This is a genomic window from Sphaerotilus sulfidivorans, assembly GCF_013426975.1.
Taxonomy (GTDB): Bacteria; Pseudomonadota; Gammaproteobacteria; order Burkholderiales; family Burkholderiaceae_C; genus Sphaerotilus; species Sphaerotilus sulfidivorans.
In genome coordinates this window covers 55711-112359 of sequence record NZ_JACCPY010000008.1, presented here as the reverse complement: position 1 = coordinate 112359, position 56649 = coordinate 55711, and the positions used below count along the sequence as shown (strand labels likewise).

At 68.6% G+C, this 56649-nt stretch carries 52 protein-coding genes and 3 tRNA genes (2 of these 55 cut by a window edge); 18 read left to right on the top strand and 37 right to left on the bottom strand.

The features are described 5' to 3' along the window. Positions 1–2168 carry the 5' portion of a ribonuclease R gene (gene rnr, locus HZU84_RS07655; protein ID WP_149503251.1) on the bottom strand. The gene continues 94 nt to the left of window position 1, outside the view, so 2168 of the gene's 2262 nt are visible here — the first part of the coding sequence; it begins with the start codon at positions 2166–2168; the stop codon falls past the left edge of the window. 109 nt (positions 2169–2277) lie between these two features. Here rnr and HZU84_RS07650 point away from each other — a divergent pair. From HZU84_RS07650 to HZU84_RS07640, 3 genes are all read left to right on the top strand, one after another. Beyond that, positions 2278–2362 (top strand) — tRNA-Leu (locus HZU84_RS07650). 83 nt (positions 2363–2445) lie between these two features. Next, positions 2446–2530 (top strand) — tRNA-Leu (locus HZU84_RS07645). A gap of 53 nt (positions 2531–2583) precedes the next feature. Then, positions 2584–2668: transfer RNA gene (locus tag HZU84_RS07640), tRNA-Leu, on the top strand. A 142-nt stretch (positions 2669–2810) separates the two neighbouring features. Here the strand turns inward: HZU84_RS07640 and HZU84_RS07635 are convergent. From HZU84_RS07635 to HZU84_RS07540, 20 genes are all read right to left on the bottom strand, one after another. Beyond that, positions 2811–3332 carry a phosphoribosyltransferase gene (locus tag HZU84_RS07635; protein WP_149503250.1) on the bottom strand — a complete coding sequence of 174 codons (522 nt, stop codon included), beginning with the start codon at positions 3330–3332 and terminating at the stop codon, positions 2811–2813. 13 nt (positions 3333–3345) lie between these two features. Next, entirely contained in the window at positions 3346–4695 is a 1350-nt protein-coding gene (locus HZU84_RS07630; RefSeq protein WP_149503249.1) for an adenylosuccinate synthase, read from the bottom strand. Between the two features lie 52 nt (positions 4696–4747). Next, positions 4748–5911, bottom strand: coding sequence for an ATP phosphoribosyltransferase regulatory subunit (locus HZU84_RS07625; protein WP_149503248.1), 1164 nt, complete (start codon positions 5909–5911; stop codon positions 4748–4750). Between the two features lie 102 nt (positions 5912–6013). Then, complete coding sequence (locus HZU84_RS07620; RefSeq protein WP_037481384.1) at positions 6014–6202, bottom strand: DUF2065 domain-containing protein; 189 nt, start codon at positions 6200–6202, stop codon at positions 6014–6016. 7 nt (positions 6203–6209) lie between these two features. Beyond that, entirely contained in the window at positions 6210–7088 is an 879-nt protein-coding gene (hflC, locus tag HZU84_RS07615) for a protease modulator HflC (RefSeq protein ID WP_149503247.1), read from the bottom strand. A 39-nt stretch (positions 7089–7127) separates the two neighbouring features. Continuing rightward, positions 7128–8447, bottom strand: a complete 1320-nt coding sequence (hflK, locus tag HZU84_RS07610) for an FtsH protease activity modulator HflK (protein ID WP_244954459.1) — start codon at positions 8445–8447, stop codon at positions 7128–7130. A 20-nt stretch (positions 8448–8467) separates the two neighbouring features. Beyond that, on the bottom strand, positions 8468–9706 hold the full coding sequence (hflX, locus tag HZU84_RS07605) for a GTPase HflX (RefSeq protein ID WP_149503246.1): 1239 nt from the start codon (positions 9704–9706) through the stop codon (positions 8468–8470). Between the two features lie 46 nt (positions 9707–9752). Continuing rightward, positions 9753–9995 (bottom strand): RNA chaperone Hfq, encoded by a 243-nt coding sequence (hfq, locus tag HZU84_RS07600; RefSeq protein WP_037481379.1) that lies wholly within the window; start codon positions 9993–9995, stop codon positions 9753–9755. A 74-nt stretch (positions 9996–10069) separates the two neighbouring features. Next, the gene (der, locus tag HZU84_RS07595; protein WP_149503245.1) at positions 10070–11413 is read right to left on the bottom strand and encodes a ribosome biogenesis GTPase Der; all 1344 of its coding nucleotides are present in this window, start codon (positions 11411–11413) and stop codon (positions 10070–10072) included. Positions 11414–11516: 103 nt separating this feature from the next. Beyond that, complete coding sequence (gene bamB, locus HZU84_RS07590) at positions 11517–12638, bottom strand: outer membrane protein assembly factor BamB (RefSeq protein ID WP_244954458.1); 1122 nt, start codon at positions 12636–12638, stop codon at positions 11517–11519. Continuing rightward, a complete protein-coding gene (locus tag HZU84_RS07585; RefSeq protein WP_149503244.1) occupies positions 12635–13312 on the bottom strand; it encodes a YfgM family protein in 678 nt (225 codons plus the stop codon). Before HZU84_RS07585 ends, bamB begins: the two co-directional genes overlap by 4 nt. 47 nt (positions 13313–13359) lie before the next feature. Then, entirely contained in the window at positions 13360–14640 is a 1281-nt protein-coding gene (gene hisS / locus HZU84_RS07580; protein WP_149503243.1) for a histidine--tRNA ligase, read from the bottom strand. A 32-nt stretch (positions 14641–14672) separates the two neighbouring features. Next, complete coding sequence (gene ispG / locus HZU84_RS07575; RefSeq protein ID WP_375139025.1) at positions 14673–15947, bottom strand: flavodoxin-dependent (E)-4-hydroxy-3-methylbut-2-enyl-diphosphate synthase; 1275 nt, start codon at positions 15945–15947, stop codon at positions 14673–14675. Between the two features lie 39 nt (positions 15948–15986). Next, a complete protein-coding gene (locus HZU84_RS07570; protein ID WP_149503241.1) occupies positions 15987–16931 on the bottom strand; it encodes a helix-turn-helix domain-containing protein in 945 nt (314 codons plus the stop codon). Next, positions 16924–17793 carry a type IV pilus biogenesis/stability protein PilW gene (pilW, locus tag HZU84_RS07565; protein WP_244954457.1) on the bottom strand — a complete coding sequence of 290 codons (870 nt, stop codon included), beginning with the start codon at positions 17791–17793 and terminating at the stop codon, positions 16924–16926. Before pilW ends, HZU84_RS07570 begins: the two co-directional genes overlap by 8 nt. Before the next feature lie 74 nt (positions 17794–17867). Next, the gene (gene rlmN / locus HZU84_RS07560) at positions 17868–19013 is read right to left on the bottom strand and encodes a dual-specificity RNA methyltransferase RlmN (protein WP_149503239.1); all 1146 of its coding nucleotides are present in this window, start codon (positions 19011–19013) and stop codon (positions 17868–17870) included. A 37-nt stretch (positions 19014–19050) separates the two neighbouring features. Then, positions 19051–19479, bottom strand: coding sequence for a nucleoside-diphosphate kinase (ndk, locus tag HZU84_RS07555; protein WP_149503238.1), 429 nt, complete (start codon positions 19477–19479; stop codon positions 19051–19053). Positions 19480–19639: 160 nt separating this feature from the next. Then, the gene (locus tag HZU84_RS07550) at positions 19640–21748 is read right to left on the bottom strand and encodes a pseudouridine synthase (RefSeq protein ID WP_149503237.1); all 2109 of its coding nucleotides are present in this window, start codon (positions 21746–21748) and stop codon (positions 19640–19642) included. 7 nt (positions 21749–21755) lie between these two features. Continuing rightward, positions 21756–22346 (bottom strand): SMC-Scp complex subunit ScpB, encoded by a 591-nt coding sequence (scpB, locus tag HZU84_RS07545; RefSeq protein ID WP_149503236.1) that lies wholly within the window; start codon positions 22344–22346, stop codon positions 21756–21758. A gap of 189 nt (positions 22347–22535) precedes the next feature. Further along, complete coding sequence (locus HZU84_RS07540) at positions 22536–23528, bottom strand: RluA family pseudouridine synthase (RefSeq protein WP_244954456.1); 993 nt, start codon at positions 23526–23528, stop codon at positions 22536–22538. 58 nt (positions 23529–23586) lie between these two features. Between HZU84_RS07540 and HZU84_RS07535 the strand changes: the two genes are divergently transcribed. Then, positions 23587–24405: an outer membrane protein assembly factor BamD gene (locus HZU84_RS07535; RefSeq protein WP_149503235.1), complete on the top strand. Its 819-nt coding sequence runs from the start codon at positions 23587–23589 to the stop codon at positions 24403–24405. 22 nt (positions 24406–24427) lie between these two features. On the opposite strand, the gene HZU84_RS07530 is transcribed toward HZU84_RS07535, so the two are convergent. Both HZU84_RS07530 and HZU84_RS07525 read right to left on the bottom strand, forming a co-directional pair. Continuing rightward, the gene (locus tag HZU84_RS07530; protein ID WP_149503234.1) at positions 24428–26434 is read right to left on the bottom strand and encodes a DNA repair helicase YoaA; all 2007 of its coding nucleotides are present in this window, start codon (positions 26432–26434) and stop codon (positions 24428–24430) included. Positions 26435–26442: 8 nt separating this feature from the next. Further along, positions 26443–26646, bottom strand: coding sequence for a YdcH family protein (locus tag HZU84_RS07525; protein ID WP_149503233.1), 204 nt, complete (start codon positions 26644–26646; stop codon positions 26443–26445). 52 nt (positions 26647–26698) lie between these two features. Between HZU84_RS07525 and HZU84_RS07520 the strand changes: the two genes are divergently transcribed. Then, positions 26699–27466 (top strand): PP2C family protein-serine/threonine phosphatase, encoded by a 768-nt coding sequence (locus tag HZU84_RS07520; RefSeq protein WP_149503232.1) that lies wholly within the window; start codon positions 26699–26701, stop codon positions 27464–27466. Positions 27467–27469: 3 nt separating this feature from the next. On the opposite strand, the gene zapE is transcribed toward HZU84_RS07520, so the two are convergent. The 5 genes from zapE to HZU84_RS07495 all read right to left on the bottom strand — a co-directional run bounded on the left by zapE (position 27470) and on the right by HZU84_RS07495 (position 35695). Further along, positions 27470–28570 (bottom strand): cell division protein ZapE, encoded by a 1101-nt coding sequence (gene zapE / locus HZU84_RS07515; RefSeq protein WP_149503231.1) that lies wholly within the window; start codon positions 28568–28570, stop codon positions 27470–27472. An 85-nt stretch (positions 28571–28655) separates the two neighbouring features. Then, complete coding sequence (gene lpdA / locus HZU84_RS07510; protein WP_149503230.1) at positions 28656–30083, bottom strand: dihydrolipoyl dehydrogenase; 1428 nt, start codon at positions 30081–30083, stop codon at positions 28656–28658. Positions 30084–30165: 82 nt separating this feature from the next. After that, positions 30166–31431, bottom strand: a complete 1266-nt coding sequence (odhB, locus tag HZU84_RS07505; protein WP_149503229.1) for a 2-oxoglutarate dehydrogenase complex dihydrolipoyllysine-residue succinyltransferase — start codon at positions 31429–31431, stop codon at positions 30166–30168. Positions 31432–31535: 104 nt separating this feature from the next. Next, positions 31536–34391 carry a 2-oxoglutarate dehydrogenase E1 component gene (locus HZU84_RS07500; protein ID WP_149503228.1) on the bottom strand — a complete coding sequence of 952 codons (2856 nt, stop codon included), beginning with the start codon at positions 34389–34391 and terminating at the stop codon, positions 31536–31538. 344 nt (positions 34392–34735) lie between these two features. After that, the gene (locus tag HZU84_RS07495) at positions 34736–35695 is read right to left on the bottom strand and encodes a TIGR03790 family protein (protein ID WP_257644547.1); all 960 of its coding nucleotides are present in this window, start codon (positions 35693–35695) and stop codon (positions 34736–34738) included. Between the two features lie 295 nt (positions 35696–35990). Here HZU84_RS07495 and HZU84_RS07490 point away from each other — a divergent pair, with 295 nt between their 5' ends. After that, positions 35991–36770 carry an IclR family transcriptional regulator gene (locus tag HZU84_RS07490; RefSeq protein WP_149503227.1) on the top strand — a complete coding sequence of 260 codons (780 nt, stop codon included), beginning with the start codon at positions 35991–35993 and terminating at the stop codon, positions 36768–36770. Between the two features lie 3 nt (positions 36771–36773). Here HZU84_RS07490 and pbpG read toward each other — a convergent pair whose 3' ends face one another. After that, positions 36774–37823, bottom strand: a complete 1050-nt coding sequence (gene pbpG / locus HZU84_RS07485; protein WP_149503226.1) for a D-alanyl-D-alanine endopeptidase — start codon at positions 37821–37823, stop codon at positions 36774–36776. On the opposite strand from pbpG, the gene HZU84_RS07480 reads away from it, so the two are divergent. Next, complete coding sequence (locus HZU84_RS07480) at positions 37822–37992, top strand: hypothetical protein (RefSeq protein WP_156027837.1); 171 nt, start codon at positions 37822–37824, stop codon at positions 37990–37992. The two genes, pbpG and HZU84_RS07480, sit on opposite strands and share 2 nt — an antisense overlap. A gap of 26 nt (positions 37993–38018) precedes the next feature. Here the strand turns inward: HZU84_RS07480 and HZU84_RS07475 are convergent, their stop codons facing one another. From HZU84_RS07475 to HZU84_RS07450, 6 genes are all read right to left on the bottom strand, one after another. Next, complete coding sequence (locus HZU84_RS07475; protein WP_149503225.1) at positions 38019–39560, bottom strand: 2-isopropylmalate synthase; 1542 nt, start codon at positions 39558–39560, stop codon at positions 38019–38021. 225 nt (positions 39561–39785) lie between these two features. Beyond that, positions 39786–40628, bottom strand: coding sequence for a CDP-diacylglycerol--serine O-phosphatidyltransferase (gene pssA / locus HZU84_RS07470; RefSeq protein ID WP_149503224.1), 843 nt, complete (start codon positions 40626–40628; stop codon positions 39786–39788). Between the two features lie 48 nt (positions 40629–40676). After that, on the bottom strand, positions 40677–41456 hold the full coding sequence (locus HZU84_RS07465; protein WP_149503223.1) for a class I SAM-dependent methyltransferase: 780 nt from the start codon (positions 41454–41456) through the stop codon (positions 40677–40679). Between the two features lie 221 nt (positions 41457–41677). Next, on the bottom strand, positions 41678–42694 hold the full coding sequence (ilvC, locus tag HZU84_RS07460; RefSeq protein WP_149503222.1) for a ketol-acid reductoisomerase: 1017 nt from the start codon (positions 42692–42694) through the stop codon (positions 41678–41680). Positions 42695–42736: 42 nt separating this feature from the next. Continuing rightward, positions 42737–43228: an acetolactate synthase small subunit gene (ilvN, locus tag HZU84_RS07455; protein ID WP_149503221.1), complete on the bottom strand. Its 492-nt coding sequence runs from the start codon at positions 43226–43228 to the stop codon at positions 42737–42739. 173 nt (positions 43229–43401) lie between these two features. Continuing rightward, entirely contained in the window at positions 43402–45195 is a 1794-nt protein-coding gene (locus HZU84_RS07450; protein ID WP_149503220.1) for an acetolactate synthase 3 catalytic subunit, read from the bottom strand. Between the two features lie 300 nt (positions 45196–45495). Here HZU84_RS07450 and HZU84_RS07445 point away from each other — a divergent pair, with 300 nt between their 5' ends. From HZU84_RS07445 to HZU84_RS07425, 5 genes are all read left to right on the top strand, one after another. Next, the gene (locus tag HZU84_RS07445) at positions 45496–46068 is read left to right on the top strand and encodes an RNA polymerase sigma factor (RefSeq protein ID WP_149503219.1); all 573 of its coding nucleotides are present in this window, start codon (positions 45496–45498) and stop codon (positions 46066–46068) included. Then, on the top strand, positions 46065–46652 hold the full coding sequence (locus tag HZU84_RS07440; protein WP_149503218.1) for a DUF3619 family protein: 588 nt from the start codon (positions 46065–46067) through the stop codon (positions 46650–46652). Before HZU84_RS07445 ends, HZU84_RS07440 begins: the two co-directional genes overlap by 4 nt. Next, on the top strand, positions 46649–47536 hold the full coding sequence (locus HZU84_RS07435) for a DUF3106 domain-containing protein (protein WP_149503217.1): 888 nt from the start codon (positions 46649–46651) through the stop codon (positions 47534–47536). Before HZU84_RS07440 ends, HZU84_RS07435 begins: the two co-directional genes overlap by 4 nt. 91 nt (positions 47537–47627) lie before the next feature. Beyond that, a complete protein-coding gene (locus HZU84_RS07430) occupies positions 47628–48182 on the top strand; it encodes an RDD family protein (RefSeq protein WP_149503216.1) in 555 nt (184 codons plus the stop codon). 38 nt (positions 48183–48220) lie between these two features. Then, the gene (locus HZU84_RS07425) at positions 48221–48604 is read left to right on the top strand and encodes a diacylglycerol kinase (RefSeq protein ID WP_149503215.1); all 384 of its coding nucleotides are present in this window, start codon (positions 48221–48223) and stop codon (positions 48602–48604) included. 3 nt (positions 48605–48607) lie between these two features. On the opposite strand, the gene HZU84_RS07420 is transcribed toward HZU84_RS07425, so the two are convergent. Together HZU84_RS07420 and ettA are read right to left on the bottom strand one after the other, a co-directional pair. Beyond that, complete coding sequence (locus tag HZU84_RS07420) at positions 48608–48946, bottom strand: P-II family nitrogen regulator (RefSeq protein ID WP_149505191.1); 339 nt, start codon at positions 48944–48946, stop codon at positions 48608–48610. 107 nt (positions 48947–49053) lie between these two features. Next, on the bottom strand, positions 49054–50718 hold the full coding sequence (gene ettA, locus HZU84_RS07415; RefSeq protein WP_149503214.1) for an energy-dependent translational throttle protein EttA: 1665 nt from the start codon (positions 50716–50718) through the stop codon (positions 49054–49056). Positions 50719–50941: 223 nt separating this feature from the next. On the opposite strand from ettA, the gene HZU84_RS07410 reads away from it, so the two are divergent. The 6 genes in view from HZU84_RS07410 to HZU84_RS07385 are tightly spaced (at most 31 nt apart) and all read left to right on the top strand, a layout consistent with a single transcriptional unit that may run on beyond the window. After that, positions 50942–51424 (top strand): type IV pilin protein, encoded by a 483-nt coding sequence (locus HZU84_RS07410; RefSeq protein ID WP_149503213.1) that lies wholly within the window; start codon positions 50942–50944, stop codon positions 51422–51424. After that, a complete protein-coding gene (locus HZU84_RS07405) occupies positions 51418–52098 on the top strand; it encodes a GspH/FimT family pseudopilin (protein ID WP_149503212.1) in 681 nt (226 codons plus the stop codon). The genes HZU84_RS07410 and HZU84_RS07405 overlap by 7 nt, the downstream gene beginning before the upstream one ends. A 20-nt stretch (positions 52099–52118) precedes the next feature. Next, entirely contained in the window at positions 52119–52619 is a 501-nt protein-coding gene (gene pilV, locus HZU84_RS07400; protein ID WP_149503211.1) for a type IV pilus modification protein PilV, read from the top strand. 11 nt (positions 52620–52630) lie between these two features. After that, entirely contained in the window at positions 52631–53842 is a 1212-nt protein-coding gene (locus tag HZU84_RS07395; RefSeq protein WP_180692842.1) for a PilW family protein, read from the top strand. A 31-nt stretch (positions 53843–53873) separates the two neighbouring features. Beyond that, positions 53874–54551 carry a pilus assembly PilX family protein gene (locus HZU84_RS07390; protein WP_180692841.1) on the top strand — a complete coding sequence of 226 codons (678 nt, stop codon included), beginning with the start codon at positions 53874–53876 and terminating at the stop codon, positions 54549–54551. Positions 54552–54577: 26 nt separating this feature from the next. After that, positions 54578–56649, top strand: the 5' portion of a protein-coding gene (locus HZU84_RS07385) for a pilus assembly protein (protein ID WP_149503208.1). 1384 nt of this gene lie beyond the right edge of the window; 2072 of the gene's 3456 nt are visible here — the first part of the coding sequence; the start codon lies at positions 54578–54580; the stop codon falls past the right edge of the window.

Sequence of the window (56649 nt, the reverse complement as noted above, 5' to 3'; positions counted from 1 at the left end):
TTGGTGCGGTCACGCTCGCGTGATGCGGCGCGGCGCACCGCACGATCGGCCTCGGTCACCGACTGCAGCTCGTCCTGCGCCCGGGCCGGTGCGCGCTCGCGCCCGCCCTTGCCGGCCGGCGCGGCCGGCGGCAGCGCCGGCGCCAGCGGATCGCGCACCAGGCGGAAGTCGATGCGCCGCCCGTCCAGATCGACCCGGCTGACCTGCACCCGGATGCGCACGCCCACCGCATAGCGCACGCCGGTGCGCTCGCCGCGCAGTTCCTGGCGGACTTCGTCGTAGCGGAAATACTCGCCGCCCAGCTCGGTGATGTGCACCAGGCCCTCGACATACAGCTCGTCGAGCTGCACGAACAGGCCGAAGCTGGTCGCCGCGCTGACGGTGCCGGAATACTCCTCGCCGAGGCGGTCGCGCATGAACTTGCACTTCAGCCAGGCTTCGACATCGCGCGAGGCCTCGTCGGCGCGGCGCTCGTTGGCGCTGCAGTGTGCGCCGGCCGCCTCCCAGACCTCCAGATCGCGCGGCGCGATGCCCTCCATCCGGGGCATCGGCTTGGCAGTGGCACCACCGGGACGCCGGCGCAGCGGCTGCGCCGCACCAGGAATCGAGGACTTCACCACCAGCGCGTACTTGCGCTTGCCCAGGATGGCCTTGATCACCCGGTGCACCAGCAGGTCCGGATAGCGCCGGATCGGGCTGGTGAAGTGGGTGTAGGCGTCATAGGCCAGACCGAAGTGGCCGCTGTTGATCGGCGTGTAGATCGCCTGCTGCATCGAGCGCAGCAGCATCGCGTGGATCTGCGCCGCATCCGGCCGGTCGCGGGTCTGCTGCGCCAGCGCCTGCAGCTCGGCCGGCTTGGGCTCGTCGCTGACCGACAGGTTCAAGCCCAGGCTGCGCAGATAGGCCTGCAGCGCCACCCGCTTCTCGGGCGTCGGACCCTCGTGGACGCGGTACAGCGACGGATGCCTGGCCGCCTGGATGAAATCGGCGGCACAGACATTGGCCGCCAGCATTGCCTCCTCGATCAGCCGATGCGCCTCGGTGCGCACCCGCGGCACGATCTTCTCGATGCGGCCGTTGTCGTCGCAGACGATCTGCGTCTCGGTGGTCTCGAAGTCGATCGCGCCGCGCGTGCCGCGCTGCTTGAGCAGCACGCGGTAGACCTCGTGCAGGTGCAGCAGATGCGGCACCAGGTCGGCGCGGCGCTGTGCCTCCGGGCCGCGGGTGTTCGACAGCACCGCAGCCACCTCGGTGTAGGTCAGCCGCGCATGCGAGCAGATCACCGCCGGATAGAACTGGTAGGCAGCGACCTCGCCGGTGACATCGACCAGCATGTCGCAGACCATCGAGAGCCGGTTCTGCTCGGGATTGAGCGAGCACAGGCCGTTGGAGAGCTTCTCCGGAAGCATCGGAATGACGCGGCGCGGGAAGTAGACCGAGGTCGCGCGCTCGTAGGCATCGTCGTCGAGCGGGTCGCCCGGCTTGACGTAGTGGCTGACGTCGGCGATGGCCACCACCAGCCGCCAGCCCTTGCGCCGCCCGACCTTGGCCGGCTCGCAGTAGACCGCATCGTCGAAGTCGCGCGCATCCTCGCCATCGATCGTCACCAGCGGCACGTCGGTCAGGTTGATGCGCTGCTTCATGTCGACCGCACGCACCCGGTCGGGCAGCTTGCCGGTCTGCGCCAGCGTCTCCGGCGAGAAACGGTGCGGCACCTCGTACTTGCGCACCGCGATCTCGATTTCCATGCCGGGATCGTCGATGTCGCCGAGCACCTCGGTGATGCGCCCGACCGGCTGCGAATGCAGCGACGGCGGCTCGGTCAGCTCGACGGCGACCACCTGGCCGGCCTCGGCCTTCGCGGTGGCGTTCTTCGGGATCAGGATGTCCTGGCCATAGCGCTTGTCCTCCGGCGCGACGATCCAGACGCCGTTCTCCAGCAGCAGCCGGCCGATGATCGGCGCCCGCCGCCGCTCCAGGATCTCCAGCACCCGCCCCTCCGGGCGGCCCTTGCGGTCGTAGCGCACGATGCGCACCCGGACCCGATCGCGATGCAGCACCGCCCTCATTTCCTGCGGTGCCAGATAGATGTCGGCCTCGCCGCCCTCCACCACCACGAAGCCGTGACCGTCACGGTGACCCTGCACCGTGCCTTCCACTTCACTCATCAGCGTGCTGTTCAACGAAATTCCTTCTCAAACACTTGCGGATCGAATTTTTCTCATGCTACACTGGCGTTCTCCGCTGATCGGAACAAAATTTCGAAACAGCGCAAGAGCCCAGGTGGCGGAATTGGTAGACGCACTAGTTTCAGGTACTAGCGGGTAACTCCGTGGAGGTTCGAGTCCTCTCCTGGGCACCACCAACGAATCCAGCATACGCCAGATTCGACAACTTGCACAGACCTTTGAAATCCCGGTCTTTGCTCGTATTCAGGATTTCAAGGCCCAGGTGGCGGAATTGGTAGACGCACTAGTTTCAGGTACTAGCGGGTAACTCCGTGGAGGTTCGAGTCCTCTCCTGGGCACCATCTTGCGATGATCTTCGAGATCCGGATCATCGTTCGTAGTCAAGGATTTCAAGGCCCAGGTGGCGGAATTGGTAGACGCACTAGTTTCAGGTACTAGCGGGTAACTCCGTGGAGGTTCGAGTCCTCTCCTGGGCACCAGACAGACGAAAAAGCCGGCTTCAAGTCGGCTTTTTCCATTGGCGCGCATGTCACAAGAATCGCTGTCGACACCATGAAAAAGGCCCGCTCACCTCTCGGTGAGCGGGCCTTTGCATTCGCATGCGGCTGGAGAATCAGGCCATCAGACGCTGGTCTTGCGCAGCAGGCCGTCCGGGCGCAGCGAATCGTATTCCTCGAAGGGCTGATGAATCCACGGGCTGGTGGGCAGCATCTCGACGAAATAGTCCGGCGTGTAGCAGGACACGCCCTTGACCCACAGCACCGCCGAACGCAGTTCACGGATCGAGGGCATGCCGCGCAGGCGCTCGACCACTGCCTGCAGCGTCACGCCAGAGTCGGCCAGATCATCGACCAGCAGGACACGCCCCGCCAGCTCGCCCTTGGGCATGGTGATGTACTTGGCCATGTCCAGACGACCCTGGATCGTGCCGGCCTCGGCGCGATAGGAGCTGGTGGCCATGATGGCCAGCGGCTTGTCGAACACGCGCGACATCACGTCGCCCGGACGCAGGCCGCCGCGGGCCAGACACAGGATCTGGTCGAACTCCCAGCCGGACTCGTGGACCTGGATGGCCAGTCGTTCGATCAGCTGGTGATACTCATCCCAGGAAACATAGAGGTGCTTGCCGTCATCAGTCAGCATGGGAACTCCTTGATCAACCCTTGTACGGGTGGCGCAGCAGGATGGTGTGGTCACGGTCAGGCCCGGTCGAAACCATGTCGATCGGCGCACCGATGAATTCCTGAACCCGTTCGAGATAACGGCGAGCATTCAAGGGCAAGGCATCCCACGAAGTCACGCCGAACGTGGTTTCCGTCCAGCCGGGGAAGGTCTCGTAGACCGGAACGCAGTTGACGATCTCGTCGGCATCCAGCGGCAGGATGTCGACCTTCTCGCCGTGCAGCTCGTAGCCGGTGCACATGCGGATCTCCGACAGGCCGTCGAGCACGTCGAGCTTGGTCAGGCACAGGCCGGAGATGCCGTTGATCAGGATCGATCGCTTCAGCGCGGCCGCATCCAGCCAGCCGCAGCGGCGAGCCCGGCCGGTGACGGTGCCACGCTCCTGACCGACGGTCGACAGATGGTGGCCGACGGTGCCGGGCGTGTCCCAGTCCAGCTCGGTCGGGAACGGGCCCGAACCGACACGGGTGGTGTAGGCCTTGGTGATGCCCAGGATGTAGTTCAGCATGCCCGGACCGACGCCCGAGCCCGCGGCGGCGTTGCCGGCGACGCAGTTGCTCGAGGTGACATACGGATAGGTGCCGTGGTCGACGTCGAGCAGCGTGCCCTGCGCGCCCTCGAACAGGATCGAGCCGCCGGCGCGATTGGCTTGGTCGATCAGCACGCCCACATCGGCCATCATCGGCTTGAGCTGCTCAGCCAGCTTCATCGCGTGGTCGAAGATCGGCTGGAACTCGAGCGCATCGCTCTTCAGGTAGCCGGTCAGCGCGAAGTTGTGCAGCTCGAGCAGGTCGCGCAGCTTCTTGGCGAAGCGGTCCGGGTGCTTCAGGTCCTGCACGCGCAGCGCACGGCGGGCGACCTTGTCCTCGTAGGCCGGGCCGATGCCCTTGCCGGTGGTGCCGATCTTGCCGGCGCCCGAGTTCTCGCGCAGCGCCTCGCGCGCCTTGTCGACCGCGACATGGAAAGGCAGGATCAGCGGGCAGGACTCGCTGATGAACAGGCGCGAGCGCACATCCAGGCCTGCGGCCTCCAGACGCTCGATCTCGGACAGCAGATGGGTCGGATCGACCACGACGCCGTTGCCGATGAAGCACGGCACACCTTCGCGCATGATGCCCGACGGGATGATCTGCAGCGCGGTCTTCTTGCCGTTGATCACCAGCGTGTGGCCGGCGTTGTGGCCGCCCTGGAAGCGAACGACGCCGGCGGCATGGTCGGTCAGCCAGTCGACGACCTTGCCCTTGCCTTCGTCACCCCATTGCGTGCCGACGACGACGACATTGCGACCGCGCGTTCCGGCGGACGCAGCACTGCGTGTATCCATCTCAAGTATCCGTTCGAAAGGAAAGAGGGTCAGGCGGGAAGCACGGCGACGCTCAGCGCGCCCGGACCACCCATTGTCCGAGCACATCGACCAGCTCGCGGTCGCACTCGAATTCATCGGCCTCGTGCTCATGGCCGGGAAGCAGGCAGACCACCGACTCGCCACTGTCGCGCAGTCGGCGGATCACGGCGCGCAGCGCCGGATCCTCGCCCCAGGGCGCCAGGATCGCCGCGCGGCGGCCGTCGACATGGCCGTGACCGACCACCGTCTTCAGATCCAGGCTGAAGCCGACGGCAGGACGGCTGCGACCGAAGATCGCGCCAACATTGTCATAGCGGCCGCCACGCACCAGCGCGCCGGCGCTGCCGGCGGCGTAGACGGCGAAGCGGCTGCCGCTGTAGTAGTCGTAGCCGGCCAGGTCGGCCAGATCGAAGCCGACACTCAGCTCCGGATAGGCGCGGCGCAGATGGGTGGCCAGCCACTGCAGGTCGTCAAGCGCGGCCGTCACCTGCGGCAGCGCCGGCAGGCGCTCGCGCGCCAGCGCCAGCACCTCGTCGCCACCGTAGAGCGCCGGCAGCAGCCGCAGCGCGTCGCGCACCTGCGGCGGCAGCGCCGCGGTCAGTGCGTCGACGGCGGCCTGGTCCTTCGCCGCCAGCGCCGCCTCCAGCGCCTCCGCATCGATCGCCTTGGGCGGCAGACCGTCGAGCAGGCCGGTGAGCAGGCGCGCATCGGCCAGGTCCATCACCAGACCGGGCACGCCAGCGCGCTGCAGGCACTCGATCGCCAGCTCCTGCACCTCCAGGTCGGCCTCGAGACCGGCATGGCCGTAGATCTCGGCACCGAACTGCAGCGGCTCGCGGGTGCTGCCCGGCGCGGCCGGCAGCGTGTGCAGAACCGGACCGCAGTAGCACAGACGGGTCAGGCCGGCGCGGTTGAGCAGATGCGCGTCGATCCGGGCGACCTGCGGCGTGGTGTCGGCCCGCACGCCCAGCGTGCGACCGCTGAGCTGGTCGACCAGCTTGAAGGTGCGCAGATCGAGCGCCCGGCCGGTGCCGCTGAGCAGCGACTCCAGATGCTCGAGCATCGGCGGCATGACCAGCTCGCAGCCATGCGCACGCGCCGCGTCCAGCAGGATGCGACGCAGTTCCTCGATGCGCCGCGCCTCGTGGGGCAGGACGTCGGCAATGTGCTCGGGCAGCAGCCAAGCAGAAGACATAGCGGTGGGGGAAGGACTAAAAACGTGATTCTACCGGCCTGCGCACGGCAGCACGAGATCACCGACCCACACGTGGGTCGGTGTCGGCATGATGACAACGGCTCAGCCGGCCAGGAAAGCCAGCATCAGCAGTCCGCAGACGATGCTGATCAGTCCCACGAAGCGGATCTGGCCATCCTGCATCTTCAGCAGTTCCTCGAAGACGCGGCGCCATTGCACCGGGCTGGCAAAGGGCAGCAGCCCCTCGACGATCAGCACCAGCGCCAGCGCGGTCAGCAGCGATTCGCCCACGCGCGTATCACTTCGCGCCGCCGGAGCCGCCGCGCATCACGCGGAAGAAGTCGCTCGAGGGATCGACCACCATCACGTCCGTCTTGTTGCGGAAGCTCGCGCGATAGGCCTCGAGACTGCGATAGAAGTTCGCGAACTGCGGATCGCGGCCGAAGGACTCGGCATAGATCGACGAGGCCTCGGCATCGCCCAGGCCCTTGATCTTCTGCGCCTCGCGGTAGGCCTCGGCCAGGATGACCTCGCGCTGGCGGTCGGCATCGGCGCGGATCTTCTCGCCATCGGCCGCACCTTGCGAGCGCAGCTCGTTGGCGACCCGCTTGCGCTCGGACTCCATGCGGCGATAGACCGACTCGGTCACCGTCGAGGCGAAGTCGACCCGCTTGATGCGCACGTCGACCACCTCGATGCCGAAGTTCTTCGCATCATCCTGCAGCCGCTTCATCACGCCCTGCATCACCTTGTCGCGCTCGCTCGAGAGCATCGTGCCCACGGTGCGCTTGGTGACTTCCTCGTTGAGCGCCGCCTGCACGATCGGGCTCAGCCGCACCTCGGCATTGCGCAGATCGACGCCGGTGTTGCGGATGAACTGGCGTGCATCGGTGACGCGCCACTTGATCAGCCAGTCGATCACCAGGCTCTGCTTCTCGGCAGTGAAGATCGGGCGGGTCTCGGGGCTGTCGAGGGTCTGGGTGCGACGGTCGATGAACTTGACGTTCTGCAGCGGCGGGGGCAGCTTGAACTTCAGCCCCGGCTCGGTGATCACTTCCTTGATCTCGCCGAGCGCATAGACGACCGCGTAGTTGCGCTGGTCGACCACGAACAGCGTCGACGATCCCACCATCAGCGCCAGCATCGCGCCGACGCCCATCAGTCCGATTCGATTCATGTTCTTGCCTGTTCCTGGGGCCTGTGCCTGCGAATCGACTCAGCGACCGTCACGATCGCGACCGCGCTGACCATCACGGGAACGGATGTCCCCACCCGCCGTGCCTGCGGACGGCTCCGGCTGTGCCGCCGAGGCCGGCGCCTGGGCAGCCGGCACCGGCGCGTTGGCCGCCGACTGCTGCATCAGCCGATCGAGCGGCAGGTAGAGCAGATTGCTGCCGCTGCGCGAGTCGACCATGACCTTGCTGACATTGGAGTAGACCTGCGACATCGTGTCGATGTAGAGCCGGTCTCGGGTGACCGCTGGGGCCTTCTGGTATTCGGCCAGCACGCTGCGGAAGCGCTCGCTGTCACCGATGGCCTGGGCCACCACGCGTGCGCGGTAGGCCTCGGACTCCTCCATCAGGCGTGCGGCCGTGCCACGCGCCTTCGGAATGATGTCGTTGGCATAGGCCTGGCCTTCGTTCTTCAGACGCTCGCGATCGGCGCCGGCCTTGACCGCATCGTCGAAGGCGGCCTGGACCTGCTCGGGCGCCTGCACGCTCTGCACGTTGACGTTCGTCACCAGGATGCCTGCCTTGAGCCGGTCGAGCTGGGCCTGGATGGACTTGACCAGATCGACCGCGATCGCGTCGCGCTGCTCGTAGAGCACCGAGTTCATCGTGCTGCGGCCGACGATCTCGCGCACCGCGCTCTCGGCGGCATGCACCACCGCCTCCTCGACATTGCGATTCTCGAACAGGAAATCCTTGGCCTGCTTCAGCCGCCACTGCACGGTGAAGCGGATGTCGACGATGTTCTCGTCCTGCGTCAGCATCGAGGAGTCGCGCAGGCCGGTGGTCTGCACCACCGCATTGCGGCCGATCTCGGTCGAGCGGGTCTGGGTGACGCTGACCGTCTCGTGCGACTGGAACGGTCCGGGCAGCCGATACTGGATGCCCGCCTCGACGGTCCGGCTGAACTTGCCGAAGGTCAGGATGACCGCCTGCTCGCCTTCCTGCACGATGAAGAAGCCGCTGCCCAGCCAGAGCACCGCCGCCACGCCGGCAATCAGGCCGCCGCCGATGCCGACCGCACGCCCCTCCGACGGGTCAGGCTGACCGGACGGCGTCGGCGAGCCCGGGCCGCCCTTGCCACCGAAAAGACCGCCGAGCTTCTGGTTGAAGTCGCGCCACAGCTCGTCGAGATCGGGCGGACCGTCATTGCGTCCGGAATTGTTCAGGACGGTGACGCCTGCCGGGCCATGCCCCCGACGTGTCAGCTGCCTGACGGCACCGGCCACCAGATGAAGGGCTGCACCAGCCACATCGGCCAGGCGGGACGAGACGATGCGCTCACCCATCGGTTTCGTGTTGTTCATGTCCGGAATTACAACATGGCTCACGCCGCATCCGGCGCGGGTTGAAAATGATCCTCCGGGTCGGAGCGCCAATCCGGGGCAATGGTTCCGTCCCGATCGAAACGGGGATCATGTTCGGCGGGCGGGCTCGGCTCGTCCGCCTCGAGAACGATCGCGGCCAGACGCTCGCGCAGCTGCGCGAGCCCCTCGCCGCTGCGGGCGCTGACATGCAGCCGCTCGATGCTGCGACCCGGCTCGATCTCGAACTGGTCGACCATCACGCGAGGCCGCGCATCGTCCTCGAGCGCATCGAGCTTGTTGAACACCAGCATCTGGCGGATGCCCGCGGCATCGATTTCCTGCAGCACCCGCATCACCTCCTCGATCTGCTCGAGGCGGTTCGGGCTGGCGGCATCGACCACATGCAGCAGCAGGTCGGCATCGGCCGCTTCCTGCAACGTGGCCTGGAAGGCCTCGACCAGGCCGTGCGGCAGATCGCGGATGAAGCCGACGGTGTCCGACAGCGAGACGCTGCAGCCGGCGTCCTCGAGATAGAGCTGGCGCACGGTGGTGTCGAGCGTGGCGAAGAGCTGATCGGCCGCATAGCTGCGTGCCTTGACCATCGCGTTGAACAGCGTGCTCTTGCCTGCATTCGTGTAGCCGACCAGCGAGATGCGGAAGGTGCCGCGGCGCTCGCGGGCACGGCGCTGGGTGCCGCGCTGGCGCTTGACCTTGGCCAGACGTTCCTTGACCGACTTGATGCGGGTGTCGATCATGCGCCGGTCGAGTTCGATCTGCGTCTCGCCGGGGCCGCCGCGCAGGCCGTGGCCGCCCTTCTGCCGCTCCAGATGCGACCAGCGGCGCACCAGCCGGGTGGCCAGATACTGCAGCTTGGCCAACTCGACCTGAAGCTTGCCTTCATGGCTGCGCGCACGCGCGGCGAAGATGTCGAGAATCAGCCCGGTGCGGTCGAGAACCTCGACGCCGAGCACGCGTTCGAGATTGCGCTGCTGCGCGGGCCCCAGGGCCTGGTCGAAGATCACGCACTGCGCGCGGTGCTCGAGCACCGTCAGGCGAATCTCCTCGGCCTTGCCGGAGCCGACGAACAGGGCTGGATCCGGCGACTTGCGGCGGGCAATGATGCGGGCGACCGGGAGGTCGCCCGCGGATTCGGCCAGCAAGGCCAGCTCGTCCAGGGAAGGATCGAAGGAAGACCCGGGGCCGAGATCCACCCCGACCAGAACAGCGCGTGGAGGCGCGAGAGAAGCCGTTTCAGTCAAGATGGACGAGAAAGTGCCTTGAGGGCGATTGCTGGAGAATCAGGGGTCAGTGCGGCTCGGGAGACTCTGCCGCGTGGAAGTTCACCGGACGGCCCGGCACGACGGTGGAGATCGCGTGCTTGTAGACCATCTGGGTCACGGTATTGCGCAGCAGCACCACATACTGGTCGAAGGACTCGATGTGGCCCTGCAGCTTGATGCCGTTGACCAGATAGATCGAGACCGGAACATGCTCCTTGCGCAGGAGGTTCAGGAAGGGGTCTTGTAGCAGTTGCCCTTTGTTGCTCACGATATGCTCCGTGTTGGAAAAGTGGAGTCGAAGTGCCGCACGTTATCACACGCGCGGTATCGGGGTCCCGGGATTCAGGAATCCTTTTCCGTGAAGGGATTGCGCGAGGCGCGCAACTCGATGCGCAACGGAGTGCCGACGAGCTTGAAATGCTCGCGGAACCGGCTCTCCAGATAGCGCTTGTACACGTCGGTGACATGCTCCACGGCATTGCCGTGAATCACGATCACCGGCGGGTTCTGCCCACCCTGGTGGGCATAACGCAGTTTCGGGCGGAAGGATCCGGCCCGCTTGGGCTGCTGGAAGGCCACCGCCTCCTGCAGCAGCCGGGTCAGCACCGGCGTGGGCATCTTGCAGCGCGCCGAGGCCCAGGAGGCCTCGATCGCCTGCCACAGCGGGCCCAGGCCCTGGCGGCGCCGCGCCGAGATGTTGAGCAGCGGCGCGAACTTCAGGAAGGACAGCCGCGTCTCGATCGAGCGCTGCAGCATCTGGCGCTGGTACTCGTCGACCGCATCCCACTTGTTGATCGCGATGACCACCGCACGGCCCGAATCGAGAATGTAGCCGGCGATGTGCGCATCCTGGTCGGACACGCCCTCGGTGGCATCGATCAGCAGCAGCACGACATTGGCGTCGGCAATCGCCTGCAGCGTCTTGACCACCGAGAACTTCTCGATCGACTCGAACACCCGGCCCTTGCGGCGCAGGCCGGCGGTGTCGATCAGCTCGTAGCGCTGGCCATCGCGCTCGAAGGGCACATGGATCGCGTCGCGGGTGGTGCCGGCCTGATCGAAGGCGACCAGCCGCTCCTCGCCCAGCCAGGTGTTGATCAGCGTCGACTTGCCGACATTGGGGCGGCCGCACACCGCCAGCCGCACCGGGCGGTCGGCGTCGTCGACCTCGGCCTCGTCCTCGTCCTCTTCGGGCACCAGGCCCTCGAGCGCCATGTCGATCAGGCTGCGCACGCCCTGGCCGTGGGCCGAGGAGACGGCGATCGGCTCGCCGATGCCCAGCTCGAAGAACTCGGCCAGCTGCGGGCCGTCCTTCATGCCCTCGGCCTTGTTGGCCGCCAGCAGCACGCGCTTGCCGGTCGAGCGCAGATAGCGCGCGATGTCATGGTCCTGGGCCGACAGGCCCGCACGCACGTCGACGACGAAGATGACCGCATCCGCCTCGGCCACTGCCTGGCAGGTCTGCTTGGCCATCTCGTGGTAGATGCCCTCGGAGCTGTCGGGCTCGAAGCCGCCGGTGTCGATGACGATGAACTCGTAGGTGCCGACACGACCGTCGCCGTAGTGGCGATCGCGGGTCAGGCCGGCATAGTCCGCGACGATGGCGTCACGGCTGCGCGTCAGGCGGTTGAAGAGCGTGGACTTGCCGACGTTGGGACGTCCGACGAGGGCAATCACGGGTTTCATGGCTCAGATCCGATCTGCGACGCCGCCAGGAAACGGGGCCGTCGCGTTGTTGTTGCAGGAGAGACAGCAGCAGACCGCGACCCGCGAGGGGCCGCGGCGCCGCTCATTCGGGACGGAAGGCGAAGACATTGCCGGCGCGGGTCACCGCCAGCACCGTCAGGCCGGAGCGCACCAGCGGCGCGACGATCGCGCTGCCGTCGGTGGGCAGGCGCAGCAGGGTCTCGCCGCGGTCGCGCGACAGCAGATGCAGCCAGCCCTCGGCGTCGCCGAAGACGACGGTCGAGCCCAGGCTCAGCGGCGCGCTCAGGCCGCGGTGGCGCAGGCGGTCGCTGCTCCAGGCGACATCGCCGCTGCTGCGCCGCCAGGCGGTGATGCGGTCGCTGGCATCCGAGCCGAAGACGAACTCGGCATCCATCGCCACACCCTGGTGTCCGCCCTGCTGGCGGGTCCACAGCACCGAGCCACGCTCCGCGTTGACGCAGCCGACCGCCGACTGGAAGGCGCGCACGCACACCGTCTCGCCCAGGCGGGCGGGCGGCGCGACCAGATCGGCCAGACGCTCGACCTCGTTGGTGCCGCGCGGCGCGGCGATCGTCATCTGGCCACGCAGCGCGCCGCTGATCGGGTCGATCGCGGTCAGGCGCGGCCCGACGCCGGCCAGCAGCGTGTTGCGGTAGGCCAGCAGCACGCCGGGCTGCTGCAGCGACAGCGCCTCGCCGGAGCGCGGCGTCGACCACAGCAGGCGGCCGTCGAAGGCATCGAAGGCCCACAGGCTGCGGTCGATCGCCTGGACGAAGACCCGCTCGCCGGCCACCAGCGGCGCGGTGACGACCCGCGAGTTCAGCCGGGTGCGCCAGACGACACGCTCGCTGTCGGACACCACCAGTTCGTTGTCCTGGGTGACCACCGCCGCATGGCGGCCGTCGCTGCCCACGCCGGCCGACAGCGGCGCGCCGATCTCGAGCCGGCTGCGGACCTCGCCGGTGCCGATGTCGAGGCTGGTCAGCTGACCGCGGGCGCTGGCCAGCAGGAAACGGTCGCCCAGCACCGCGACCGACAGGCCGGCCACCGGCGTGCCCAGGCTCTGACGCCAGACCTGACGGCCGGCGATCTTCGCCTGCAGCGGCTCCAGCGGCGTGGGCGTCGGCTTCGGGCTGGAGCTGCAGGCCGCCAGCAGCGCCGCCAGGGCGCTCAGGCCGAGCGCGAGGGCGCGGCGGGCGATCACTTGGACGCTCCGTCAGCCGGTGCGGCCGGCGCAGCGTCGGGCGCGGCACCGAGCGCGCCGAGCTTGGCCTCGACCAGGCGGCGGTAGTCTGCGCCCGCCTCCAGGCCCTTCCAGGCCTGCTGGTAGGCGGCCACCGCCTCGGCGCGCTGGCCCTTGGCCAGCAGGATGTCGCCGCGGCGATCGGCCGCCAGCGCGGCAAAGCTCTCGGGCAGGCCCTCGAGCAGGCGCAGCGCCTCGTCAGGCTGCCTGGCCTCGATCTTCAGCGCCGCCAGGCGCAGCTTCGCGATCGCGCGGTACTCGTCTTCCCCGGCGTCGGCCGCGACCCACTCCAGCGTGGCGCGGGCCGCATCGGCCTGACCCTTGTCGGCCTGCACCCGAGCCGTCAGCAGGCCGCCCTGTCCGGCGAAGGCGGTTGAGCCATAGCGCGACTTCAGATCGGCGAAGACCTTGGCAGCGCGGTCGGCATCACCGGCCTGCACCGCGCGCTCGAGCTCGTCATAGACGCCGCCGGCCTTGGAGGCCTGATCGCGCTGCCACCACTGCCAGCCGTTCCAGCCGGCATAGGCGGTCAGCACCACCAGCAGGATGCTCAGGATCAGGTTGCCGAACCTGTTCCAGAACGCCTTGAGCTGGTCGAGCTGTTCCTGTTCTTCGAGATCGAGATGCGAGGCCATGCGCTGCAATCGTTGTTGGAATGAGGACGGAAGGAAGACGAAGGGAATTATGCGGCCAGCGTCGCGGCCCAGCCGGCGACATCGGCCAGCGGGCGCAGCACCTGCTCGCCGCCGCCGCGCAGCGGCTTGACCGCCACCATGCCCTCGGCCAGCTCGTTGCCGCCGAAGACCAGTGCGAAGCGCGCGCCGCTGGCGTCGGCCTTCTTGAACTGCGACTTCATGCTGCCGGGGCCGTCCTTGCCGCCGGCGTGCAGCACCACCTTCAGCCCTTGCGCGCGCAGGGCCTCGGCCGTCACGGTGGCCACCGCCAGCGCCGAGGCGTCCGGGATGACCGCATAGGCGTCGGGCGCCTGCACCGGCACCTGCACGCCGCTGTCTTCCAGCAGCGCCAGCACCCGCTCGATGCCCAGACCCCAGCCGACCGCCGGCGCCGGCTTGCCGCCGATCTGCTCGATCAGGCCGTCGTAGCGCCCGCCGCCGCAGACCGTGCCCTGCGCACCGAGCCGGTCGGTGACCCACTCGAACACGGTCAGGTTGTAGTAGTCCATGCCGCGCACCAGGCGCGGGTTGATGCGGTAGGGCTGACCGACCGCATCCAGCACCGCGCGCACCGCGTCGAAGTGCGCCAGCGACGCCTCGCCGAGGAAGTCCATCAGCTTCGGCGCGGCCTCGACCACCGCCTGCATCGCCGGGTTCTTGGTGTCGAGCAGGCGCAGCGGGTTGCTGTGCAGGCGGCGCTTCGCCTCCTCGTCGAGCAGGTCGAGGTGAGCCTCGAAGTGCGCGATCAGCGCGGCGCGGTGGGCCTTGCGCTCTTCCGGCTGGCCCAGGCTGTTGATCTCCAGGCGCACATCCGTCAGCCCCAGGTCACGCCAGAGGCTGCGCGCCATCAGGATGACCTCGGCGTCCACGTCCGGCCCGGCGAAGCCCAGCGCCTCGACGCCGACCTGGTGGAACTGGCGGTAGCGGCCCTTCTGCGGCCGCTCGTGGCGGAACATCGGGCCGATGTAGAACAGGCGCTTCGGACCGTCGTAGAGCAGGTTGTGCTGCACCACCGCGCGCACGACGCCGGCCGTGCCTTCCGGGCGCAGCGTCAGCGCGTCGCCGTTGAGCTTGTCCTCGAAGGAGTACATCTCCTTCTCGACGATGTCGGTGACTTCGCCCAGGCCGCGCACGAACAGCGGCGTGGGCTCGACGATCGGGGTGCGCACGCTGAAATAGCCGTAGCGGCGCATCATCGCGCGCACGGTGTCCTCGAACCATTCCCACCGCGCCGAGTCCGGCGGCAGCAGGTCGTTCATGCCTTTGACGGCCTGGAGTTTTTCGCTCATCAGAAAAGAATCATGGAGAGAGGGGGCCGCTCTCAGGCGGCCTTGCCGGCGCCGAAGCGACGCTCGATGTACTGCTGCACCAGCGCCTGGAACTCGGTGGCGATGCCCTCGCCGCGCAGCGTCAGCGCCTTCTGGCCGTCGATGAAGACCGGCGCGGCCGGCGCCTCGCCGGTGCCGGGCAGGCTGATGCCGATGTCGGCATGCTTGCTCTCGCCAGGGCCGTTGACGATGCAGCCCATCACCGCGACCTTCAGGTTCTCGACGCCGGGGTACCGGGCGCGCCAGACCGGCATCGATGCACGCAGGTAGTCGTCGATCTGCTTGGCCAGCTCCTGGAAGGTGGTGCTGGTGGTGCGACCGCAGCCCGGGCAGGCGGTGACGCTCGGCACGAAGGTGCGCAGGCCCAGCGCCTGCAGGATCTCGGTGGCCACGACCACCTCCTGCGTGCGCGCCTCGCCCGGCTGCGGCGTGAGCGAGACGCGGATGGTGTCGCCGATGCCCTGCTGCAGCAGCACGCTCAGAGCCGCGGCAGACGCCACCGTGCCCTTGGTGCCCATGCCGGCCTCGGTCAGGCCCAGATGCAGCGGGTGATCGCAGCGCCTGGCCAGTTCCTGGTAGACCGCGATCAGGTCCTGCACGCCCGAGACCTTGCAGCTGATCAGCACCTGCGCCGGGTCCATGCCCAGCTCGACCGCGTGGCCGGCCGAGTCCAGCGCCGACTGGATCAGCGCCTCGTACATCACCTGGCGCGCTTCCCAGGGCCGGGCGCGCTGCTGGTTCTCGTCCATCAGGCGCGCGAGCAGCTCCTGGTCGAGGCTGCCCCAGTTGACGCCGATGCGCACCGGCTTGTCGTACTTCAAGGCCGCCTCGATCATCATGCCGAACTGGCGATCGCGCTTGTCGCCCTTGCCGACATTGCCCGGGTTGATGCGGTACTTGGACAGCGCCTCGGCGCAGGCCGGATGCTGGCTCAGCAGCGTGTGGCCGTTGTAGTGGAAGTCGCCCGCCAGCGGCACGTCGATCTGCATGCGGTCGAGCTGCTCGCGGATGTGCGGCACGGCCGCCGCGGCCTCCGGCGTGTTGACGGTGATGCGCACCATCTCGGAGCCGGCCAGCGCCAGCTCCTTGACCTGGATGGCGGTGCCGATCACGTCGACGGTGTCGGTGTTGGTCATCGACTGCACGCGCACCGGCGCGCTGCCGCCGACGGTGACCACACGCGAGCCCCAGACCACGCGGGCCTGGAGACTGCGGCGCGGCAGGGCCTCGCCGAGAGGAATCGGGGCGGAATCGGGACGGGTGTTCATCGTCATCGCTGCAATGGAGGGCGGAAGCTCACTTGAGCATCACTTGAGCACCACGGTGGCGGAGGTGCCGCGGGTATAGGGCTTGAGATCGACCGGCTCGCCACGCAGCGAGAGCTCGAGCGCGCTGGCCACGCCGACGCGCACCCGCATCGGCATCGCGCCATCCAGGCCGACCGTCTCGCCCGGCTGCAGCGTGCGCGACAGCAGCACCGCATTGCCGGCATCGCGCACCTCGATCCAGGAGGCGGCGCTGGTCTTGAGCACCACCGTGCCGGCCGGCGTCGCGGCTGCGGGCACCGGGGCCGGCGCGGACGGCGCAGCCGCCGGCGGCGCCGAGGCAGCCACCGGCGCAGGCGTCACCGGCACGGCAGAGGCAGCCGGCAGCGCCGGCGGCACGGGCGTCGCCACCTGCTCGCCCGGCGTGCCATGAACGGTCTCGACGACCACCGTGCTCGAGGCCGCGGCCTCGCTGCCGGCGGCGACCTCGGCCGCCGGCTCGCTGCGGCTCGACAGGCCCAGCGAGGGCAGCAGCGTCGACAGCGGCGGCAGCAGCCACAGCAGCAGCGCCAGCGCCAGCAGCGCCAGCGCGACGCCGTGCACCGGCCGGAAGCCCTCGAAGCCACCTCGGCCGCCACTGCCGCCGAAATGCGCCCCGCTGCCCTCGCGGTAGGGGGTCTGCAGGCCGCGGCTGACATGCTCGAGCCGCTGCGGCGGCACGATGGCCTGCGGCAGCAGCGCCAGCACCTCCTGCACATCGACCCCGACCTGACGGGCATAGGACTGGGCCAGGCTGCGGGTGAAGGCAGCGCCCGGCAGTTCCTCGAAGCGGTCCGCCTCCAGCGCCTGCAGCTTGCGCACCGGCACCTTCAGCAGCTGCGCCAGGGCATCAAGCTCGAGGCCACGACGTTCACGGCCTGCCTGGAGAAGGCGGCCCGCCGATCCGGTCGGCTGCGCACCGGCCGCCGGCGTTGTCACATCACTCATCAAATCGTCCTTGATCGAATGCCGCCGCCTCGCGCGATGTCGGAAAGCGAGTGCGCAGCTGACCCCCCAATTCTTCCACGGACGCGGGCAGATTCCGGCGCTGCTGGATGCGGATGGCCAGCCACAGCGTTTCCGGACGCACCAGCTCAGGCGTCTGGTTCAGGCGCTGCACATGGTAGAAGGCGCGCTCGAGCTCGCCGCGGCGCATCATCACTTCCGCCAGATTGAAGCTGGTGGCCGGATTGCCCGGCTCGAGATCGAAGCTGCGCTGCAGGATGATCTGGGCGGTCTGCAGCTCGCCGGCGCGGGCCTCGCACAGGCCGGCCACCAGCAGCGTGCGCGCCTGGCCGCGGTACTGCGGCACCGCCATCGCCGCCTCGAACTGGCGTCGGGCCTCGTCGAAGCGACGGCGCTGGCACAGGAACCAGCCGTGGTTGTGCAGGGTGTCGGCATCGTCGGGCTTCAGGCGCAGCGCCTCGCGCAGGCTGGCCTCGGCCAGCTCGTATTCGCTCATCGCCGCGTAGATCATGCCGCGCAGGCTCAGCGCCGGCACATGCTGCGGGTCGACCGCCAGCGCCCGCTTGACCTCGTCGAGCGCGGTGGCGTGCTGGCCCTGGCCGAAATAGGCCGCCGCCAGCTCGGTGCGGATGCGCACCCGGCGCATCGGCTCGGTCTCGTCGGAGGCGGTGACCAGGTCCCGCCGCGCCGCCTGCGCGATCTGCGGCGCGTTGCCGGTCTCGGTGCCCATCGGCACCGGGGTGGCCGGGCCGGCGACGCAGCCGCCCAGCAGGCCGGACGCACCGACAGCCGCCAGCAGCAGCGTCAGGGCCAGCGGTCGCAGGCAGATCGGGGTCTTCGGCATCAGGACGCTCCCGGAAAGCATGGTGGGCGGAGGTGGCGAAGCGGCCGCGCCGGGGGAAGCCCCCTGGCCGGACTTCAGGCCGGACGGACCGGGCGGATCACCTGCACCGGCGCGCGGGTCATGCGCTCGGCAGCGCGGGTGCGGTCCTGCACCTCGCCGGCGAGCTGGCCGCAGGCGGCGTCGATGTCGTCGCCGCGCGTCTTGCGCACCGTGGTGACGATGCCGCCCTCGATCAGGATCTTCGCGAAGGCCTGCACCCGCTCGCTGGACGAGCGCTTCAGGCCCGAGGCCGGGAACGGGTTGAACGGGATCAGGTTGAACTTGCAGGGCACGCGGCCAGCCGGGCCCTTCGGGCCGACCAGCGCCAGCAGCGCCCGCGCCTGCTCGTCGCCGTCGTTGACGCCGTCGAGCATGCAGTATTCGAAGGTGATGAAATCGCGCGGCGCGCGCTCCAGATAGCCCTTGCAGGCGGCGAGCAGCTCAGCGAGCGGGTACTTGCGGTTCAGCGGCACCAGCGGGTCGCGCAGGGCGTCGTCGGGCGCGTGCAGCGACACCGCCAGCGCCACCGGCAGGTCCTCGCGCAGCCGCTCCATGAAGGGCACGACCCCGGAGGTCGACACCGTCACCCGCCGGCGCGACAGGCCGTAGCCGTGGTCGTCGAGCATCACGCGCAGCGCGGGAACAAGCGCGCCATAGTTCTGCAGCGGCTCGCCCATGCCCATCATCACGACATTGGTGATGACGCGCTCGCCCGCGGGCGTCTTCAGGCGCGCGCGCAGGCTGTGCTCGGCATGCCAGAGCTGGGCGAGGATCTCGCCGGTGGAGAGGTTGCGGGAGAAGCCCTGGTGCCCCGTCGAGCAGAAGCGGCAACCCACCGCGCAGCCGGCCTGCGAGGACACGCACAACGTGCCCCGGTCGTCCTCGGGAATGAAGACGCTCTCGACCGCATTGCCGGCGCCGACGTCGAACAGCCACTTGACCGTGCCGTCGGCGGAAACATGTTCGGAGATGACCGGCAGCGGACGGATCGTCGCGCAGCCGGCGAGCTTGGCGCGCAGCGACTTGGCCAGATCGCTCATCTGGTCGAAGTCGCGCGCGCCGCGCTGATGGATCCAGCGGAACAGCTGGACGGCGCGGAAACGCTTCTCGCCCAGACGCTCGCAGTACGCGGAAAGCGCCTCGAGATCGAAGTCGAGAAGATTGGTCGTCGCGTCCGTCATGGCTGATGCGTGCTGGAAAGGGCGGATCCGGAAGGGATCAGCCGCGGTTGTACACGTTCAGGCCGGGGAAGAAGAACGCCACTTCGACGGCAGCGGTTTCCGGAGCGTCCGAGCCGTGCACGGCGTTGGCGTCGATCGAGTCGGCGAAGTCGGCGCGGATGGTGCCCGGGGCGGCCTTCTTCGGGTCGGTGGCGCCCATCAGCTCGCGGTTCTTCAGGATCGCGCCTTCGCCTTCCAGGACCTGGATCATGACCGGGCCGGAGATCATGAAGCTGACCAGATCGTTGAAGAACGGGCGGGCGGCGTGGACAGCGTAGAACTGCTCGGCTTCGGCGCGCGACAGGTGGACCAGCTTGGCCGCGGCGATCTTCAGGCCAGCGCCTTCGAAGCGCGAGTAGATCTGGCCGATGACGTTCTTGGCGACGGCGTCGGGCTTGATGATGGACAGGGTGCGTTCGATGGCCATGTTCTGACTCCTTGAATGGGATGGAGATGGACGGTTGAAGAGGACGGCCGACCCGGCGGCGGATCACGCCGCACGAGGCCGGCATGCCGGGAAAAACCCGGCATTCTAGCCTCGCCGCGTGTCGCCGGCAGGTCAGCCGGGTCGGCGACGCGGACGGGACTCAGCGGCGACGGCCGCCGCGACCCTTGTTGCCACCCGGACGGGCGAAATAGGCGTCGGCGCCGATGTAGCCCACCGAGGTCTGCATCGGATCGGGCTGGCGCTGGCCGCCGCCCTGGCCCTGGCCCTGGCCTTTGCGGTTGCCGCCCTGGCCACCGTTGCCCGGCCCCGGCTCCTCGGTCGGACGACCGAAACCGGCCGAGATGCGCTTGGAGCCGGAGGCGAAGCGGCGGTCGAAGGTCTGCTCGAGCGGGTTGGGAATGTGCATCGGCGGCTCGTCGTAGCCGTCGAGATCGCGGTCCTGCTCGGGCGCACGATCGCGGCCCGACGCGCCGCGCGGCGCGCCACCCTCGCCGCGCGGCGGGCGCTGCTTCTTGCCCTGCGGGCCCTGGGCCATGGCGCCCTGACCGCCCTGGCGACGGTCCTGACGATCAGGACGGTCCTGGCGTTCGGCACGTTCGCCGCGATCAGCGCGCTCGGCACGCGGCTCGGCCTGCGCACCGCGCGGACCCCGGTCGCCGCCATGCTGGCTGCCCTTGCCACGCGGGGGCTGATCGCCCCGGCCGCCGCGCTCTGCACGGTCGGCGCGATCGGCACCACGCTCGCCATCGCGGCCGCGACCACGCCGGCCGCCATCGCCGCCCGCACGCAGGCCGTCCATGCCGGCCAGTGCGCGAATGGTGCGCAGGTCGTATTCGCCGATCTCGACCCAGACGCCGCGCTTGAGGCCACGCGGCAGCACCACGGTGCCGTAGCGGATGCGGATCAGGCGGCTGACCGTCAGGCCGACCGCGTCGAAGAGCTTGCGCACCTCGCGGTTGCGGCCTTCCGTGATGACGACACGGTACCAGCGGTTGAGACCCTCGCCGCCGCCGTCCTCGATCGAGCGGAACGCGGCCTTCTGGCCGTCGATGTCCACGCCCTCGAGCAGCCTGGCGCGCTGCTCGGTCTCGAGCGTGCCCAGCACGCGAACCGCGTACTCACGCTCGACGCCGAAGCGCGGGTGCATCAGCTGGTTGGCCAAGTCGCCGGAATTGGTGAACAGCAGCAGGCCTTCGGTGTTGATGTCGAGGCGGCCCACCGACAGCCACTTGCCGCTCTGCAGACGCGGCAGGTGACGGAAGACGGTCGGGCGACCCTCCGGATCATGGTGGGTCACCACCTCGCCGACCTGCTTGTGATAGGCCAGCACGCGCGCCGGCGCCGGCGCGATGCGCACCTTGATCGGGCGGCCGGCGATGCGGATCTGGTCGCCCTGCTCGATGCGCATGCCGATGTGGGCCGGCTCGCCGTTGACCGAGACCTGGCCGTCCTGGATCAGCTGCTCCATCTCGCGGCGCGAGCCGATGCCGGCCTGGGCCAGCACCTTGTGCAGCTTCGGCGCCATCGGATCCGGGCTCAGCACGCGCTTGCCCAGATCGGCCTGCTCGTCGGCGGCCGGCTCGGCGCTGGCGTCGTAGTCGCCGGAGATGACCTCGGCGAACAGGTCGTCGGTGTCGAGTTCGCCGGTGTCAGGGGCCACGACGATCTCCTCGATGGCCTCGCCATCCTCGTTGGTGCTCGCGGCGTCGGCGCCGCTCGTCTCGCTGTCACGCTCGCCGCGACGGCCGCGGCGGCGATTGCGGCCGCGGCGGCCACCGCCCTCGCCCGCCTCGTCCTCGGCGGCCGGCTCGGCGCTGGCGAGCACCGGCTCCGGGCTCGCGACCGGCACGGCAGCTTCCACGACGGCAGGCGCCGGTGCAGGCGCAGCCGGTGCGACCTGCGCGACCTGCGCGACCTGCGCGACCGGCTCGGCGGACGGCGCGGCCGAAGCCTCGGGCAGCGCCTCGGCGGCCACCGCGGTCTTGCGCGGGGCGCGGCGCTTCTTCGGCGCCTCCTCGGCCACAGCGGCCGGCTGCTGCGGCTCGACCGCCTCGGCAGCCACCTTGCGCGGAGCGCGGCGCTTCTTCGGTGCCTCCTCGGCGGCGGGCGCGGGGGCGTCGGCCGCCGCCACGTCGGCGACCTGCGCCTCGGCGGCTGCCTTGCGCGGAGCGCGGCGCTTCTTCGGGGCCTCGGCGGCGGCCGACGGCTCGACCGGCTCGGCGGCAGTGTTTTCCTGGTTCTCGTTCATGGTGGCCTCAGGCCTCGGAAGAAAGGGTGGCGACCGGCGCCCCGCTGTCGGGATTCGCGGTCAGGGTGTCGACGAGCCTGTCCGGCAGGTTCGCCTCCAGCGAGGGCAGCTGATCGAGGGACTTCAGCCCCAGATCATCAAGGAACGACTTCGTCGTCGCGTACAGCGCCGGGCGTCCCGGGCCCTCGCGATGACCGATCACATCGATCCAGCCGCGTTCCTCGAGCTGGCGGATGATCTGCGTGCCCACGGTCACGCCGCGGATCTCCTCGATGTCGCCCCGGGTGACCGGCTGCCGGTAGGCAATGATCGCCAACGTCTCCAGCACCGCACGCGAGTAGCGCGGCGGCCGCTCGGGCTGCATGCGCTCCAGGTACCGATGCATCTCGGGCCGGCTCTGGTAGCGCCAGCCGCCGGCCACGCAGACCAGCTCGATGCCGCGGCCATCGCAGTCGCGCGCCAGCTCGTCGAGCAGCATGCGCACCGTGTCGGCGCCGAGCTGTCCGTCGAACAGGCTGCGCAGCTCCCGCACCGGCAGGGGCTGCTGCGCGCAGATGAGCGCGGTCTCGAGGACGCGTCGGGCATCCCGGGTATTCATCGATCGGTGGTGTCGAAAACCTTGGCGGCCGTACCTGAAACGCCGGCACGGCGGGCAGTTCACTTCGGGTCGGGGAGCCGGGCCCGGAGGCGGGCGGCGGCATCATCGGGAGATCGCTGGGGAGGTGCGAGCCCGTGCTGGAACGCATTCTAGCGCGAGCGGCACGAGATCGTCACATGCATCACTGCATCAGCGCGGCACGACCCGACTCCAGGCCGGCTGCAGATCCGGCGCCAGCGTGGAATCGAACACCATCTCGGCCCCGCTGACCGGGTGCACCAGACCGAGCTGCACCGCATGCAGCGCCTGGCGCGTCAGGCCCAGCTCGGGCCGGCCGCCATAGACCGTGTCGCCGACCAGCGGCAGGCCGCGGCTGGCCAGATGCACCCGGATCTGGTGGGTGCGGCCGGTGTGCAGCCGACAGCGCACCGCACCATAGCGGCGGCCGTCGACCACCGTGCCGGCCAGCGGCATGACATCGGTGCGCGCCGGCTTGCCGCCGGGCACCACCGCCATCTTCACCCGCGAGACCGGATCCCGGCCGATCGGCGCCTCGACGCTGAAGGGCGCCTCGGGCGGCAGGCCGTGCACCAGCGCGACATACTCGCGGTGCACCTCGCGCGCGGCGATCGCGCGCACCAGCTCGTTCTGCGCCCGCAGCGTGCGCGCCACCACCATCAGCCCGGAGGTGTCCTTGTCCAGCCGGTGCACGATGCCCGCACGCGCCAGCTGCGCCGAAGCCGGATGGCGCGCCAGCAGCGCATTGAGCAAGGTGCCCGACCAGTTGCCGGCGGCCGGGTGCACCACCATGCCGGCCGGCTTGTCGACCACCAGGATGTGCTCGTCCTCGTGCAGCACCGACAGCGCGATCGGCTCGGGTCGGAAGGCGCTGCTCTGCGCGGTCGGCCGCAGCTCGACCTCGATGCGCTGGCCGGCAGCGACCTTGCGCGAGGCGCTCTCCAGCACCCGGCCGGCGCTGCGCACCAGCCCCTGCGCGATCAGGCCCTGCAGATGGCTGCGCGAGAACTCCGACGCGACCCCGGCCAGCCACCTGTCGAGCCGCAGCCCGTGCGCCTCCTGCGCGACCTCCAGCACGCGGGTCTCGAAGCTGTCGATCTCGCCGGCATCCTCGCCGGCGACGCCGGCCATCACGGCCTCGTCCGGGCCATCGGCCCCGTTCATATAATTCACGTCCTGAATCCATTGTCCGGCCGGCCCGAGAGGAAACGGCCACGCCATCATGCCCCTGCATCGCCCGACCCCGGCCCTGCGCCCCGCCCTGGCCGCCTTCGCGACCGTGACGGCCCTGCTGCTCGGCGGCTGCGCCTCGGGTCCGAAGGACCTCGACGACGGCAAGAGCATCTCCAAATTGTACGAAGAGGCCAGAGAGGAAGCCGCCGCCGGCTCCTTCGACCGTGCGGTCCAGCTCTACGAGCGCCTCGAAGGCCGTGCCGCCGGCACGCTGCTGTCGCAGCAGGCCCAGCTCGAGCAGGCCCATCTGCTGTACAAGCAGCAGGAAAAGGCCCGCGCGCTGGCGGTGGTCGAGCGCTTCATGAAGCTGCACCCGACCAGCCCGGCGGTCGACTATGCCTACTACCTGCAGGGCCTGATCAACTTCAACGACGACCTCGGCCTGTTCGGCGGCGTCGCCAAGCAGGACCTGTCCGAGCGCGACCAGCAGGCCTCGCGCGACGCCTACCAGAGCTTCAAGACCCTGGTCGACCGCTTCCCGGAGTCGAAGTACGCGCCCGACGCCCGCACGCGGATGAAGTACATCATCAACTCGCTGGCCTCGCACGAGGTCCATGTGGCGCGCTACTACTACATGCGCGGCGCCTACCTGGCCGCCGCCAACCGCGCGCAGCAGGCGCTGCAGGACTTTCGCGGTGTGCCGGCCGCCGAGGAGGCGCTGTTCCTGATGGCCGCCAGCTACGACAAGCTCGGCATGAACGACCTGCGCGACGACGCCCGGCGCGTGCTGAAGACCAACTTCCCGCGCAGCGCCTGGCTCGAGCGCAGCTACGAGGACAAGCCGCGCGGCCTGCTGCGGTTCTGGTGAGCCGCCACCGCCCTCCCCGGGCTCAGACCGGCTCCGGGGGCGGCGAGGCCAGCACCGAAGGCGCGCCCAGCTGCGCCAGCCAGGCCAGCGCCTCGGCCTCGTCGGCCACCGGCCGCATCGGCGGCAGCGCCGCCAGCAGCCGCCGGCCGTAGCCCATCTGCACCAGCCGGGTGTCGCAGATCACCAGCAGGCCGCGATCGCTCTCGCTGCGGATCAGCCGCCCGGCGCCCTGCTTCAGCGCGATCGCGGTTTCCGGCACGAAAAGATCGTTGAAGGCGCTGCCGCCCTCGGCCTCGATCGCGCGGCTGCGCGCCTCGGCCAGCGGGTCGCCCGGCGGCGGGAACGGCAGCTTGTCGATGACGACGCACTGCAGCGCGTCGCCCGGCACGTCGATGCCCTCCCAGAAGCTGTGCGAGCCCACCAGCACCGCACGCGGCCGCTCGAGAAAGCGCGCCAGCAGCGCACGCTTCGGGCCCTCGCCCTGGATCAGCACCTCGATGCCGCAAGGCTGCAGCAGCACCCGCAGGCGCTCGCCGATGCGCTGCAGCGCCCGCAGCGTCGTCGTCAGCACGAAGGTGCGCCCGCCCAGCGCACGCGCGCAGCGTCCGGCCAGCGCCGCCACCTCGTCAGGATGCGCCGGTTCGGCCGGCCGCGGAAACGGCCGCGGCACCAGCAGCCGTGCCCGCCCGGCATAGTCGAAGGGGCTGACCACCTGCAGCGTGCGCGCCTCGTCCAGCCCGGCGCGGCGGGTGAACCAGGCCAGGCTCGGCTCATCGCCCAGCGTGGCCGAGGTGAAGATCCAGGCCCTGCGGCCGGATTCGACCTGCGCGCGCAGTGTCTCGCGCACATCCAGCGGCGACTCGGTCAGACGGGCCTGGTGCGCTCCGGCATCGATCCAGCGCACCCGCCCCGGCTCGGCCTCTGCGCCGAAGGCCTCGGCCCGCGACAGCAGCGAACGGGCGCGCTCGAGCAGGCGCTGCAGGTCGGGCCCGGCCGCCTCGACCGCCTCCAGGTGTTCGGCCGCCTCGGTCGCAACCCGCGCGACCCGCTCCAGCGCCTCGTCGAAGGGTGCCTGGCCGGCGCGCTCCTCCCAGCGCAGCCGCACGCTGGCGCGCCCCGGCCCGGCGCAGGCCAGCCGCAGCTCGCGCGCGGCCAGCTCGCAGCGCGCCGCCAGCTCCTGCCACGGTCCGAAGCCACGCGCCTGCGTCAGCCCGGCCGCCAGCAGGTCGCGCCCGAAGTCCATCAGCTGCGCGCTCGCCAGCGTGCGCCCGAGGAACTGCACGCCCGCCTCGTTGAGCTGATGCGCCTCGTCGAACACCACCGCATCGACGCTGGGCAGCAGCTCGGCCATGCCGGTGTCGCGCAGCGTCAGGTCGGCGAAGAACAGGTGATGGTTGACGACGACGATGTCGGCCTGCATCGCCTCGCGCCGTGCCTGAACCACATGGCATTGCCGCCAGGACGGACAGTCGGCGCCCAGGCAGTTGTCGCGCGTCGAGCTGACCAGCGGGATGACCGCCGAGCGCTCGTCCAGCCCCTCGACCTCGGCCAGATCGCCGCTGCGCGTGCCCTGAGCCCAGGTCTCGATGCGGGCAAGCTGGCGCAGCGCGAACACATCGAGCGGCTCGGGCGCCTGGCGCGCCAGCGTCAGGCGGTGCAGGCACAGATAGGACGCACGCCCCTTGAGCAGCGCCACCTGCACCGGCAGGCCGAACAGGCGTGCCAGCCGCGGCAGGTCGCGCAGGAAGAGCTGGTCCTGCAGACCCTTGGTCGCGGTGCTGACCATCGCGCGCAGGCCCGACAGCAGCAGCGGCACCAGGTAGGCGTAGGTCTTGCCGACGCCGGTGCCGGCCTCGGCCACCAGCACGTCGCGCGAGTCCAGCGCCTGCGCCACCGCATCGGCCAGACGGGTCTGGCCCGGACGCGGCCGAAAGCGTGGATCCAGCCGGGCCAGATCGCCGTCCTCGGCAAAGGCTCGCGCGACCTCGGCGCGCAGCGCGAAGGCATCGTCGGGAAAGGATTCGCTCATGCCGTCGCTCAGGCGGGCTCGGGGGGATCGAGCATGCGCTCGAGGCGCGCGATCATGTCGCGCAGGGCCAGCCGGCGCTTCTTGAGCCGGCGCAGCATCAGCTCGTCGATCGGCACCCGGTGCACGATCCCGTCGATCAGGCTGTCGAGATCAGCATGTTCGATGCGCAATTCGATCAGCCGGCGCTGCGGAGAATGCAGGTTATCGTCCATCCGCGTGCATCATCAACAGGGAAAATTGCGAGAAACGATTATAGTTTTCGGCATGACTCCCGACTCCCCTGGCTATCGGCTCGCAGCGGCAACAGGCATCGACCGCGGCGACCGGCTTTATCAACAGGATCAGGTGGAGATATTCTCCCACCCCCGCGTGGCAGGCTGCCTGCTGGCGGTGCTGGCCGACGGCATGGGCGGCAAGAGCGGCGGCCGCAAGGCGGCCGACCAGGTGCTGCTGATCGCGCGCCAGCTCTTCGAGCGCTTCGTGCCCAGCCGCGAGCCGGCCGCCGAGCTGCTGCGGCGCATCGTGCTCGAATCGCACCAGATGATCCGCCTGACCGCGATCACCTCCGAGCAGGAGCCGCACAGCACGATCGCCGCCGCGCTGATCCTGCCCGACCGGCAGTGCCACATCATTCATGCGGGCGACTCGCGGGTCTATGTGTTCCGGGCCTCGAACATGATGTCGCGCACCTTCGACCACTCGCTGGTGCAGCGCCTGGTCGAGGAAGGCGAGATCACCGAGGACGAGGCCAACGACCATCCGCACTCGCACCTGCTGACCGGCTGCCTCGGCGCCGACGAGGATCCGCCGATCACGCTGGCCCGCCATGACCAGCTCGAGATCGGCGACTCGATCCTGGTCTGCAGCGACGGGCTGTGGCACTACTTCACCTCGCGCGAGCTGGGCACCATCGTGCACGCGCTCAAGCCCCGCGATGCCAGCAAGATGCTGATCAGCAAGGCGCGCCAGCGCGCGCGCGGCGGTGGCGACAACCTGTCTCTGGCGCTGCTGCGCCTCGACCCGATCGAGTGAGACTCAGGTCAGCGACGTGTCCACGTCGCGCCGCTCCAGCGCCAGGAATTCTTCCGACTGCATCTCGTTGAGCCGCGACACCGTGCGAGGAAACTCGTGCGACAGCGGCCCTTCGGTGTAGAGGTCTTCGGCGGGCACCTCGGCCGACATGATCAGCTTGACGCGCCGGTCGTAGAGCACATCCACCAGCCAGGTGAAGCGCCGGGCCTCCGAGGCCAGCTTCGGCGGCATCATCGGCACGTCCGACAGCAGCAGCGTGTGGAACTGGCTGGCCAGCTCCAGATAGTCGTTCTGCGAGCGCGGACCGCCGCAGAGCTGCCTGAAATCGAACCAGACCACACCGCCGGCCTTGCGCCGCGCACGGATCTCGCGGTTCTCGATGCGCAGCACCGGATCCTCGTCCTTCACCTCGGCCAGCCCGTCGAAGGCCTTCGTCATCTCGGCATCGGCCGGCGCGCCCAGCGGCGTGTGGTAGAGCTGCACATGCTGCAGCGTGCGGCGGCGGTAGTCGGTGCCGTTGTCGACGTTGATCACCTCGAGCTTGGCTTTCAGCAGCTCGATCGCCGGCAGGATGCGGTCGCGGTGCAGGCCGTTCGGGTACAGCTCGTCGGGATGGAAGTTCGATGTGGTGATGATCGAGACCCGGTTGGCATACATCGCGTCGAGCAGCCGGTGCAGGATCATCGCGTCGGTGACGTCGGCGACATGGAACTCGTCGAAGCAGATCAGCCGGAAGCGCCGCGCGATGCGCTTGCCCAGTTCGTCGAGCGGGTTCGGGATGCCCTTGAGCTCCTGCAGCTCGCGGTGCACCTCGCGCATGAACTCGTGGAAGTGCAGCCGGGTCTTGCGCTGCAGCGGCACCGCCTGGAAGAAGCTGTCCATCAGGAAGCTCTTGCCCCGCCCCACCCCGCCGTACATGTAGACGCCACGCGGCAGCGCCGGGCGCACCAGCATCTTGGTGATCGCGTTGCTGCGCCGGGCCTTGTAGGCGATCCACTCGTCCTGGCAGCGCTGCAGCGCCGCCACGGCGCGCAGCTGGGCCGGATCGGCCTGGTAGCCGCGCTCGGCGAGGGTCTGGTGATAGATCTCGGTGACGGTGCTCATGGGTTCGGGGACGTCGACAAGGACAAAGGGGCGGCCTGCGCCGCCCCTCAGGGTCTCACGGCCTGCCGAGGCCGCGAGCGGATGCTCAGAAGTTCAGCGTGCGCTTGTCCACGGCCAGCGCGGCTTCCTTGGTGGCTTCCGACAGCGACGGGTGCGCGTGGCAGATGCGCGCGATGTCCTCGGCCGAGGCCTTGAACTCCATCGCGACCACGGCTTCCGAGATCAGCTCGGACGCGAACGGGCCGACGATGTGCACGCCCAGGATCTCGTCGGTCTTGGCGTCGGCCAGGAACTTGACGAAACCGGTGGTGTCGCCCAGCGCGCGCGCACGGCCGTTGGCCATGAACGGGAACTGGCCGGCCTTGTAGGCCACGCCGTCGGCCTTGAGCTGCTGCTCAGTGCGGCCGACCCAGGCGATTTCCGGGCTGGTGTAGATCACCCACGGAATGGTCGCGAAGTTGACATGGCCGTGCTGACCGGCGATGCGCTCGGCCACCGCCACGCCTTCTTCCTCGGCCTTGTGCGCCAGCATCGGGCCGCGCACCACATCGCCGACCGCCCAGACGCCGGGCAGGTTGGTCTTGCACTCGTCGTCGACGACGATCGCGCCACGGTCGTCCAGCTTCAGGCCGACGGCTTCCGGGTTCAGGCCGATGGTGTTGGCGACGCGGCCGATCGAGACGATCAGCTTGTCGACCGCCAGCGTCTGCTCTTCGCCCTTGGCGTTGGCATAGCTGATGACCACGCCTTCGCCCGAGGCGTCGACCTTGGAGATCTTGGCGCTGAACTCGAACTTCAGGCCCTGCTTCTGGAAGGCCTTCAGCGCTTCCTTGGCCACGCCTTCGTCAGCGGCGGCCAGGAAGGACGGCATGGCTTCGAGAATGGTGACCTCGGCGCCCAGACGGCGCCAGACCGAGCCCATTTCCAGGCCGATCACGCCCGAGCCGATCACGCCCAGCCTGGCCGGCACTGCGCCAATGCGCAGCGCGCCGTCGTTCGACAGGATCTTCTCTTCGTCGAAGGCGGCGCCCGGCAGCGCACGGGCGTTCGAGCCGGTGGCGACGATGACGTTCTTGGCCACCAGCGTCTCGCTGGCGGCGCCGGCGACGTTCACCTCGTAGCCGCCCTCGACCGCCTTGGCGAACGAGCCGCGGCCGTGGAAGAAGCTGACCTTGTTCTTCTTGAACAGGTAGAGGATGCCGTCGTTGTTCTGCTTCACGACGGTGTTCTTGCGGCCCACCATCTTCGCGACATCCATCTTCAGGTTGTCGAGGGTGATGCCGTGGTCGCCGAAGTGGTGGGCGGCCTGCTCGAAGTGCTCGCTGGACTGCAGCAGCGCCTTCGACGGGATGCAGCCGACGTTGGTGCAGGTACCGCCCGGGGCCGGGCCGCCCTTGTCGTTCTTCCACTCGTCGATGCAGGCGACCTGGAAGCCGAGTTGCGCCGCGCGGATCGCCGCGATGTAGCCACCGGGGCCGCCGCCGATCACGACGACATCGAATTGCTTGGACATGGTGTTTCCTGGAATGCTTGGCAGAACGCCCCCGAAGGGGCGTCCGAGATCACGTCAGAGGATCAGATGCGGGGCGCGTCGATCAGATGTCGAACAGCAGGCGGGCCGGATCTTCCAGCGCTTCCTTCATCGTCACCAGACCCAGCACGGCCTCGCGGCCGTCGATGATGCGGTGGTCATACGACATCGCCAGGTAGTTGATCGGACGCACCACGACCTGGCCGTTCTCGACCACCGCGCGGTCCTTGGTGGCGTGCACGCCCAGGATGGCCGACTGCGGCGGGTTGATGATCGGGGTCGACAGCATCGAGCCGAAGGTGCCGCCGTTGGAGATCGAGAAGGTGCCGCCCGACAGGTCTTCCAGACCCAGCTTGCCGTCCTTGGCCTTCTTGCCGAACTCGGCGATCTTCTTCTCGATGTCGGCGAAGGACATCTGGTCGGCGTTGCGGATGATCGGCACCACCAGGCCGCGCGGCGAGCCCACCGCGATGCCGATGTCGAAGTAGCCGTGGTAGACGATGTCGTTGCCGTCGACCGAGGCGTTCAGGACCGGGTACTTCTTCAGCGCCGCGACCGCCGCCTTGACGAAGAAGGACATGAAGCCCAGCTTGATGCCGTGCTCCTTCTCGAACTTGTCCTGGAACTTCTTGCGCATGTCCATGACCGGCGCCATGTTGACCTCGTTGAAGGTCGTCAGGATGGCGTTGGTCGACTGCGACTGGATCAGGCGCTCGGCGATGCGGGCACGCAGGCGGCTCATCGGCACGCGCTGTTCCGGGCGGTCGCCCAGGTTCTGCGCGGTCGGTGCAGCCACGGCCGGCAGCGGCCTGGCCACCGCAGCGGGCACCGGTGCGGCGACCGGGGCCGGCACGGCCGCCGGCTTGGCGCCACCGGCGACGGCGGCCAGCACATCGCCCTTGGTGACGCGGCCGTCCTTGCCGGAGCCGGCGACATCGCCGACGGCCAGGCCGTTGTCGGCCAGCAGCTTGGCGGCGGCCGGCATCGCGACATCGCCCTTCGAGCCGCCAGTGGCGGCCGGCGCGGCGGCGGCCACCGGGGCGGCCGACGGCACAGCAGCCACCTGCAGGGGGCTCACACCGGCCTGGCCTTCGGTGTCGACCTTGGCGATGAGCTGGTCGCTGACGACCGTGCCGCCGTCAGGCACGACGATCTGGGCCAGCACGCCGGCGGCCGGCGCCGGCACTTCCAGCACGACCTTGTCGGTCTCGATCTCGATCAGGATCTCGTCGATGGCGACAGCCTCGCCGGGCTTCTTCTTCCACGTCAGCAGGGTTGCCTCGGCAACCGATTCGGAGAGCTGGGGAACCTTGACTTCTACGATGGCCATGATGGGTGGGGAATTCTGTTGAAGATCGTTTCAACGCCCGCGACCTGTCCCGGGCGCCTGCCCTGCAGGCAGGCGCCGGACACGCGAAGCGTCCGGGACAGGGATCACTTGGTCAGCACAAAGCCCTTGAGCTTGGCGAAGGCCTGGTCGAGCAGCGCCTTCTGCTGATCCTGGTGCAGGTGCGCGTAGCCGACCGCCGGCGAAGCCGAGGCGGGACGGCCGGCGTAGCCGAGCTTCTGGCCTTCCTGCATGTTCTCGTGGATGTAGTGCTGCACGAAGAACCAGGCGCCCTGGTTCTGCGGCTCGTCCTGGCACCACACGATGTCGGTGGCGTTCGGATACTTCTTCAGCTCGTTGCCGAAGGCGCGGTGCGGGAAGGGATAGAGCTGCTCGACGCGGACGATCGCCACATCGCTGGCCTTCTTCTCGTCGCGCTTCTTGACCAGGTCGTAGTAGACCTTGCCCGAGCAGACGATGACGCGCTTGACCTTCTCGGCCACCAGGTCGGCCTTCTGCTCGCCCAGCACGGTGCGGAAGTCGCCCTTGGTGAAGTCGGCGAGCGGCGAGGTCGCATCCTTGTTGCGCAGCAGCGACTTCGGCGTGAAGATGATCAGCGGCTTGCGCAGGTTGCGCACCATCTGGCGGCGCAGCACATGGAAGATCTGGCTGGCCGAGGTCGGCTGCACGATCTGCATGTTGGTGTCGGCGGCCAGCTGCATGAAGCGCTCCAGGCGGGCCGAGCTGTGCTCGGGGCCCTGGCCTTCGTAGCCGTGCGGCAGCATCAGCACCAGGCCGTTGACGCGGCCCCACTTCACCTCACCCGAGGCGATGAACTGGTCGATCACCACCTGCGCGCCGTTGGCGAAGTCGCCGAACTGGGCTTCCCAGATGGTCAGCGTGTTCGGCTCGGCCGAGGCGTAGCCGTACTCGAAGCCCAGCACCGCCTCTTCGGACAGGATCGAGTCGATCACGGTGAAGGTGGCCTGGCCGTCGGCGACATGCTGCAGCGGAATGTAGGTGCCTTCGTCCCACTTCTCGCGCTTCTGGTCATGGACCACGGCGTGACGGTGGGTGAAGGTGCCGCGACCGCAGTCCTCGCCCGACAGGCGCACCGGGTAGCCGGCGGCGACCAGCGAGGCAAACGCCATGTGCTCGCCCATGCCCCAGTCGACGTTGATCTCGCCACGGCCCATCGCGGCGCGGTCGTCGTAGACCTTCTTGACCAGCGGGTGCATGTTGACCGAGGCCGGAATGGTGGTCAGGCGCTCGGCCAGGCGCTTCCACTCGGTCAGCGGCAGCGCGGTGTCGGCCGCGTCGGTCCACTTCTTGCCCAGGAAGGGCGACCAGTCGACCGCGTACTTGCTCTTGTAGTTCGACAGCACCGGGTCGACGGTGTGGCGGCCGGCATCCATCGCGGCGCGATAGGCCTTGACCATGTCATCACCCAGCGTCGCGCCCAGGCCTTGCGCAGCCAGCTTGTCGGCGTAGAGCTTGCGGGTGCCGGGGTGCGCGCCGATCTTCTTGTACATCAGCGGCTGGGTCAGCGACGGCGTGTCCTGCTCGTTGTGGCCCAGCTTGCGGAAGCAGACGATGTCGATGACGATGTCCTTGCGGAAGGTCATCCGGTATTCCAGCGCCAGCTGGGTGGCCAGCACCACCGCTTCCGGATCGTCGCCGTTCACATGCAGCACCGGCGCCTCGATCATCTTGACGATGTCGGTGCAGTACAGCGTCGAGCGCAGGTCGCGCGGGTCGCTGGTGGTGAAGCCGATCTGGTTGTTGATGATCAGGTGGACCGTGCCGCCGGTGGAGTAGCCGCGGGTGGCGGCCAGCATCAGCGTTTCCTGGTTGACGCCCTGGCCACCGAAGGCCGAGTCGCCGTGCACCAGCACCGGCAGCACCTGCGCACCGGCGGTGTCGCCGCGGCGGTCCTGGCGGGCACGCACCGAGCCCTCGACCACCGGGTTGACGATTTCCAGGTGGGACGGGTTGAAGGCCAGCGACAGGTGGACCGGACCGCCCGCGGTCGAGATGTCCGAGCTGAAGCCCTGGTGATACTTGACGTCACCGGCCGGCAGGTCTTCCGGCGCGGTGTGGTCGAACTCGGCGAACAGGTCCTTGGGCATCTTGCCCAGGGTGTTGACCAGCACGTTCAGACGGCCACGGTGGGCCATGCCGATGACGATTTCCTGGACGCCCTTCTCGCCGGCCTTCTGCACCAGCTCGTCCATCGCCGCGATGAAGCTCTCGCCGCCTTCGAGCGAGAAGCGCTTCTGGCCGACGTACTTGGTGTGCAGGAAGCGCTCCAGGCCCTCGGCAGCGGTCAGGCGCTCCAGGATGGCCTTCTTCTTCTCTGCGGAGAACGACGGCTTGCTGCGGATCGACTCCAGACGCTCCTGCCACCACCGCTTCTCGGTCGGCTCGGTGATGTGCATGATCTCCGCGCCGATCGTGCTGCAGTAGGTCTCGCGCAACGCCTGCACGATCTCGCGCAGCGTCATGCTGTCGGCCTTCGTGAAGTACGTGTTCGTGGCCGAGAAGGTGATGTCCATGTCGGACTCGGTCAGGTCGTAGAACGCCGTCTCGAGTTCGGGAATCTTCGGGCGCTCGGTGCGCTTGAGCGGATCGAGGTCGGCCCAGCGCGAGCCCAGCGAGCGGTAGGCGGCGATCAGGGACTGGACATGGACCTGCTTGCGGGCGACCGCCAGATCGGCCTCGCTGGCCTTGTGCGCAAAGGCGTTGGCCTTGGCGCGCTGCGCGAAGGACTCGATCACCGGCGCATGAGCGACGTCGCGGCTGTCGGAGCCGTCGACCGCAGGCACGTGCTGCAGCGCGTCGAAATAGTCGCGCCAGTTGTCAGGCACGGAGCCCGGATTGTCGAGGTACGCCTCGTACATTTCTTCGACGTAGGGGGCATTGCCGCCGAAGAGGTACGAGTTCGACCTGTATTGCTGCATCATATTTTCGCTCACCTTGCGCCCCGGTACCCGGAGCTCCGATGGGTTGGACAACCTTCCGCGACACGGCTAGACCGGTTGGCGGATCGCGACCCGCCTTAGCTGTTGCCAGAGAAGGGGACGGGAAGGACCTACAGAGTCAGGGCGCCAATGTAGCACCGGGCACGCATCGCGAACCCAGGGTTTTCTTTGTTGCGGCGCCATGACTGTGGTCAAAAAGATGCACTCCTGTCACGGGGATGGACAGGCCTGCACCCGGCTGGAGCAAGGCGGCATGGCTGCACGACATGCGGGTCGTCATGTTCTTGTCTCCTGCGATCTTCTTTTTTGGGGTGACGGGACGGCGATCAGGGGCGCATCCGGGCATAGGGCGCCGCCAGCGGATCGCCGACGAACACGCCCTGGCGTGGCCAGGCCACGCTTTTCCAGTACGCCTCGATCGCGGAGCTGCCCTGCAGGTAGTGCAGCAGCAGCATCTGCGGATGCGGGAACTTCTGCGGATGATTGCAGGGTTCGCTGACAGCACCATAACTGGCGGTGGCTCCGGCATCGATCCAGTCGAGCACGGTGCTCTGCCCGGCGCTGCGATCGAGCACGCCGCCGAAGGAGGTCAGATGGTCGGCCAGCGCGCCGGGCAGCCAGTCGAGGCTCTCGGCGCCCTGGAAGCGCGCGATGCCGGTCTGCACCAGCAGCACGTCCGTGCTGCCGGGCGCAGGCAGCACGCCCTCCTCCACCTTCACTTCGATGCCGAGCGAGCGCAGCGGTCCGGCAGGCGGAAACAGCGATGCACGCACATTGCGCGCCGCATCGGTGGTGACCATGTAATGCACGCTCGGCACCACGCCGCCGCGCAGGGCCAGCCGCCCGACCGAAGCATGGCCGCGGTCGATCAGGCGCCGCGCCTGCGCCACCGACGAGGCTGCCAGCAGCATCGACGGCCTCAGCCCGTGGTCACGCCAGGGCAGGCTGCTGCGCGAGTTGAAATAGGGCGAGAGCGACTGCTTCGCGCAGGTCGCCGTGCAGAGCCGGGCATCGCGCCCGAGGGTCAGGGCGGCGGTGATGGACTGGCACTCGAGCGCAAAGGGCCGCACCCAGGCCAGAGCCAGAGCCTGGATGCGATCGCCGAAGAAGTCGCCGATGCTGGCGCGCAGCCGCTCGAAGTCCGCCACCGACAGCTGCGAGGCGACCGGCAGTTCGACCCGCAGCACCTGATCGTCACCCAGCCGGTGAACCTGGCGGTAATGTTCCCCGACCTCGACCGAATAAGGATCGGCGACATTGATCACCAGGCCAATCTGGGAAGGCATGATGCGGCCGTTCACCCGAGGCGCCGGCAGCCAGCGCCGCTGAGGCGCAGCGGTCACAGAAGACGCCGCATCCGACGCGCTGCGCGCCTGTGGTGCGGTGCTTGCTTGTTCTGCCGCAGCCTCGCTGGCGACCGCACCGGCGAGGCATGACATCAGCAGGACCGCCGAGGCGCCAGCCCGGGCCAGCGACAGGCCGATTTCCCGAACCTGCCGGTGAACGCGCGTTTGCATCGCCAGATGTCTTTTCGCCATGTAAAAATACGCAGGAAAACCGGGAATACCGAATCGACGCGACATGACAAAAAAGGATAGTGCACTTCAGACCCCAGCCATCCAGGTGATGGAGCGCATGTTCATGCTGCTCGACGTTCTCGCCGAGCACCAGGATCCGGTGCCGCTGAAGCAGATCAGCGAGCAGACCGGGCTTCACCCTTCGACCGCACACCGCATCCTGAACGATCTGGCCATCGGACGCTTCGTCGACCGGCCGGAGGCGGGCAGCTATCGGCTCGGAATGCGACTTCTTGAACTCGGAAATCTGGTCAAGGCCCGCCTCGATGTGCGTGACGCGGCGCTGGTGCCGATGCGCGAGCTGCACAAGCTGACCCATCAGCCGGTGAACCTGTCGGTGCGCCAGGGCGACGAGATCGTCTACATCGAGCGGGCCTACTCGGAGCGCTCGGGCATGCAGGTGGTGCGAGCCATCGGCGGACGCGCGCCCCTGCATCTGACCTCGGTCGGCAAGCTGTTCCTGGCGCATGACGATCCGCAGCGGGTACGCAGCTATGCCTCGCGCACCGGGCTGGCGGGACACACCCGCAACAGCATCACCGACCTGTCGACCCTCGAGCGCGAACTGGCGCGGGTGCGCCAGACCGAAATGGCCCGCGACAACGAGGAACTGGAGCTGGGCGTGCGCTGCATGGCCGCCGCGATACATGACGACCAGGGTCGGCTGGTGGCCGGCCTGTCGATCTCGGCGCCGGCCGACCGGCTCGAGGAGACCTGGGCGGAGCGCCTGCGCGAGACGGCGGGATCCATCTCGGCCGCGCTCGGCCATCGCAGCGATCGCTGAAGATCAGGACAGGGAAGCCTTGTCGCGGGTGCCGGACAGGGGCTGCCCAGGCGAACGCACCGATGCACCCGACTCGAGCCAGCGACGCACCCGTTCGGCATCACCCAGCCGCGACTGCTTGCCGGCGGAATCCAGGAAGACCATGATCAGCTTGCGCCCGGCCATCTGCGCCTGCATCACCAGGCAGCGCCCGGCCTCGACGATGTAGCCGGTCTTCTGAAGGCCGATGTCCCAGCCCGGGTTGCGGACCAAGCCGTTGGTGTTGCTGTAGTGCAGCGTCCGGGGGCCGATGTCGACCTCGTGCGCCGGCGAAGTCGAGAACTCGCGCAGCAGCGGATGCTGATAGGCCGCCTTGACCAGCCGGGCCAGATCGGCGGCACTGGACTGGTTGCTGCTGGACAGGCCGGTCGGCTCGACGAAGCGGGTGCTGTTCATGCCCAGAGCCGCCGCCTTGCGGTTCATCGCGGCCGCGAAGGCCGGCAGCCCGCCCGGATAGTTGCGCCCCAGCGCATTGGCCGCCCGGTTCTCGGACGACATCAGGGCCAGATGCAGCAGCTCGCCGCGGGTCAGCACCGTGCCGGGCGACAGCCGCGAGCGGCTGCCCTTCTCGGTGTCGATGTCCTCATGGGTGATGACCAGCGCCTCGTCGAGCGGCTGGCGCGCCTCGGTCACGATCAGCGCGGTCATGAGCTTGGTCAGCGAGGCGATCGGCAGGACCGCCTGGTGATTCTTGCTGAACAGCACCTCGGAAGTGTCCTGGTCGACCACCAGCGCAACGCTGGACTTCAGATCGAGCGGATCGGCGGTCTCATGCAGGCCGCTGGCCTGCCCGTAGGACAGGCGCGGCGCCACCGCCACCGCGGTGGCGGCGGCACCAGCCACCGCGCCGCGGCGCAAGGCCGCGCGAGACACGCCCTTGCGGACCTGACGCTTCTTGTCGACTCCTCTCGCTGGAGCGGCCGCCTTCTTGGCACGCTGAGAGACTTCGACCGGCTTGCCATCCTTGCGGCGAGCGGCCTGGGCGGGGTCAGCCGCCAGACCCGACAGCAGCATGGCCACCCCGACCAGCAGCGCCGAGCACTGCGACGAAACGATTCTTTTCTTCAATGCGAAACAAGTCACGACGGGCCTCTGGAATACAGCAGACAGGGAACCTGAAATCAGTCTAGGCGAAGCATGTACCGCGCCACAAGGGCGCGATGCGCCGATGATTTTCAGTTGAAGCCCCCTGTTTGCACGATCCCTGCGTCAGCCCTGGGCAGCCACCCGCTCGGCCTTGCTGTGGAGCTTGTTCAGCGCCGACAGGTAAGCCTTGGCAGAGGCCACGACGATGTCGGGATCGGCGCCGACACCATTGACGACGCGGCCGCCATGTTGAAGCCGAATCGTGACCTCGCCCTGCGATTCGGTGCTGCCAGACGTGATGGCGTTCACGGAATACAGCAGCATTTCAGCACCCGTCTCCAGCTTCGACTCGATCGCCTTCAGCGTCGCATCGACCGGGCCGTTGCCCTGCGCCACCGCACGGTGCTCGACTTGGCCGGCGGCGAAGGTCACCCGCGCGCCCGGACGCTCGCCGGTCTCGGAGTGCTGCGACAGCGACAGCAGGCGGTAGTGCTCGATCTCGGCGCTGACGCTCTCGTCGCCGACCAGCGCGATGATGTCCTCGTCGAAGATCTCGCTCTTGCGGTCGGCCAGATCCTTGAACTTGACGAAGGCGGCGTTAAGCTCGGACTCGGACTCGAGCTCGACGCCGAGATCCTGCAGGCGCTGCTTGAAGGCATTGCGGCCCGAGAGCTTGCCCAGCACGATCTTGTTGGCGCTCCAGCCCACGTCCTCGGCGCGCATGATCTCGTAGGTGTCGCGCGCCTTGAGCACGCCGTCCTGGTGAATGCCCGAGGCGTGCGCGAAGGCGTTGGCGCCCACCACCGCCTTGTTCGGCTGCACCACGAAGCCGGTGGTCTGCGCCACCATGCGCGAGGCCGGCACGATCTGCGAGGTGTCGATGCCCAGGTCGAGGTTGAAGTAGTCGCGGCGGGTCTTGACCGCCATCACCACCTCCTCGAGCGAGCAGTTGCCCGCGCGCTCGCCCAGGCCGTTGATGGTGCATTCCACCTGGCGCGCACCGCCGATCTTCACGCCGGCCAGCGAGTTGGCCACCGCCATGCCCAGGTCGTTGTGGCAGTGCACCGACCAGATCGCCTTGTCGGAGTTGGGAATCCGCTCGCGCAGCGTGCGGATGAAGTTGCCGTACAGCTCGGGGATCGCATAGCCGACGGTGTCGGGAATGTTCAGCGTCGTGGCACCTTCGTCGATCACCGCCTCGAGCACGCGGCACAGGAAGTCGACATCCGAGCGGTAGCCGTCCTCGGGCGAGAACTCGATGTCGGCGCACAGATTGCGGGCAAAGCGCACCGACTGCCGCGCCTGCTCGAGCACCTGCTCGGGCGTCATGCGCAGCTTCTTCTCCATGTGCAGCGCGCTGGTGGCGATGAAGGTGTGGATGCGGGCGCGGCTGGCACCGCGCAACGCCTCGGCCGCACGCGAGATATCGCGGTCGTTGGCGCGGGCCAGCGAGCAGACGGTGGAGTCCTTGATCGCGTCGGCGATCGACTTGACCGCTTCGAAGTCGCCGTTCGACGACGCGGCGAAGCCGGCCTCGATGACATCGACCTTCAGGCGCTCGAGCTGGCGCGCGATGCGCAGCTTCTCGTCGCGCGTCATCGAGGCGCCGGGCGACTGCTCGCCGTCGCGCAAGGTGGTGTCGAAAATGATCAGCTTGTCACTCATGGTCGTCTCCAAGGAAGGTGGGTGCACCGACGCTGCTCTGGGATCCCGGCGGAACAACCGGGCGACAAAAGAGAACGGCCCGCAGCGTGATGCCATGCGGGCCGTCGATCCAGAAAGGGGGTACAGGAATGTACAGGTGTGACTGGTCAGCGCGCCCGGGGCACTTCGATTAGAAGCAGCAGTAGGGTGTGAACGCCGAAAGTCATGCGCCGACTATAGCACGCCTCAGCGGTGCAGGCCCCGCTCGTCGGGCTCGTCGGTCGAGGTGGCGATCACGCTGACCGGGCGGCCGCGCGACTTGCGCACCCCATACACCACATAGCCCGACAGGCCGTAGACGACGAAGACGCCGAACAGCACCAGCGGCGGGTGATAGGTGATCACCGCGATGCCCAGCGCGATCGCCACGATCACGATGAAGGGCACGGTGCGCTTGAAGTTGACATCCTTGAAGCTGTAGAAGGGCACGTTGGTGACCATCGTCAGCCCGGCGTAGAGCGTGGTGGCGAAGGCCAGCCAGGTCAGCCACTCGATGTCGCGCACCCCCTTGAAGCCCAGGTCGTCCATCACCCAGATCAGGCCGGTGACCAGCGCGGCCGCAGCCGGGCTCGGCAGGCCCTGGAAATAGCGCTTGTCGACTACGCCGATGTTGGTGTTGAAGCGCGCCAGGCGCAGCGCAGCGCCCGAGCAGTAGACGAAGGCGGCAATCCAGCCGAGCTTGCCCATGCCCTTGAGCGCCCACTCGTACATGATCAGCGCCGGCGCCGCGCCGAAGGAGACCATGTCGGACAGGCTGTCCATCTGCTCGCCGAAGGCGCTCTGGGTGTTGGTCATGCGGGCCACGCGACCATCCAGGCTGTCGAGCACCATGGCGCAGAGCACGCCGATCGCAGCCTGCTCGAAGCGGCCGTTCATCGCCATCACGATCGCATAGAAGCCACCGAACAGCGCCGCCAGCGTGAACAGGTTCGGCAGGATGTAGATGCCCTTGCGGCGCGGGCGCTGCAGCACCGGCTCATCCGGCTCGTCGTCGGTTTCAGCCCGCTCGGGGGAGAGTTTTTGGTTCATGCCACGATTATCGCCAAGCGCGACACCCCGCCTGTCCGGGCGTGGCGATCACTCCTCGCAGAGGAAGTAGATCCAAGGGTCGCCAGCCGCATCCAGCTCGGCGCCCGGCGCGATCACGCGGCCGTCGATGCCGTAGGCCCGCACCTTCGGCCAGCCCGCAGCCTGGCACTGGCGCAGCATTTCGGCCGGGCGCAGGTAGGTGGTCAGGCCGCCGCCGTAAGGGTCGACCAGCTCGACCTCCTGCAGGCGCATCGGCCAGCGCCGACGGTTGAGCCAGCGCATGCGGCTCCAGAACAGCTGCGTCTCCAGATAGTCGCGCCAGCCTTCCCAGCGCACATGGCGACGGCTGTCGAGCCAGTTCAGATTGTGGGAGGAGAAGATGAAGCGCCCGCCGGCGCGCAGCACGCGCCGGCACTCCCGCAGCGACTGGCGCCGCTGCTCGCCACCGCCAACCAGATCGAGCCCGTTGAAGCTGAACAGCACCAGATCGAAGCTGGCCTGCGCGAAGGGCAGCGCGCGTGCATCGGCCACCTCGAAGCTCACGTCGCCGCGCTGCATCAGATCGGCGAAACGCTGGCGGCAGGCCTCGACCATCGGCTCGGCGAAATCCGCACCGACATAGCCGGCGCAGCACGAGGCCAGCGCCGGCGTGGTGCGCCCGCCGCCGACACCCAGATCCAGCACCCGGCTGCGTGCCAGGACCGCGTCGCCCAGCTGCGCCAGGATGGCCTGCTCGGGCGGCTGCAGCACATGCCCGCGGCTGTAGCTGCGCACCACCTCGTCGGAGCCATAGAAAGAAGCCCAGTCGGGCGATCCTGATGTCGACATTCCGGCAGTTCCCTGTATCTGGAGGATGGAGACCGCCCGATTGTCTGACACAAATCATTACATTCAGCCGCCATCCGGCGCCTGCCGCCCACGCTTCAGGATGGACCAAGAAACGACAAGGGGGCTGCACCTGCGCGCAGCCCCCTTGCGATCGATCTGGATCAGCGCGCCGTCTGCGCCACCGGTTCAGCGAACCGATCGCGCAGCAGCCGTCCGATGCATCAGTTGCGGCTCTTGTCGACCAGCTTGTTGGCCTTGATCCAGGGCATCATCTCGCGCAGCTTGGCGCCGACGACCTCGATCTGGTGCTCTTCGGTCAGGCGACGGCGGCTGATCAGCGTCGGGGCGCCGGCCTTGTTCTCCAGGATGAAGGACTTGGCGTATTCGCCGGTCTGGATGTCCTTCAGGCACTGCTTCATGGCCTTCTTGGTCTCTTCGGTGACAACGCGCGGGCCGGTCACGTACTCGCCGTACTCGGCGTTGTTCGAGATCGAGTAGTTCATGTTCGCGATGCCGCCTTCGTAGATCAGGTCCACGATCAGCTTCAGCTCGTGCAGGCACTCGAAGTAGGCCATTTCCGGCGCGTAGCCGGCTTCCACCAGCGTCTCGAAGCCGGCCTTGATCAGCTCGACGGCACCGCCGCACAGCACGGCCTGCTCGCCGAACAGGTCGGTCTCGGTCTCTTCGCGGAAGTTGGTCTCGATGATGCCGGCCTTGCCGCCACCGTTGGCCGAGGCGTAGGACAGGGCCAGATCACGGGCGCGGCCGGTCTTGTCCTGGTAGACGGCGATCAGGTGCGGCACGCCGCCGCCCTGCACGTAGGTGCCGCGCACGGTGTGGCCCGGGGCCTTCGGCGCGACCATCCACACGTCGACGTCGGCGCGCGGCACGACCTGGCCGTAGTGCACGTTGAAGCCGTGCGCGAACACCAGCGAAGCGCCTTCCTTCATGTTCGGAGCGACTTCGGCGTTGTAGACCGCGGCGATCTGCTCGTCCGGCAGCAGGATCATGACGACGTCGGCCTCACGCACCGCATCGGCGATCTCGGCGACCTTCAGGCCGGCCTTCTCGGCCTTGGCCCACGACGCACCGCCCTTGCGCAGGCCGACGGTGACCTTCACGCCCGAGTCGTTCAGGTTCTGGGCATGCGCGTGGCCTTGCGAGCCATAGCCGATGATGGTGACGTTCTTGCCCTTGATGAGGGACAGGTCGGCATCCTTGTCGTAGTAAACCTTCATGGAAATTTCCGTATTCCGTAGTTGAGTCTGTAGCGGGGAGGATCAAACACGCAGGATGCGCTCGCCGCGCCCGATCCCGCTGGTACCGGTGCGCACGGTCTCGAGGATGGCGGTGCGGTCCACCGCCTCGATGAAGGCATCGAGCTTGGACGAGTCGCCGGTCAGCTCGATGGTGTAGGTCTTGTCGGTCACGTCGATGATGCGGCCGCGGAAGATGTCGGCCATGCGCATCATCTCGTCACGCTCCTTGCCGACCGCGCGCACCTTCACCAGCATCAGCTCGCGGGCGGTGAAGCTGCCCTCGGTCAGGTCGACGACCTTGACGACCTCGATCAGGCGGTTCAGGTGCTTGGTGATCTGCTCGATCACCTCGTCGGAGCCGGTGGTGACGATGGTCATGCGCGACAGCGACGGATCTTCCGTCGGCGCGACCGTCAGGCTCTCGATGTTGTAGCCACGGGCCGAGAACAGGCCGACGACGCGCGACAGCGCGCCGGCCTCGTTCTCGAGCAGCAGGGCGATGATGTGCTTCATGTGAGGGTCTCCCGGCCTGCGGGCCACGGCGCGACGGCGTGTGGCCGTCGCCCGTCCCGCGGGCCTGTCAACGAAGGAATGGGGGAGTCAGCAGGGCGCGGACTGCACCGGCGCTTCCCGGCACCCTGCCCCGCCGGCGGTCACCCGCGGGGCCTGGCCGGGTCGCGGACCGGTCACAGGTCTTCCGAACCCAGCAGCATCTCGGTGATGCCCTTGCCCGCCTGGACCATCGGCCAGACGTTCTCGGTCGGATCGGTGCGCACGTCGAGGAAGACGGTGCGGTCCTTCAGGCGGATGATCTCCTTCAGGGCCGGCTCGACCTCGGACGGGCGCTCGATCTTGATGCCGACATGGCCATAGGACTCGGCCAGCTTGACGAAGTCGGGCAGCGCGTCCATGTAGCTGTGCGCGTAGCGGCCTTCGTAGATCAGCTCCTGCCACTGCCGCACCATGCCGAGGTAGCGGTTGTTCAGCGCGATGACCTTGACCGGCGTGCGGTACTGCTGGCAGGTCGAGAGCTCCTGGATGTTCATCTGGATCGAGCCCTCGCCGGTGATGCAGAACACGTCCGCGTCCGGCTTGGCCAGCTTGATGCCCATCGCATACGGCAGGCCCACGCCCATCGTGCCCAGGCCGCCGGAGTTGATCCAGCGCCGCGGCTCGTCGAAGCGGTAGAACTGCGCCGCCCACATCTGGTGCTGGCCGACGTCCGAGGTCACGTAGCTGTCGGTGCCGCGCGTCAGGTTCCACAGCGTCTCGACGACATGCTGCGGCTTGATCAGCTCGTCAGACAGCTTGTAGCTCAGGCAGTCGCGCTTGCGCCATTCGGCGATCTGCGACCACCAGGCGCCGAGCGCGTTGGCATCCGGTCGCTGCTGGGCCTCGCGGATCTGCGCGATCAGCTCCTGCAGCACGTCCTTGACATCGCCCACGATCGGGATGTCGACCTTGACGCGCTTGGAGATCGACGACGGATCGATGTCGACATGGATGATCTTGCGCTCGACCGAGGCGAAATGCTTCGGGTTGCCGATCACGCGGTCGTCGAAGCGCGCGCCCACCGCCAGCAGGACGTCGCAGTTCTGCATCGTCATGTTGGCTTCATAGGTGCCGTGCATCCCCAGCATGCCCAGGAAGCGCGGATCGGTGGCCGGCATCGCGCCCAGGCCCATCAGCGTGTTCGTGACCGGGTAGCCCAGCAGGTCGACCAGCTCGCGCAGCTCGGCCGAGGCATTGCCCAGCACCACGCCGCCGCCGGTGTAGATGTAGGGCCGCTTGGCCTGCAGCAGCAGCGACACCGCCTTGCGGATCTGGCCGCCGTGGCCCTTGCGCACCGGGTTGTACGAGCGCATCGAGATCGTCTCGGGATACTCGAAGGGCGCGGTGTTCAGCGACACGTCCTTCGGAATGTCGACGACGACCGGGCCCGGTCGGCCGGTGCGGGCGATGTGGAAGGCCTTCTTCAGCGTGACGGCCAGCTCGCGCACATCCTTGACCAGGAAGTTGTGCTTGACGATCGGGCGGGTGATGCCGACGGTGTCGCATTCCTGGAAGGCATCGAGGCCGATCGCGGCGGTCGGCACCTGGCCGGTGATCACCACCATCGGGATCGAGTCCATGTAGGCGGTGGCGATGCCGGTGACCGCATTGGTCACGCCGGGGCCGGAGGTGACCAGGGCCACGCCGACATTGCCGGTGGCACGCGCATAGCCGTCGGCCGCATGGACCGCCGCCTGTTCGTGGCGGACCAGGACGTGCTGGATCGACTCCTGCTTGTACAGCGCGTCGTAGATGTACAGGACCGAGCCGCCGGGATAGCCCCAGATGAACTCGACGCCTTCGGCCTGAAGGCTGCGCACGAGGATTTCCGAGCCGTTGAGCACCGGCAGGGAAGCAGAGGAGGAAGAGGAATCGCGGGAGGCTTGTGCCGATGCGGCACGCTTCTGTTCCGCGGCAGACATGTCCATGTTGATGAACCTTTCGGGTTTTCTCTGACGAAAATCGATCGGTGCGCCTCCTCTCGCCCTCGTGAGGCGGAATTGGCGCCTGCGCGGTCATCGACGCAGGCGCCCGGGGTCGGGCGACCGGTTCAGACCAGGCACGCGTGGTGCGAATCCGGGATTATCGCACCAAGCTGGCGACATGTCGAAGAATTGCGCACCGCACCATGGTGCACACCCGGATCGGGGGCGGGTCGGCAGCGATGACATAATCCGCGCCGCCCCACTTTCCGGACCGACGCAGCCCCGACGGGCCCGGCCCCCTCCTTGGCCACCGAACAAGAGCTCTCCGACTTCCTGCAAGGCATCGAGAAGCGCGCCTTCAAGCGCACCGTCTACGCGGTGCGCGACGAGGACGCGGCGCTCGACATCGTGCAGGACGCGATGATCCGGCTCGCGCAGCGCTACGGCGACCGGCCCGCCGCCGAGCTGCCGCTGCTGTTCCAGCGCATCCTGGGCAACGCGACGATGGACTGGTTCCGTCACCAGAAGGTCAGGAACGCGGTGGTGCGCAACTTCTCGGAATTCGAGTCCGCCGGCGGCGGCGATGACGATTTCGACCTGCTCGAGCACCTGAGCAGCCAGAGCCCCAACGGCGACGCCGCCGAAGGCGCCGATGCCGGCGCCGCACGCGCACAGACCTTGCTTCTGATCGAGGAAGAGGTCGCCCGTCTGCCGGCGCGTCAACGTGAAGCCTTCCTTATGCGTTACTGGGAAGAAATGGATGTCGCCGAGACGGCAGCCGCCATGGGCTGCTCCGAAGGCAGCGTCAAGACTCACTGCTCGCGCGCCGTGCATGCACTGGCCAAGGCACTCCAAGCCAAGGGAATTTCACTGTGAAGACCGCCCCCACCTCCTCGCGCCCAGGGCGGCCGGCCAATGCCGAAGCCCTGGAAGCGCGCTTCGCGCTGCGACTGACCGCCCGTCTGGAAGCCGGCGCGCAGCAGACGCCGCATGACATCAGCGAGCGGCTGCGCGTGGCGCGCCAGCAGGCGATCGCCCAGGCCCGCCGCCCTGCCGTGGCACGCCGCACCGAGCAGGCCGAGGCCAGCGCGGTGCTGCCGGTCAGCATCGGCGCCGGCGGCACCGCTGCGCTGCTGCAGTCAGGCCCGCCCGGCGAGGACAGCGCGCTGTGGAGCCGCCTGGGCTGGCTGCTGCCGGCGCTGGTGCTGCTTCTGGGCCTGATCGGCATCGGCGAGTGGCGCGACCTGGAATCGATGGCCTCGATGGCCGAGCTCGATGCCGAGCTGCTGGGCGACGACCTGCCGCCCTCGGCCTACGCCGACGCCGGCTTCAGCGAATTCCTCAAGCGCCCGATCGAGATCGCCCTGCCCGCGACCGAGGCGGAGATCCAGGAGCCGTTGCCGCCGACGCAGGCGACGGAAGATCTGCCGGCCGCTCAGGACACCGCCCGCCAGCCATGAACCTGCCCCGCCGCGCACTGCCCCTTTCCGGTGCCGCCTGCGTGCTGGCACTGGCACTGGCGAGCGCCCTGCCTCCGCTGGCCCGTCCAGCGGTCGCACAGGCGACGCTCGGCTCTGCGCTCGGGGGAAGCGCGGGCTGGCAGCAGCTCACGCCGGCAGAACAGAAAATCCTGATGCCGCTGCGCGACCAGTGGGTCGACATCGAGCCGCTGCGTCGACAGAAGTGGCGCGACATCGCCGCGATCTATCCGAAACTGCCCGCCGAGCAGCAGGAGCGGCTGCGCTCGCGCATGGCCGAGTGGGCAAAGATGACACCGGCGCAGCGCAATGCCGCCCGACTGCATTTCGGCGAGGTGCGCCAGGTGCCGGCCACCGAGCGTCAGGCCCGCTGGGAGGCCTGGCAGCAGCTGCCCGAGGAGCAGCGGCGCAGCATCGGCACCCAGGTGGCCAGCACGCCTGCGCCCGCCGGCACGGTGCCTGCCGCAGTGCGCAAGACGCCGGCCGCCGCCCAGGCCCCGCAGGTCAAGAGCAACATCGTTGCGACGCCAGTGCGCAGCACGCCACAGCCGGTCGCGCCCGGCACCGTGCAGGCCGGGCCGGGCGCCAGCACGCGCCCGATCAGCAAGGCAGCACCGACGCCTCCCCGCCATCAGCCGGTCGGTCTGCCCAAGATCGCTGCCACGCCCGACTTCGTCGATCGCACAACCCTGCTGCCCTCGCGCGGCCCCCAGGGCGCAGCAGCGGCTGGGGCCGCCACGCCGGTCATCAGCCTGCCCTCACCCGCACCAGCCGCCACCGCGGCGCCGTCGGTGCCGACGGCCTCCGCACCGATGGCCGTCCTGGGAGCTTCCGGCCCGACAGCGAACAGCGAAAGCAGCCACTGAAGCCGGCCGGCTTGGCCGGACTGCCCGCACAGGCGGCCCATGTCGGGCGGTTAACATGGCGGCCCCGAGAAGATCGTCACGCCCCTGACCGATGGCCGCCAAGCCCGCCCTGCCCTATACCCCGGACGATGCAGACCCGGCCGTCCAGCCGACCCCGCCGCTGCGACGCCGCCTCGCAGCGATGCTCTACGAGGGCGTGCTGCTGTTCGGCGTGCTGATGATCGGCAGCCTGCTGTTCGCGATCGTCACCGACCAGCGCCATGCGCTGAACGGCCGCATCGGCTTCCAGGTCTTCCTGTTCCTGCTGCTGGGCCTGTATTTCTGCTGGTGCTGGACCCGTGGCGGCCAGACGCTGGCGCTGAAGACCTGGCATGTGCGGCTCATCCGGCTGGATGGACGCTCGCCGGGCTGGCCGCAGGCCATCGCGCGCTATCTGCTGAGCTGGCTGTGGTTCGTGCCTGCGCTGCTGGCCGTGCAGCAGCTGGGGCTGCAGAGCAACAAGAGCCTGTTCGGGGCGGCGCTGCTGATCGGCATGCTCGGCTATGCGCTGCTGGCGCTGCTGCTGCCGGACCGGCAGTTCCTGCATGACCGGCTGTGCCGGACCCGGCTGATCACCTGGCGCCCGGCACCGCGCCGGCGCGCCTGAAGCCCTTCCGAGCACACCGAGCGCAGGACCGACTCCCGATGGACAATCCGCACAAGGGCCGCACCGGCCTGGACCGCATCCGCCATGCCGCCGGCTACTCGCTGCAGGGCCTGATCGGCGCCTACCGGCACGAGAGCGCCTTCCGCCAGGAGCTCTGGCTGGCGGCACTGATGCTGCCGCTGGCCTTCTGGCTGGGCCGAACCTGGGTGGAAGTGGCGCTGCTGGCCGGCAGCGTGGTGATGGTGATGGTCGTCGAGCTGCTGAACTCGGCCGTCGAGGCGACCGTCGATCGCATCTCCTTCGATCTTCACGAACTGGCCAAGCGCGCCAAGGACTACGGCAGCGCCGCGGTCTTCCTGGCGCTGGCACTGTGCGGCGGCATCTGGGCCGCCGCGCTGTGGAGCCGCCTGACTGGCGGCTGAAGATCAGACCGCGTTCTCGTCGGTCTCGCCGGTGCGGATGCGGATGACCTGCTCGACCGGCGTCACGAAGATCTTGCCGTCGCCGATCTTGCCGGTGTGCGCGGCCTTGACGATGGCCTCGAGGCAGCGATCGACATCGGCGCCCTTCACGACGATCTCGACCTTGACCTTGGGCAGGAAGTCGACGACGTACTCGGCGCCGCGGTAGAGTTCGGTGTGGCCCTTCTGGCGGCCGAAGCCCTTGACCTCGGTGACGGTCAGGCCGGTGACGCCGACCTCGGCGAGGGCCTCGCGGACCTCCTCGAGCTTGAACGGCTTGATGATGGCGGTGATCTGTTTCATGGTCATGGGCGGTCTCCGGGATCGGTTCGCGATCGGTTCGCGATCGGTTCGAATTCAATGTAACACCGGGGCCGGAAGCCTGAAGCTCCCGGTCCCGGCTCACGTCATCACTTCAGGGCCTTGTAGCGGAAGCGCTTCGGGCGGGCGCCCTCTTCGCCCAGACGGCGCTTCTTGTCGGCCTCGTACTCCTGGTAGTTGCCGTCGAAGAAGAACCACTGCGAGTCGCCCTCCGCCGCCAGGATGTGGGTGCAGATGCGGTCGAGGAACCAGCGGTCGTGCGAGATGATCATCGCGCTGCCGGCGAACTCCAGCAGGGCTTCCTCCAGCGCGCGCAGGGTCTCGACGTCGAGGTCGTTCGACGGTTCGTCCAGCATCAGCACGTTGCCGCCCTGCGCCAGGGTCTTGGCCAGGTGCAGACGGCCACGTTCGCCGCCCGACAGGCTGCCCACCAGCTTCTGCTGGTCGTTGCCCTTGAAGTTGAAGCGGCCGATGTAGGCGCGGCTGGGCATGACGAACTTGCCCACCACGATGTTGTCCAGACCGCCCGAGACGTCTTCCCAGACGGTCTTGCTGTCGTCCAGGCTCTGGCGGCTCTGGTCGACGAAGGCCAGGCGGGCGGTCTTGCCGATCGCGACCTCGCCCGCGTCCGGCGCCTCGACGCCCTGGATCAGGCGGAACAGCGTCGACTTGCCGGCGCCGTTCGGGCCGATGATGCCGACGATGGCGCCGGCCGGCACCTTGAACGACAGGTTCTCGATCAGGACGCGGTCCCCGAAGCTCTTGGAGACGTTCTTGAACTCGATGACCTCGTTGCCCAGGCGCTCGGCCACCGGGATGAAGATCTCGTTGGTCTCGTTGCGCTTCTGGTAGTCGACGTCGCTCAGCTCCTCGAAGCGGGCCAGACGCGCCTTGCTCTTGGCCTGGCGGCCCTTGGCGTTCTTGCGCACCCACTCCAGTTCCTGCTTCATGGCCTTGGCGCGGGCATCCTCGGTCTTCTGCTCCTGCTCCAGGCGCTTTTCCTTGCCTTCCAGCCAGTCGGAGTAGTTGCCCTTGTACGGATAGCCCTGGCCGCGGTCGAGTTCCAGGATCCACTCGGCGGCGTTGTCGAGGAAGTAGCGATCGTGGGTGATGGCCACCACGGTGCCGGAGAATCGCTGCAGGAAATGCTCCAGCCACTCGACCGATTCGGCGTCCAGGTGGTTGGTGGGTTCGTCGAGCAGCAGCATGTCGGGCTTGGACAGCAGCAAGCGGCACAGCGCGACGCGGCGCTTCTCGCCGCCCGACAGCGGGCCGATCAGCGCATCCCACGCCGGCAGGCGCAGCGCGTCGGCGGCGATCTCCAGCTGCAGGTCGGTGTTCTCGCTGCCGGCCGCCGCGATGATGGCCTCCAGCTCGGCCTGCTCGGCGGCGAGCTTGTCGAAGTCGGCGTTCTCGTCGGCGTACTCGGCGTAGACCTGCTCCAGGCGGGCCTTGGCCGCCATCACGCCGCCGATGCCCTGCTCGACCGCCTCGCGCACCGTCTGGCCCGGATCGAGCTGCGGCTCCTGCGGCAGGTATCCGATCTTCAGGCCCGGCATCGGCACGGCTTCGCCTTCGATGTCCTTGTCGAGGCCGGCCATGATCTTCAGCAGCGTCGACTTGCCCGAACCGTTCAGGCCCAGCACGCCGATCTTCGCGCCGGGGAAGAAGGACAGCGAGACGCCCTTGAGGATCTGCCGCTTCGGCGGAACGATCTTGCCGACGCGGTTCATCGTGAATACGTACTGGGCCATGGGTGTGCGGTTGCCTGTCTGTGGGGTTGCGAAGAATTCCGTATTGTCGCCGCAGTTGCCGGGTGCAGTCTCGCGGCCCCGAGCCTCAGGCCGGCAGCCGACGGACGGCCGATCGGGGCCGACCAGCGGCGTGCCGCACCGGTGACGGGGGCGCGGCCACGGCCTAGCATCGCGCATCCTTTCATTTTTGCGCGATCGCCGATCGAAGGCCTCGCGACCCGACATGCTCCGCCCGACCCCCGTTTCCATCCGCAGCCTCCGTCCGAGCCGGGGCTTCACGCTGATCGAGGTGATGGTGGTGGTGGCCATCATCGGCATCCTGGCCTCGGTGGCGCTGCCCTCCTACAACGACTACATGCGCCGCAGCACGCTGCCGGAGGCCTTCACCTTCCTGTCGAACGACCGGGTGGCGATGGAGCAGTACTACCAGGACAACCGCAACTACGGCAGCGGCGCCTGCGCGAGCAAGACCGGCGCGGTGCCCTCGGCCAGCAACCTGCCCGACAAGGGCTCGAGCCTGAAGTTCAGCTTCAGCTGCACGCTGGGCGACAACGGCCAGAGCTATGTGCTGCGCGCCACCGGCAGCGCCGGCCATGCCGTCGGCCATGTCTACGAGACCGACCAGGCCGGCAGCCAGCGCACCACGCTGTTCAAGGGCGGCAGCGTCACCAAGGCCTGCTGGCTCAAGCGGGGCAGCGAATGCTGAAGCCGACACCGCTGGCACTGGCGCGGTCGCCACGCACACGCCGCGACCGCGGCTTCACGCTGATCGAGCTGATGGTCGCGCTGGCGGTGGCCGGCCTGCTGCTGATGGGCGCCATTCCGCTGGTGCGCGAATGGATGATGAACATGCAGGTCCGCAATGCCGCGATGTCGATCGCCGGCGGGCTGGAAAAGGCCCGCGCCGAGGCGGTGCGGCGCAACCGCGACGTGACCTTCTCGCTGGTGTGGAGCAACAGCACCAGCCCGGCCGGCCTGTCGGACGACTGCACGCTCTCGGCGCGATCGGCCTCCTGGATCATCAGCCTGGAAGATCCTGCTGGCGGCTGCGGCGGCCCGCTGCTGACCGGCGACACCAGCGCGGCCGACAAGCCGAGGCTGCTGGCACGCCACGCCCAGGGCGACGGCTCGCCCGACGTGATCGTCGGCGTCTACGATGCCAGCTGCGCCAGCGCCACCGGCGAGACGCAGGTGGTCTTCAACAGCTTCGGCCGCGCCGCGACCAGCCCGGCGGGGCCGATGCGCTGCGTCGTGGTCCGCCATCCCGGCAGCGACACCACCCACACGCTGCGGGTGATGCTGGGCACCGGCGGCAGCGTGCGCACCTGCGACCCGGCCGTCACCGAGCGCGACGATCCGCGCACCTGCATCCCGACCTGACACGATCCGAGACTGTCGCCATGGCCCTGCCCGCCGCCCGCCTCCACCGGCCACGCCCGCGCCCGGGCCGCTGCGCCGGCCGCCCCGCCCGCGGCTTCGCGCTGATCGAGGCGCTGATCGCGCTGCTGATCTTCTCGCTGGCGGTGCTCGGCCTGGTCGGCCTGCAGGCGGCCATGACCCGCGCCAGCACCGGCGCCAAGTACCGCGCCGAGGCCACCTACCTCGCCACCGACCTGATCGGCCGGATGTGGAGCAACCGCGCGATGCTGAAGGACTTCAGCGACTGCCAGGCCAGCAGCGCCTGCAAGGCCTGGCTGAGCCGGGTCGAAGAAACCCTGCCGGCCGGCACCGCCACCGTGTCGGTGGTCGACCGCATCGACACCGCGCTCGACGACGCGACCCGGGTGGCGCCCTACTCGGTCAGCGAGGTCACCGTGCGGGTGCGCTGGCAGCCGCCGGGCGAGAGCGCGGCGCACGAGTTCTCGACCACCACCGTCATCAGCGCCAACCCGACCTCGTGAACCAGGACGCCATGACACCCACCCTTCCTGTTCCGATCGCCCGCCTGCAGGCGCGGCAGCGCGGCATGACGCTGATCGAGCTGATGGTCGGCATGGTCATCGGCCTGCTCGCGGTGCTGGTGATCAGCCAGGTCGCGATCCTGTACGAGGGCCGCAAGCGCACCATCACCTCCGGCTCGGATGCGCAGGTCAGCGGCGCGCTGTCGCTGATGGCCATCCAGCGCGACCTGCAGGACAGCGGCTACGGCCTGGCCGAGGGCGGCGCGGTCGGCTGCCCGGTGCGCGCCCGCCACAGCAGCATGGCTGCCGGCCAGCTGCTGCGCTTCGTGCTGGCGCCGGCCGTCATCACCGACGGCAGCGACGGCGCGCCCGACCGCATCGCGGTGCTGCTGAGCCGGCCGGCCGACTTCGCGGTGCCGGTGCGGGTGGTCAGCGACCATCCGCGCGACGGCCAGGCCTTCGGCATCGGCACCGGCAGCGGCCTGGGGCTGCGCCAGGGCCACCTGATGCTGGCGGTGCCGACGACGGTGCCCGATCCCAGGCCGCTGGCCAGCGACGAGACCAGCTGGTGCAGCATCTTCAATCTGACCGCCACTCCGGATGCGGAGAGCACCTCGCTGGCCCATGCCGCCGACAGCAGCGGCCCGTGGAACCCGGATGCCGGCAGCACCCCGGTCTTCCCGGGCACCACCGGCGTCAGCGTGGCCTATCCCACCGGCAGCCTGCTGCTGAACCTGGGCACGCTGACCCGGCGCACCTACTGCATCAGCGGCCTGGGCGACGACTGCGACAGCGCCGGCCGCCCGCAGGTGCCGCTGAACCTGCGCCAGATCTCCTTCAGCAGCAGCACCGCCCGGGACAGCGTCGAGGACCTGCATCCCCAGGTGGTGCAGCTGCAGGCGGTCTACGGCATCGACAGCAGCGGCAACGACCGCATCGTCGACCAGTGGAGCGCCACCGCGCCGACCACCGCCGCCGGCTGGCGCCAGATCATCGCGCTGCGGGTCGCGGTGGTCACCCGCAGCGTGCAGGACGAGCGCCGGCCCGACCGCAGCGGCGACAAGGTGGTCACGCCCGACCTGCCGGTCTGGCATCCGGACGGCAGCACCGCCGAGGCCCTGCGCGTCGACCGGGTCGTCGGCGACCCGTGGCGCAACTACCGCTACAAGGTCTACGAGACGGTGGTGCCGCTGCGCAACATGCTGTGGCAGGCCGCCTCGTGAGCGCCGCGCAGCGCAAGGACATGCGATGACGATGAAACGCCCTGCCTCCGGTCGACCCCGCCGCCGTGCCGCCCGCGGCGCCTCGCTGGTGTTCGCGATGATCACCGTGGTGGCGCTGTCGCTGGCGGCCGTCGCGCTGGTGCGCTCGGTCGACACCGGACTGAACATCCTGGGCAATCTCGGCTTCAAGCAGGACACCCTGCTGGCGGCCGACCGCGCCACCCAGACCGCCATCCGCTGGATGCAGCAGCAGATCAAGACCGACACCACCGGGCTGGATGCCAGCCTGGTCGACGCGGGCTATGTCGCCGCCTCGATCGCCGATCTCGACCCGGCCTCGACCCGCACCGATGCCGATCGGGTGGCCGTCGACTGGAAGTTCGACAACTGCAGCTCCCAGCCCGGACGGACGCCCAAGGCCTGCGTCAAGCCACTGAAGGAAGCCATCACCGACGAGACCGCCGGGCTGAGCTCGCGCTACCTGATCGTGCGGCTGTGCTCGGCCGCCGGCAGCAGCACCGACGGCAAGGTGCGCTGCCCGCGCCCGCCCAATGCCAGCAGCACCGTCTCGGGCGAGCGCAACCAGCTCACCAGCTCCAGCAGCACCCGCCTGGGCAGCAGCACCGTGACCGAGTACTACCGCATCATCGTGCGCACCGAGGGCGTGCGCGACACCGTCAGCTTCACCGAGACGCTGGTGCATTTCTGACCCGACGCCGCCACGGAGCCGCCGCCATGACCCGCCCCCTCGCCTCTTCGCCCGCAGTCCTGGCCGCAGCCCTGGCGCTGACCGCACCGCTGGCCCCGGCCCAGATGATCGACGTCGCCCAGGGGCCGCTGAACGCCGCAGGCACCCAGGTCAAGCCGAACATCATGTTCATTCTCGACGACTCCGGCTCGATGAACTTCGAGTTCATGCCGGACGAGGTCGGCATGACAAAGGATTGGAGCCGCGATACGCAGCGCGGCGAATTCATGGTCGGCTACTGGTCGGCGCAGTGCAACGGCGTGGCCTTCGATCCCTCGCTGGAGTACGCCCCGCCGGTCAACGCCGCCGGCGCGGCCTACCCGAACGCCAGCTTCACCGCGGCACTGCCTGACGGCTTTCGCGGCAGCACGGCGACCACCAACCTGCCGACGAACCTGAACAACAGCTTCTACTACGTCTACGTGCCCTACACCGGCTCGCCGGCGGCGATGTCCTGGACCTACTACAGCTCCGGCGCGGCCAACGAGAGCACCGTCTTCTATCGCGAGTGCATGCAGACGATGGCGGCGGCCGAGGCCTCCGGGCGCTTCCGCAAAGTCACGCTGAACACCGCCGACACCAGCGCCGAAGCGGTGGCGCTGCGCCAGAAGTACGCCAACTGGTACACCTACTACCGCAGCCGCAAGCTGACGATGCGCAGCGCGGTGGGCCGCTCCTTCCGCAGCATCGGCGAGAACTACCGTGTCGGCATCACGCTGCTGAGCGATGCCAGCGTCACCAGCAGCAGCTTCCTGAATGTCGCCGACTTCGTCGACCGCAGCGGCGTGGGCAGCGGCCTGCAGCGCAGCGACTTCTACCGACTGCTCTACAGCGCCGAGACGGTCGACGGCTACACCCCGCTGCGCGGGGCGCTGTCCAAGGTCGGCCGCTACTTCGGCAAGACCTATCCGGGCCAGAGCACCGACCCGGTGCAGCACTCCTGCCAGCGCAACTACGCGCTGCTGTCGACCGACGGCTACTGGAACGTCGGCATTCCGACCGAACCCGGCTACGAGACCGGCAACTACCGCCCGCTCAAGTTGGACAACAGCGGCCTGGTCGGCCAGCAGGACGGTGCGCTCGACGCGCCCTACCGGGACAGCACCGGCAGCAACGGCGGCGGCGGCGACAGCAACTCGCTGGCCGATGTCGCCTATCACTTCTGGAACGAGGACCTGCGCCCGGACATGAAGGACAACGTGCCGGCCACCGAGCGCGACAGCGCCACCCACCAGCACCTGACCACCTTCACCGTCGGCCTGGGCGTGCGCGGCACGCTGACCTACGACCGCAACTACCTGACGCAGACCAGCGGCGACTATGCCGACATCGTCGCCGGGCGCAAGCAGTGGCCGGTGCCGACCGGCACCAAGGACAGCAGCGCCTACGGCGACGCCACCCACATCGACGACCTGTGGCATGCGGCGGTCAACGGCCGCGGCCAGTACTTCTCGGCCAGCAATCCCGACTCGCTGGCCGACGCGATCAGCACCATGATCAGCGAGATCAGCAAGGACAGCGGCTCGGGCGCGGGCGCAGGCACCAGCACGCTGACCCCGGTGACCGGCGACGACTGGATCTTCCTGCCCAGCTTCAGCAGCTCGCCGAGCTGGTATGGCGACATCCGCGCCTTCCGCTTCGCCAGCGACCCGCTGACCGGCGCGCTGATCGCGCCCGACACCGCCGAGGGCAAGGAGATCTGGAGCGCACGCAGGAAGCTCGATGCACGCGCCGAGCCGCGCCGCATCCTGTTCGGCAAGCCCGACGGCACGCTGGCGGACTTCACCTACGCCAATCTGCAGGCCGCCAACCTGCAAGGCTCCTTCGACATCGCCTGCACCGCGACCAAGAGCAGCCTGTCGCAGTGCGCGATGCTCAGCGATGCGGCCAAGGCCAAGGTCAACGGCCCCAACCTGGTCAGCTACCTGCGCGGCGACACCTCGCTCTACATGAGCCAGAAGATCACCGAGAACCAGGTCTTCCGCACCCGCAGCTCGCTGCTGGGCGACTTCGTCAACAGCTCGCCGGTCTATCTGGCCAAGGCGCCGTTCAAGTATGC

Coding starts and splice junctions, on each gene's coding strand:
- HZU84_RS07635 (WP_149503250.1), bottom strand. CDS start 3,332: ATGCTGACTGATGACGGCAAGCACCTCTATGTTTCCTGGGATGAGTAT.
- HZU84_RS07630 (WP_149503249.1), bottom strand. CDS start 4,695: ATGGATACACGCAGTGCTGCGTCCGCCGGAACGCGCGGTCGCAATGTC.
- HZU84_RS07625 (WP_149503248.1), bottom strand. CDS start 5,911: ATGTCTTCTGCTTGGCTGCTGCCCGAGCACATTGCCGACGTCCTGCCC.
- hflC (WP_149503247.1), bottom strand. CDS start 7,088: ATGAATCGAATCGGACTGATGGGCGTCGGCGCGATGCTGGCGCTGATG.
- hflK (WP_244954459.1), bottom strand. CDS start 8,447: ATGAACAACACGAAACCGATGGGTGAGCGCATCGTCTCGTCCCGCCTG.
- der (WP_149503245.1), bottom strand. CDS start 11,413: ATGAAACCCGTGATTGCCCTCGTCGGACGTCCCAACGTCGGCAAGTCC.
- HZU84_RS07585 (WP_149503244.1), bottom strand. CDS start 13,312: ATGGCCTCGCATCTCGATCTCGAAGAACAGGAACAGCTCGACCAGCTC.
- hisS (WP_149503243.1), bottom strand. CDS start 14,640: ATGAGCGAAAAACTCCAGGCCGTCAAAGGCATGAACGACCTGCTGCCG.
- ispG (WP_375139025.1), bottom strand. CDS start 15,947: ATGAACACCCGTCCCGATTCCGCCCCGATTCCTCTCGGCGAGGCCCTG.
- HZU84_RS07570 (WP_149503241.1), bottom strand. CDS start 16,931: ATGAGTGATGTGACAACGCCGGCGGCCGGTGCGCAGCCGACCGGATCG.
- pilW (WP_244954457.1), bottom strand. CDS start 17,793: ATGCCGAAGACCCCGATCTGCCTGCGACCGCTGGCCCTGACGCTGCTG.
- rlmN (WP_149503239.1), bottom strand. CDS start 19,013: ATGACGGACGCGACGACCAATCTTCTCGACTTCGATCTCGAGGCGCTT.
- ndk (WP_149503238.1), bottom strand. CDS start 19,479: ATGGCCATCGAACGCACCCTGTCCATCATCAAGCCCGACGCCGTCGCC.
- HZU84_RS07550 (WP_149503237.1), bottom strand. CDS start 21,748: ATGAACGAGAACCAGGAAAACACTGCCGCCGAGCCGGTCGAGCCGTCG.
- scpB (WP_149503236.1), bottom strand. CDS start 22,346: ATGAATACCCGGGATGCCCGACGCGTCCTCGAGACCGCGCTCATCTGC.
- HZU84_RS07540 (WP_244954456.1), bottom strand. CDS start 23,528: ATGAACGGGGCCGATGGCCCGGACGAGGCCGTGATGGCCGGCGTCGCC.
- HZU84_RS07535 (WP_149503235.1), top strand. CDS start 23,587: ATGCCCCTGCATCGCCCGACCCCGGCCCTGCGCCCCGCCCTGGCCGCC.
- HZU84_RS07530 (WP_149503234.1), bottom strand. CDS start 26,434: ATGAGCGAATCCTTTCCCGACGATGCCTTCGCGCTGCGCGCCGAGGTC.
- HZU84_RS07525 (WP_149503233.1), bottom strand. CDS start 26,646: ATGGACGATAACCTGCATTCTCCGCAGCGCCGGCTGATCGAATTGCGC.
- HZU84_RS07520 (WP_149503232.1), top strand. CDS start 26,699: ATGACTCCCGACTCCCCTGGCTATCGGCTCGCAGCGGCAACAGGCATC.
- zapE (WP_149503231.1), bottom strand. CDS start 28,570: ATGAGCACCGTCACCGAGATCTATCACCAGACCCTCGCCGAGCGCGGC.
- lpdA (WP_149503230.1), bottom strand. CDS start 30,083: ATGTCCAAGCAATTCGATGTCGTCGTGATCGGCGGCGGCCCCGGTGGC.
- odhB (WP_149503229.1), bottom strand. CDS start 31,431: ATGGCCATCGTAGAAGTCAAGGTTCCCCAGCTCTCCGAATCGGTTGCC.
- HZU84_RS07500 (WP_149503228.1), bottom strand. CDS start 34,391: ATGATGCAGCAATACAGGTCGAACTCGTACCTCTTCGGCGGCAATGCC.
- HZU84_RS07495 (WP_257644547.1), bottom strand. CDS start 35,695: ATGCCTTCCCAGATTGGCCTGGTGATCAATGTCGCCGATCCTTATTCG.
- HZU84_RS07490 (WP_149503227.1), top strand. CDS start 35,991: ATGACAAAAAAGGATAGTGCACTTCAGACCCCAGCCATCCAGGTGATG.
- HZU84_RS07480 (WP_156027837.1), top strand. CDS start 37,822: ATGGCCACCCCGACCAGCAGCGCCGAGCACTGCGACGAAACGATTCTT.
- pbpG (WP_149503226.1), bottom strand. CDS start 37,823: ATGCTGCTGTCGGGTCTGGCGGCTGACCCCGCCCAGGCCGCTCGCCGC.
- HZU84_RS07475 (WP_149503225.1), bottom strand. CDS start 39,560: ATGAGTGACAAGCTGATCATTTTCGACACCACCTTGCGCGACGGCGAG.
- pssA (WP_149503224.1), bottom strand. CDS start 40,628: ATGAACCAAAAACTCTCCCCCGAGCGGGCTGAAACCGACGACGAGCCG.
- HZU84_RS07465 (WP_149503223.1), bottom strand. CDS start 41,456: ATGTCGACATCAGGATCGCCCGACTGGGCTTCTTTCTATGGCTCCGAC.
- ilvC (WP_149503222.1), bottom strand. CDS start 42,694: ATGAAGGTTTACTACGACAAGGATGCCGACCTGTCCCTCATCAAGGGC.
- ilvN (WP_149503221.1), bottom strand. CDS start 43,228: ATGAAGCACATCATCGCCCTGCTGCTCGAGAACGAGGCCGGCGCGCTG.
- HZU84_RS07450 (WP_149503220.1), bottom strand. CDS start 45,195: ATGGACATGTCTGCCGCGGAACAGAAGCGTGCCGCATCGGCACAAGCC.
- HZU84_RS07435 (WP_149503217.1), top strand. CDS start 46,649: ATGAACCTGCCCCGCCGCGCACTGCCCCTTTCCGGTGCCGCCTGCGTG.
- HZU84_RS07430 (WP_149503216.1), top strand. CDS start 47,628: ATGGCCGCCAAGCCCGCCCTGCCCTATACCCCGGACGATGCAGACCCG.
- HZU84_RS07425 (WP_149503215.1), top strand. CDS start 48,221: ATGGACAATCCGCACAAGGGCCGCACCGGCCTGGACCGCATCCGCCAT.
- HZU84_RS07420 (WP_149505191.1), bottom strand. CDS start 48,946: ATGAAACAGATCACCGCCATCATCAAGCCGTTCAAGCTCGAGGAGGTC.
- ettA (WP_149503214.1), bottom strand. CDS start 50,718: ATGGCCCAGTACGTATTCACGATGAACCGCGTCGGCAAGATCGTTCCG.
- HZU84_RS07410 (WP_149503213.1), top strand. CDS start 50,942: ATGCTCCGCCCGACCCCCGTTTCCATCCGCAGCCTCCGTCCGAGCCGG.
- HZU84_RS07405 (WP_149503212.1), top strand. CDS start 51,418: ATGCTGAAGCCGACACCGCTGGCACTGGCGCGGTCGCCACGCACACGC.
- pilV (WP_149503211.1), top strand. CDS start 52,119: ATGGCCCTGCCCGCCGCCCGCCTCCACCGGCCACGCCCGCGCCCGGGC.
- HZU84_RS07395 (WP_180692842.1), top strand. CDS start 52,631: ATGACACCCACCCTTCCTGTTCCGATCGCCCGCCTGCAGGCGCGGCAG.
- HZU84_RS07390 (WP_180692841.1), top strand. CDS start 53,874: ATGAAACGCCCTGCCTCCGGTCGACCCCGCCGCCGTGCCGCCCGCGGC.